The sequence below is a fragment of the Providencia sp. wls1914 genome, assembly GCF_009706645.1.
GTDB lineage: Bacteria > Pseudomonadota > Gammaproteobacteria > Enterobacterales > Enterobacteriaceae > Providencia > Providencia zhijiangensis.
The window spans coordinates 288,356-340,696 of record NZ_WLUN01000015.1 but is presented as its reverse complement, the minus strand read 5'-3'; the positions used below and the strand labels follow the sequence as shown (position 1 = coordinate 340,696).

The window sequence follows — 52,341 nt, the reverse complement described above, 5'->3', positions numbered from 1 at the left end:
GACCCAATCAATTGTAGCTCCTCATGATTCAACCTTTAAAGGCTTTATGAGCAAAGTGGATAATGCGCGGGATTTTTTTGAAGTCCATCTTCCTAATCGCATTAAACACCTTTGCAATTTTGATACGTTGAAGTTAGCCAGCGCTTCATTTGTGGATAAAACATTGCGCTCTCGTTTCTCGGACATGCTCTATTCCGTTCAAACGCTCAAGGGTAAGGGATATTTTTATTTCTTGGTGGAGCACCAATCTTCCCCCGATAAGCTGATGGGTTGGCGGCTGATGCATTACGCATTTTGCGCGATGAATCAGCATTTGCAGCAGGGGCACCAAACTTTGCCGCTGGTGGTTCCCATCCTGTTTTATCATGGAAATCAATCCCCTTATCCCTATTCCCAATCATGGACGGATTGCTTTGAGTGGTCTGATTTAGCTCATAGTTTGTACTGTAATCCATTGCCTTTAGTGGATGTGACAGTGGCAAGTGACGATGAACTGGTGAATCACCGAAAAGTCGCGGCGATGGAGTTAGTTCTCAAACATTCATCCCTGAAAGATGACCTGATGGTTCTATCAAAGCGCTTAGCGCAGGTGATCAAGGAGAACGAAAACCACCGTGACGACGTTATTTTAATCATCAACTATCTGTTTAGTGTGATGGATACGCCGACATACAAAAAGATAGTTAAAACATTAATAGAAAAAACCGAAGGATATCAGGAGACTGTTATGACCATTGCCGATCGTTTACGAAATGAGGGGTTAAAAAAAGGATTAAAGAGAGGAGTAAAAAGAGGGTTAGTCAAAGGAAGAGAAGAAGCTCGACAAGAAGAACAGGAGAAGGCCAAACAACGCACTTACACCCAAGTTTTGACCAGTTTAAGCCTAGGTTTAGACATTGATATTATTAGCAAAATTACAGGTTTGTCCCACTCTGAAATCCAAGCAATGCGTTGATCAACATAAAGCGGTATTTATCGAAAAAACGAAGGGCGGACTCAACATGAAATTGACTCCACCCTTTTTTAATTAACAGAATTAGAAGTTAATTTTTAATGTCGCGTTTACACCGCTTGAACTGACATCACTGTTATATTGACCTTGGTAAGAAACACCGAAAGTCGTGGATTTATTCAGCTGAGCATCAACCCCTAAGCCCACGCCAAATAAGTTATCTAACTTGCCACCACGAATTTTGGCTTCGCCAGTATCTGACAGGAACAGCATCGCTTCAGGACGAGTATCACCAAATAAATGGCTCGCAGATACGTCACCTTTCAGTGTGAGATTTACATTACCCGCGCTGAATGGATAGCCGCCACGCAAACCAACAGTACCGACTTGGATATCTTGATTATCAGTTTTGGTGGTGAATTGTATATTACCCACTTGCTCATGCAGATTGTCGCTGGTGACATGCAGCCAGTTAAATCCAGCATAAGGCTCAACAGAATAACGGTCATTATTCAGTTGGGTATAGGCACCTTCTACGAAGAACTGAGTAATTTTCGCATCATAGCTGGTGGAGTTATAACCGGACTCTTGACCTACCCACAGCGTGCGTTTCGCATCTCTGTCTTGGTTTGTATGAGTGACACCATAGTTAACCGCAGCCACATTTTTGATATTGGATACACCATAGGCACCAACATGCAGGTCATTGCTGTCAATTTTACCGTACTCATGGGCTTTATACTTAGATGAACCCGCCCCAAAGAACAGACCTGCTTTGGTGTGCTCAGCGACATCAATTTCTGCACCGACTAACGCTGCGTAGAAATCGGTATCCATATTGCTGTAACCATAATCAAGGTTGCCCCATTGACCAACACCCGTCATCCAGATGCGTGCATTGCTATTTTCGAGATTAGCATAGCGACCATGACCCACGCCGATAGCCTGATCTTTCACAGTACGAGTTAGACCTAATACGTTCACCACACTGGCATTATTCGCATTAAGGTACATATCGCTACCGAGTGATTGATAAGTATTACGAAGGTCACGTTCGCTCATCGGCAGCGTTGCATCAAATAGCTGACCTTTAGCATTACTTTCTAGTGTATTAGCAATCGAACGACCATTTTCATTATTGGCAAATGAAGCAAATGAGGTATCCGCTTTTTTGCTCAGAGAGCCCGTAATGGTGTTGTCTTTTACGGAAACGTCTTTTTGGAATAGTGCATAATCATCTGCGGCAGCATTATTGGTATTTGCTGCGAGCATTTTGGTTTTAGCGCGGTTGTCGGCTAAATTATCTGCGTTAACCGTACCTTGGATTGAATTATCATTCAGATAAACGTCTTTCAGTTGCCCAATATTATCGGCAGCAACGTCCAGTTTAGCCCCTTGATTTAAGGTCATATTACCGACATTCACATCATGACCTGCGGTAACTAAATAGGTACCTTTATCGTTGATGTTGATATTGGCTTTATGGCTTTCATTGGAGACTAGCTGGCCTTTTTGAGTGAATTGGTCGTTATAACGATTAAGCACGCTAATTGTGCCGCCGTTAACATTCACGTCCGCAGTACCAAAGGATTCAGTAAAACCGTACAGAGAGCCTTGCTCGACGGTTGTACCACCACGGTAGGTGTTATCCCCCGTCATCACCAATGTACCTTGACCTGTTTTGACTAAAGCGCCGTCATACAGACCTGCATCGATTTTGGCTTGAATGGCCTCAGCTCGTTTTTGGTAATATTCCTGACGCCATTTTTTAGCATCTTCTTTATCAACAATGTGGGAAGTTGGGTCTGGGTTGCCATCGTTTACCACGAAATCGGTACCAAGATTGTAATCACCGCCAGCATCAATACCGTTGGCTTTATAATCGGCTAACCACGCCAAATCTTCGGTTTCACGCTGATCTAACGCCGCTTGGCTGATGTCGTTTGTCCAGACATCGAGTGGTACAGCATCCAGTTGGTATTCGAATTTACCTAAGAATTGACCCGGACCATACATGCCTTTTTCGAGGTCAGGTGTACCCCAACCATAGCGTTCATCAGGTACACCATCAGCGGATGTCCAACCTTTATAGAGGCTGCCATCAGGGTTGTAACGGTTAGCAGTCGTGAACATCACATCACGAACTTGCAGGGCATTCATGGATTGATAACGGGACATTAAAACGCCCATAGCACCCGTGACGTGCGGCGCTGCCATTGATGTTCCGCTAAAGGTATCCCAACCTGGATTGCCGTTTTCATCCACAACACTGGAATAGATATAGCGGCTAGGGGCAACGACCGTCCACCATTTGGCATTACCCGCTTCGTTGAACATACCTTCAATTTCATAGCCTGTTTTGTCTGCCGTCTGTTTTAATCCAGCAACCGCAATCCAATGTTTCTCAGCTTGTGGATTGAAATAAGGGTAAAGAGGGCGGTAGTACGGGTTTTTGAAATCGCGGTTGCCTGTGGTGAAGACTTGAACAACATTAGTGCCTTTCACGGCATCATAGGCGGCATCCACAAAGGATGGATTATCCCCGTAGATTTTTTTGAAGTAGAAATATTCGTACTCAGTTTGTTGAGTAGTATCGACCGGTAAATGTACGGTGGTGTTACCACCATCAGGGCCGACTGTTTTCCCTGCATCAATAATTCTTGGGTTGGTTCCCCAACTGTTATTGATCACTTGGGCACCTGCATCCACCATGGCTTTCCAGCCTGTATAGAAATATTGGTAATCTTGATAAGGGCCGTAGTTATTGCTGTCGGTAGCCCCTGTGTTACCCACATACACATCAGAGCCCCATGCGACCCCATGCATTCCTTCGCCATCACGGTTAGCGCCGACGGTGCCTGTCACGTGGGTACCGTGAGTATCATTCACGCCTTTGATCCAGTCTCCAGTCACATCGAAAGCTTGGCCTTTTTCATAGTGGCCGCCTAATTCTTGAGGATAACGCATCCCCGTGGAGCCGTACTCACCTTTGGCTTTAACTGCGTGGAAGCGGGAACCACTTAGCTCTTGGTGGGATAATAACGCGCCGGAATCCATAACACCGATTTTAGCGCCTTGTCCGTGATATCCCAGCGCGTAGGCACTGGAGGCATTCATGGCGGCTAAACCCCAGTCATTTTTATATTCTTGGCTTTCCCAGCTATTTTTATCACCAAGTTGCCCTGTTTCAGAGTAAGCCAGTGTATAGCCAGAAAATAACAGCGCAGAAGTAATAATAGACAGCTGAAAAATATTTTTATTGATTGCAGCTTTATTTTTATAACGAGAAGATGACGCAAATTTATGTGCTTTGTTCATTCTGATACCTTTGTTATCAATCAAAAAACATCATTAAGAATCAAAAACAGAATCGCAGAGATAATCTGTGTTTTATAAAAATAAATACTTGAGCGCCATCTCAAAATCTTTTTATTTATCGAAAAAGTAGATTTATTGACTAGCTAATCACATGAAACGCAGATTAATAGAACGCGAAAAGAACAAATTAAATGATAGTTCTATGTGGGGAATTAAATTAATTTTTGCTTTTGAATACAAGAATTAAAATTTAGATAAATTTATTGAGAATAAATCAGATGTGGTAACAAATTCATATTATTTATTAACAGTCATTATTGCTAATTATTTTTTAAGTATTAATGACTAATTTAAAGTAATGAATTATTTTTCTATTATTTAGCAATATTCATATTTTTATAACCAAAAAAAGCCGCCATTGTTTTAAAATGGCGGCTTCAAATAACAGGTTTAAGTTAAATTATTAAGCAAATAATTACTGATAAAGCTGTTTAATTTCTTTGGCTGCGGCTAAACCACGTTTCGCTTCTTTTTCTGCGATTTCAACGGACAAACCAATATACGAACGTGGGTCTAGCATTGCTTTGATTTCATCATTGCTAAATGCCGCCGTAATGGTTTCGTTCTTGGTGAGGTTAGTGTAGAAATCCTCTCCATCTGCTGCGGTTTTGATGGCTTCTTCATACAGTAATGAGTGCGCTTTATCTTTACCCAGCTTCTCAGCCATTTTCATCATTACGTATTCGGTATTATCTAACCCTTTATTTCTCAGAACGTTATGCAGCATTCTCTCTTCGTGAGGTACCAGAGTTCTCGAAAGCTCTTCGGTTCTTAATAAAATTTCAGTGGTCAGTTCCAGCGCTTCTTCGATAAGCCCATCGAATAACATATAAGAGCTGCTATCACCTTCATACGGTCTGACGGCAGAATACATCCCAACACTCGGTAATGAATACAGTTTTTGAGAGTTAGCAATAATCCCTTTCGCCAGTTTCGGGTTGATTTTGTGTGGCATGGTGCTGCTGCCCACAGTGCCTTTGGTGAATCCTTCAGACACTTCCGCTATTTCTTCCAGCGTCGTGCTGTAAACTTCTTCCCCGATTTTATGGCAGATATTCGCCATCAGCGCTAAGTTCGCCATGTACTCGAGTTTATGGGTGCTAAGGTTACGTGATGGCACTTCCATAGCATGCATACCCGTCAGTTCAGCAACGCGTTTTTGCACTTCTAGACCAATCCCCGGCATGGAGTTAAACGCGCCCACAGCACCGCCCATCATGATGGTAAATACACGCTTTTCACACTCTTTCATTCGCTGGTAGCAGTCGATGAAATCGCTGATCCACACGGACACTTTGTACCCGTAAGTAATTGGGATAGCGTGGCGTCCATGGGTTCTGCCCGGCATCACCATATGCTTAGTTTTTTCAGCGAGACCCGACAGGTTTTCGATGATCTCACTTAACAGCAACATAAATTTATTATGTACCGTTTTCATCATGTACAGCTGCGAGCTTTGCTGAATATTTTGAGTGGTAATTCCGTAATGGATGTATTTACCACTCTCTTCAGAACAGGCATTCACCAACACTTTTAAGAAGGGAACGAAGCCGTGCCCAATTTTTTGGTAAATGCGGCTCATCTCTTCAAAATCAATGTTCTCAATAACCGCTTTTTCTTTAATTTCATCAGCCGCTGATTGGGGAATGAACCCCGCTTCAGCCTGCGCTTGAGCTAACATGGATTCAAACATCAGCCAAGTATTATATTTGGCTTCATCCGATAACAGGGCTTTTATACCGCGGTCATCGATGGTTTTACTCTTAGAATCATATAAGGCTCTCATCATATATCCTTTTATTTCTTCATGAACTCATCAACAGCGTTGCGAACAAATTCAACTTTCGGTCCATACACTACATGGACGTGGTTTGCCGATGGAAAGAAGAATGCGGTACATCCTGATTCCAACATTAAATCTTTATCAATTTTATTCACTTCTGCGACATCAATACGCATACGGGTAATACAGTTATCTACGTTACGAATGTTCTCTTTACCGCCTAAGGCTTCAACAAGGATCTCAGCGATTTCGCCATAACGTTTTTCTTTAATTAAGGTATTTTTCAGATTGCTCGACTCTTCACGACCTGGGGTTTTGATATCAAATTTGATAATCGCCCAGTAGAAAATGAAGTAAGTCACTACCGCTAAACCGCCACCAATCAGCACTAAGAATATCCAGTTAGTGTGCTCGTACAGCAGACCGAAGATAGTGAAGTCAAACACGGTTCCACGGATATACCCGATAGCGACGCCTGCGAATGACAGTAACACTGCACCAATACCGACGATGATGGCATAGATTAAGTACAGCAGCGGTGCGATAAACACGAAGGTAAATTCGAGCGGTTCGGTCACGTTACCGAGCATCGCGGTCAATACCATGGTCACTAACATCGATTTAACTTCAGCGCGGTTCTCTTTTTTCGATGTTTTATAGATAGCTAATGCAATGGCAGGGAACAGGAACAGCGTTACCAGCATTTGTTGCTGTGCCATAAAGCGCGTCAGGCTTGGCATCATTGCCCAGTATTCACTACTTGGACCTTGCTTAAATAACACTTCCGTTAAAGCTGGAACGACACCGACAAAGGTCTGTCCATCAATAACATAGGTACCACCAGCTTCGGTAAATCTAAACAGAACGTTCCAAACGTGGTGTAACCCGAATGGAATAAACAGACGTTCACCCCCGCGGTAAAGAACGGACCGACAGGACTGAGGAAGACGGCGGAAAGCTTCATCAAGCCTTGCACTAATACTTCCCAGATAAACGGTAATGTTCCACCGACCATGATCATTAAGCCGACCATGATAATCGCGACTGACTTTTTACCCGAGAAGAAGGCGAAGGCGGTCGGCAGCTCGAGGTTATAGAATTTATCGGTGGCCCATGCACCAATTAACCCTGTAATAATCCCCCCAGCGGCACTGATGTTTAAGGTTTGAATACCTAAAACCTTAATCTGTCCCACTTGACCCATAATCGCCGGATCCGCCAGTTTACCGGTGAGTACCAACCAAATATTCATGGTGATAATCAACGAAAGGTAACCTACAACGGAGGCGAAGACCGCGATCCCCTTATCGCGTTGGCTCATGCCGTAGGCAACCCCCATGGCGAACAGTAATGGGATGTTGTCGAAGATGACGCCCGCGATAGAACGGATGCTGACAAGTAATGCGTTAACGGTTTCATTGCCGAGGAAAGGGAATCGCGCAATCATGTAGGTTTGAACTAATGCACCACTGATCCCCAGTATCATACCAATTGGAGCCAGAACCCCGATTGGCAGGAGCAGTGTCCTACCAAAGCGCTGGATTGACTCACCGAATTTTCTTTTAGCCATATTTTTTCCTAATGACGAAGAATTATTGAAATTAACTGGAATACTAGCACTGGGTTTTTTAAATGAAATGATGTTACGGTTTTAAATATTATCTCAGGTCACAGATTAAGACCTAGGTCATTAAAATTAAATAAAGCTTTAAAAATCATATTAATAATGATTTTTCTATAAATGTGTTATGGGTTTTTTAAATAAATGATTATTTGAAAAATTACAAAAATAATTGAATGAAAAGCACTCAGCTAACCTTAAGTTAAATAAATAAGGTGGGTGGGAGTTTATTTACAGCAGGTTTTCCAATTCATTAATTAATAAATCCACCAGAATAAAAAATCCAGTTCTGGATTTTGAATCGTCCCGTTTGGTGTCATAGCTATCTGCGAAGCAGAAAAGAGTGTTATTGGCGTAGGCGGTGAGTTCGTTGGTGTGAAAGGCGGTCATACTGATGATGTTAGCCTCTTTCAATTGTACGATTTTAGCGGTTTCTATGATTTTCTTGGTTCCGCCAGACAACGAGATAAAAATGACGGTGTCATTTTGGTTAACTAGACGAGTAAAAGAGTCGGAGAGATTGTAATCGTTGATAAAAAAGCAGTGCAATCCAAGAGAGAAGAGCAAGTGTTCAAGATAATAACCGACGGCTTTACTGGTGCCACGTGCCACTAAAAAGATATTACGCGAGCCGCGTAATGTTTTCGCACAGTCGCGAATTTGCTCTTCATTAATCAAGGTGAAGGTTTTATGGATATTATTTTCAAGCTGCTTTTTATAAGAAGCGGGGTTCTTTTTTTCCGCTTTATTCTGCGAAAGTATATGGTTATTAATTTGGAATTTGAGTTCTTTAAACCCACTAAAACCTAATTTCTGGGACAAATTAATAATGACAGTCTTAGATACAAACGTTTTGGCGACTAATTCATTAATATTTAAGTAGGGAATATCGGCAATATTATCGGTAAGATATTTTAATACTTTTTTTTCACTGACGGTTAAGTTGTCATAATTCTTTAGAAAATCCAGCATATCTCACCTGATCAATAGAGTATCAAAAGCCCATTTTAGTTTGGGTTCGCGTGTTATTTATAATGATCTCGACACTGTGTGAAGTGAGCCAAAGCTCAATAGAGTTGATTATACGTTAAAGCCGTATTTTATGCAGGTTTTCCGAGAGTTTTTTTGATGTGAATGACTTATAAGGTCGATAATAATGCTTATCTATTTAAGCTAATATTATAAAAATGAGACTGGCCTCAACAGAGTCTAAAGGATTAAAAACGCCTTGTGATGTGCTTTATCACAAGGCTATTTTGTTTATCCCAATTCCGGCTCAATCATTATTTGAGCTGCCAAAGCGTTCCTTCAGAAATCACTGCTCTGCCATGAGAAGCAAATAACATTAACTTGCGTTCATTAGGTTGGGGATAAATACGGCTAGACATTGCAGCGTCACCGTCGTTGACAAAGACTTCAACGGAAGAGCGGTCGATAAAAATACGCAATGAAAGTTTATCGCTCGCGGGTAATGGAATGCTGCGATAACCGTCCAGCTCATATTCTGGGTAGTGTCGCCAGAGCACTAAGCGCTGAGATTGGCTATCAATATACAGCTCTAATCCATCGCCCACTTTATTACCTAGCGCTATGCCATATCGTTCTGCAATACTTTGTTTTATATCCCAAACAAGCTCTAACTCGATGGCGCTGGAATGGTCGAGTAGCACTTCTGTTTGACTAACCGAGTGAGGCTCAATGGGTTGGTTCTGTTGGCGCAGTGATTTGGCTTCAATCACTGGGCGTTGGCATAAATGCCCATCTCGTACAAATAACTCGCGTGGTAGGGTTAAGCAGCCCGCCCAGCCTTCTTGTTTGGATGGCATAGCTGATTCCCACATATCCATCCAAGCCATAATGACACGTCGCCCATCCGCTGCCGTAAATGATTGTGGTGCGTAAAAATCGTGTCCATTATCTAATTCAGTAAATTTTTGGTTTTGTATAAAGGCGCTTCCTTGTTGCCAGTGACCTTGAATTACGCCGGATTGGAAGCGATTACGATATTGGTAACCTGTATTTTGTTGGATGCCTTGTGGTGAAAACATCAAATAGTGGTGGTCGCCACATGGGAAGAAATCTGGGCATTCCCACATATAGCCACCATCAACGTCAGCATGGGCGAGGATCCGATCAAGTTGCCATTCGCGTAGTGAATTTCCCTTATAAAGCAACGTTTGCCCACAATTTGCCGCGTCTCGAGCACCTAACACCATCCACCAAGTGCCATTTTCTTGCCAAATTTTAGGATCACGGAAATGCATAATGCCATCGGGGGGCGTTAGCACAATACCTTGTTTTTCAAAGTGAATACCATCGGTGCTGGTTGCTAAACATTGAACTTCACGGATAGCGCTATCGTCACCGGCTTCTTTTAGCCACACATGCCCTGTATAAATGAGTGAAAGGATTCCATTATCATTTACAGCACAACCCGAAAAACAGCCATCACGATCATAATCATCACCGGGTGCTAGCGCGATAGGCTGATGTTGCCAATGGATCATGTCGTGGCTGGTGGCGTGACCCCAATGCATTGGCCCCCAATCAGCACTCATTGGGTGATGTTGATAAAATGCGTGATATAACCCATCAAAGTAGATCAAACCATTCGGATCATTCATCCAGCCAGCGGGCGGAGCAAGATGGAAGTCAGGGTAATAGGTGTTTCCACGTTGAGCTTTAAGTTGCTCAAGAGCAAATTGTGCTTGCTGAAGTTTTTGGTTCATAGTTCCACCGTTTTTTTCGATGTTGTCATGTGATTGACGGTTGATGCATCCTCTGATTGCAGAAGGACACTTGAAATTATCGTCATGAAAATGACGATAGCGGCGAGGATCATATAGGTATCTGCAAAGCCTAATGTGTCATAGCTGTATCCCGCGAGTGGGGATAAGAATGAGGCGCAGAGCGACGCTACAAACTGGAAACCCACTAAGTAGATGGTTGCAGATAAACGTTTATCAAATACGGATGTAATGTATTTAAATAATGAAATTAATAGGATAGGGAGTTCAACTGCATGTAGCAGTTTCATAAATGAAATTGTGATTGCATCGTCGGCAAGCCCTGAACCTAAAATACGCAGCGCCATGATGACACCGCTCAAAAGCAGGCCTCGCTTTGCGCCAATTCGATTGACGAGGAAAGGTGCTAAGAACATCCCTCCCGCCTCTAAGAAAACCTGAAGCGAATTTAAGTAGCCAAACATCTCGTTGCCTTCGTTTTGGTTAGCAAACAACGAGGCAAAATAGACCGGAAATTGTTGGTCGTAGACGTTATAAACACTCACCCCGCAGACAAATATCACCAAAGACCAAAATGAACGCATGCGTAATAATCCCAGCGCATCAGTGATAGTCAGTGACTGAGTTTTGCCGAACTCAAGCTCATTCATGGTATGAGGGCGAACATTGCGTAAACGCCATAACAGGATGATGAACAGCAGCGCGCTGGCAGAACCCATGGCGAAATTTAAGTTGGGATCGATATTAAATAATAACCCTGCAAAAAAGGTGGCGCCTGCCCAGCCCAGTGAACCCCACATACGGGCACGACCATATTCAAAACTCGCAATGCGGCTAACGCGTTCAGTATAGGATTCAAGTGCACCAATACCGGCAAAGAAAGTCGCGCCAACATAAATGCCCAACGCAGCAGCTCCCGCAAAAATGTTCCATTTTAATAACGGGGTACAGACAAAAATAAACCAAGGCCCGCTGATTAATAGCAATCCCCCCAGAAACCATAATAGATTTTTGCGCAAGCCAAGCCTATCTTGAATAAACCCATAAAGAGGCTGAGCACAAAATGCGGTTAGGCTGATAACAGAAAAAATAATGCCCGTATCGGTGCCCTTTAGGCCAATTTTTTGGCTAAGCCACAGAGATACCAAGGAAAACACGGATGACCATGTCCAAAAAAAAGTAAATAACAAACCACTTAATGTGAGATAGGCATGCATGTTAGCGCGTGTTTTTTTGCCCATAGATATTCTCCTACTGTCAGAATGTCTATATTGTTAATGTTAACATTCACTTTATAAAAGACGGTATAGTGCATAAATATGATGTTAATCACCAATGTTAACATTAACATTGACGGTATGTGAGGGATGTCACAGGTTTCTTATTCTCGCAATCATGTGGCGATTTATTGGTTGATATACTTCGACGAAAAGATGTTGGATCCAAAGACGTTGAAAACAAAGACGTTGGAATCAGAGTAAAGAGGGCAAAATGGTACTCTTAAAAGATGTCGCAAAGCTGGCTGGTGTTTCAATGATGACGGTCTCAAGGGCTATCAATAACCCTGAAAAGCTGAAAAAAGAGACATTAGAACGCATTCAGAAAGCCATTAATGAAACGGGTTATACGCCTGATCTTTCAGCTCGGATGATCCGCGGTACACGTTCAGGACAAAAACCTCGAACAATTGGGGTATTGGCGCTAGATACGGCGACGTCCCCTTTCTCTGTCGATATCACGCTGTCTATTGAAGAAACGGCGCGTTCACATGGTTGGAATAGCTATGTGGTGAATATGCTAGAAGGTGATGACCCTGAAGCCATCGCGAGTTTACTTTTTTCTCATCGCCCAGATGGCATTATCTACACGGCAATGGGACTTCGGCAGGTAGAAATTACCAAGCACATGATGAAAGTGCCGTTAGTACTCGCTAACTGTGAAAGCCTAAATGTACCAACGGCCAGCTATGTACCCGATGATGAAGATGGGCAATATAACGCGGTGAAAGCGCTATTAAATGCAGGTTACCGCCAACCGCTGTGTTTATATCTCCCAGCTAACCACCCAGCGACTCTTCGCCGAGCTCTTGGGGTTAAGCGCGCTTGTGAAGAGCATGGAATTAATGCGGATGCGTTATCTCATCATTTTTTAAGTACAGAAAACTATGCAGATATTCCTGAGATTGTCCGCAAGCAGATCCACCATGGAAAAGCGGGTTTTGATTCAGTTATTTGTGGAAATGATCGGATCGCATTCATCGTTTATCAAATCTTGTTAGAGAGTGGATTGAAGATCCCAAAAGATGTCGCCGTTGTGGGCTATGACAATATGGTTGGGATCGGTGAATTATTTATTCCACCGCTTTCGACGGTACAACTCCCGCATTATGAAATTGGCAAACGCAGCGCGCTACATATCATTAATGGGGAGACACATCGAGAAACTGTCTATATTTCATCGCCTTGGTTACCAAGGGATTCAATTTAATCATACTGACTATTTTCAATATTGCTTGTGGAGTTATTTATGACCGATAAAGTGTGGGTTCTCGGTGATGCTGTTGTTGATTTGATCCCCGAAAGAGAAGGCTGCTTACTTCAGATGCCGGGTGGTGCGCCTGCGAATGTGGCGGCTGGGGTTGCTCGCCTTGATGGACAAAGTGGGTTTATTGGTCGTGTTGGGGATGATCCTTTTGGCCGCTTTATGTGCCGCACGTTAGAGCAAGAGAAAGTGAACACCGACTATATGAAGCTGGATCCGCAACATCGTACATCAACGGTGGTGGTTGAACTGGATGAAGAGGGAGAACGAACCTTTACGTTTATGGTTCGTCCCGCTGCGGATCTTTTTTTAGAAGTCGAAGACTTACCCGTATTTCAGAAAAATGAATGGCTACATGCTTGCTCTATTGCGCTGAGTGCAGAGCCGAGCCGCAGTACCACATTTTATGCCATGGAAAAAATTCGTCGTGCAGGTGGACGTGTTAGTTTTGATCCTAATATCCGAACGGATCTTTGGCAGGATGAAAATCTACTACGTGAATGTTTACATAAAGCGCTAACTTTCGCTTCGGTAGTGAAGTTATCTGAGGAGGAGTTATTTTTCCTAAGTGGCAAAACCGATATTCAGCAAGGTATTGCACAGCTTTCAGCACAGTATTCTTTTGATTTGCTGCTGGTCACTTTAGGTAAAAATGGGGTGATGGTGTGTTGGCAGGGAGATATCCTACATTATTCTGCTAGACCGGTAGTGGTGGTTGATACGACAGGTGCGGGAGATGCTTTTGTCGCAGGTTTACTGGCAGGGCTGGCGGTGTATGGTCTGCCGCGTGATGAAGACACGCTGGGTGTGATTATTGGGCAAGCTCAAATTTGTGGTGCCTTAGCCACCACGGCGAAAGGTGCAATGACCGCATTGCCATATCGCCAAGACTTACTCAAAAGCCTGTAGTCACGATACTGCGCTATTTTTTTAGGGTAGTTGTGGTGAATGAAGAAAGAGGTTTTTGAGAAGTGAAGACTGAAGTGATCCGCTGGAAAGCAAAAACCCGCCACTAGGGCGGGTTCTTTAAATAGTGGTGCCCGGACTCGGAATCGAACCAAGGACACGGGGATTTTCAATCCCCTGCTCTACCGACTGAGCTATCCGGGCAACGGGGCGCATTAAACCGTATTAGGCTGTTCCCGTCAATGCATTTTTTATAAAAAAAACCATTTTCTGACTGAGTGTTTTCTTTTTCGACAAAAAACGCCTGTTTAACGCGCGAGTGTACGAATTTTAACTTAATGCGCCTTTTTTACGGCACAGAGCGATAGTCAAAATATCTTCAGAAAGCTGTTGAGCAATTTCCACATCACGGATATCACGATTAACCAACAAGCGATTTAAACAGCCTTCTAAGACCAACTCCATCTGATTGGCGACGAGTTCCGCATCTTCAATATCTAGCTCATCGAGCAGCTGCTTAGTAAAGCTGAATGAGTTGGATTTTTGCAGTCGGCTTAATTGGTGGATAGGGTGCTCTGGGTCTGGATAATAGTTACAGGCGGAAATAAACAGGCAGCCTGGGAAGCGTCCTTCACGGACTTTTTCTGCCAGTTGTTGATAACGAGCCATGAGTTTTGATTGTGGGCTGAGTCGCTCATCTAATAAGGTTTGGCGCTGCCACACTTCAATTTGCTGCCCGTGATAGCGTAGAGAATCATAAACGAGGGCTTCATCATCAGGCCAAAATTGGCGTAGGGTCGTAAAATCGGACTCGATTTCAGTGAGTAAACTTTCTGTCGAGGCGGATAACCCCTGTTGCTCTAACTGGTTTAACGCATGGCTCAAAATAGTGTCGCGCTGGATACTCATCGTTATCTCCATCACAAGATTGGCTAATTTTTCCATCATAGCAATGTTCAAAGTTGATTTATAGGCGTTGATTTTGTCACAAATATGAGGGTGATTGAGGGGAGTTATGGGGAAATCAGAGAGCGAAGAGGTAGAGAGGCGTTACCCTCTCTATACCTAACGAGTTGTTTAGTCGAAACTAATTCCTAGTTAAACAACTTATTCTCCATATCAATATCGATATGATAAAAATTGAAAATATTTTGTAGGAACTCATCAATATCGTGCTTTTTTAATTCTAAAGCATGCAAAATTCCCAAAAGATTTTGAATAGTAATCGCATTGACACCTCGCTCATAGCGAGAAATCTGTTGTTGGCTGATGCTTAAACGAGAAGCGAGTTCAGCACCGGTGAGCCCAACAACTTTACGTCGTCGTTTAAGAAATGAACCAATGTAAGTGGATACTTCATGGTTATCGAATTGTTGATTAGCTAGCATGATCCCTCCATGCGAGTTTTATTGAGATAATAGTATTCAAAGATAATTAAATATTATTATCTTTAATTGGCGAGAGTAATCGAAAATTGACTATATCAATTTAGGTGTATTTAACCGCTAAGTTAAACTAATTACCAATATTTATGACGGATTGATAGGCTATTTTCGATAGTTAATAGCTATTTCGATCACTCAGTTAGTGAGTAAAATTACAAAGGATTATGGGTCTTATGTTCGATTATTTTGATTTAATTAGCTAAATAATCTGGGTTCTTGGGTTTTTATTGGTTTTTTATGGCGATAATTACTGACTTATTTTTTATAAAAATAATGCAAAAAATAATAATGAAGTATGAATTAGGTAATGGGCTGTTACACTTATATATATATTATTCATAAATATGTTTCGAGAGAAAGATTTATATTTACTTCGTCATAAATATACAGATTTGTTTATTGATTATCGGCATTATTTTAAATAGTTTATAGAAATAAGAATAAATATGACATCGTGCAAATAAGGAATGCGGATTAATGAAAATTATCATTGCACCTGATTCTTTTAAAGAAAGTATGAGCGCCGAGCTTGCAGCTCAATCAGTGATAAAAGGCTTTCAACGCGTGTTTCCTGACGCGGAATATATTTCGCTGCCAGTGGCTGATGGTGGAGAGGGAACCGTGGATGCGCTGATCGCGGCAAAGCACGGTGAAAAAATATCGGTTACCGTGGCAGATCCTTTGGGTCTCCCTGTCATGGCTTACTACGGGCTATTAGCTGAAAGTAAGACGGCGGTGATTGAAATGGCGCAAGCCAGCGGGTTGATGTTAGTGCCTATAGCCAAGCGAAACCCGATGCTGACAAACAGTTATGGTACGGGAGAGCTGATAGCCAATGTGCTTGCTCAAGGGGTTGAGCGGATTATTCTAGGGATTGGCGGCAGCGCCACAGTGGATGGTGGCGTCGGTATGTTACAGGCGCTGGGTGTTCGATTTTATGATGAAAATCATCAATTACTGGGGAATACGGGGAATATCCTTTCGCAGATAGCGCATATCGACATTCAGCAGCTTGATCCGCGGTTATCTCAGTGCAAAATCGACATTGCTTGCGATGTGAGTAACCCATTGGTTGGGAAACACGGCTCTGCGGCAGTCTTTGGTCCACAAAAAGGAGCAACGCCAGAAATGGTGGCTGAGTTAGATAACGGATTAAACCAGTTTGCGGCGCTTCTTCAGCAGTTAACGGGGACTGACTATCGTTATCTTGCAGGTGGCGGCGCAGCAGGGGGGATCGCCGTTGCAGCGGCTGCGCTACTCGGCGGTGAGCTTAAATCCGGTATTGAGATTGTGATGGACGCTTTAGCGTTTGAGCAACATTTACCAGATGCCGATTTGGTGATCATCGGGGAAGGTAGTATGGATGGGCAGACCGCTGGCGGAAAAGCGCCTCTTGGTATTGCGAGACTCGCGGCAAAACATCAGGTTCCGGTTATTGCATTAAGTGGTGTGTTAGGGGATGGTGTGAAAGGTCTGCACCAAGAAGGTGTCACGGCGGTATTTAGCATTCTGCCAAGATTGTCTTCGCTTAGTGAGGCGCTCAAGCAGGGGGCTGAAAACTTAGAAAATACAGCGTGCAATGTGGCTCGAGTATTGAATATGGGGCGCCATCTTTGAAATAAAAGCGAAGCGCATTTATTTGATGGAAAATAAGCTAACTTATCCAATATTTATTTTATATGCACTTTTTCCGATACCATGACGACGAGTTATTTGATAAATGAAAGGGTAATAAAGCAATAAACTACAAGAATAGGTAAAAAATGCTTAACCCCAACACGTTTGTGCCACTGAAAATTATTGCTTCTGGCATCGCACTACCCACACATAAAATATTGTCGATGGATTTGGATAAGCAGCTGAATAAGCCGAACGGTTACGTTGAAAAGCGCTCAGGGATCCGCTGGCGCTACCATGCATCCAATACCGATAGCCAAGCGGAATTAGCCGCCGCGGCGATTCACGATGCATTAACTCGCCACCATATTGATCCTGCTTCAGTGGATGCCTTGATTTGTGCATCGGCTATTCCCGTGCAAGCCCTACCTTGTAGCGCAGCTCATATTCTTGCAAGTTCAGCGCTTCACTCGGGAATTGCTTGCTTTGATGTGAATGCGAGTTGTGTGAGTTATTTATCGGCGTTGCAAATTGCGGGTGGGCTACTCGCTACTCATCAATATCGCCGAATTGCGATTGTCTCTGCGGATATTGCTTCTCGTGGGATCGATTGGGAACATGAAGAATCTTCGCTGATCTTTGGTGATGGCGCAGCTTGTACACTTGTTGAGCGCGGTGATGGGCATAGCGGCATTTTGGCATTTCGTTTGGAAACCTATCCTGAAGGACTGGATCTTTGTGAGATCAGAGCGGGTGGTACTCGCCGTAATCCACGCTCAGGGATGGAGCCGAGCGATTTCTTATTCCACATGAAAGGCAAACCGCTATTCAAGATGGCATCCGCCATGGTTGAGGATTTTATGGAGAGAATACTGTCTCAAGCGGGAGTGACCTTAGCGCAGATTGATACGGTAGTTCCCCATCAAGCGAGTCACTTATCCTTGGAACATATGCGCAAGCGCCTTGGTGTCACCGCCGAGCAGTTAGTCGATATCTATGCCACACACGGTAACCAAGTGGCGGCCTCAATTCCTTCCGCGCTGCATGAAGCCATTATTACTGACCGTTTTTATGGCAAATCCCACGTAATGCTGGTAGGAACCGCAGCCGGTTTGGCGTTATCCGCACTGGTTCTTATACCATGAAGATCTTAGTCACCGGCGCGACTAGCGGGCTTGGGCGCAATGCCACAGAAATCTTGCTACGTGAAGGGCATCAGGTGGTGGCTTGCGGGCGTGATTTGGCTATTGGTCAGATATTAGCTGAGACGGGGGCGGTATTTATTCCCATAGAACTGGCAACGTTAACACCGGAAAACGCACGGGAATTGATGGCTGGGTGTCAGGCCATTTGGCACTGCGCTGCACTGTCGGCGCCATGGGGTGAGCGTGAAACATTTGAAGCTATTAATTGGCAAGCCACCAAAACCTTGGCGCAGACTGCGGCAGAGCAAGGTATCGAGCGGTTTGTGCATATCTCCACCCCTGCAATCTATTTCAATTTTACTCACCAGCACAATATTTTCGAATCAACGAATAACACGCAATTTGCCAATGATTATGCGCGAACGAAGTTCCTTGCCGAGCAAGAAATTACCAAGATAGTGCCGAATTATCCCTCAACTACGTTTGTGATTTTGCGCCCTCGTGGATTATTTGGTGCGCATGACCGGGTTTTATTGCCGCGTTTGATGGGGCAAGTTCGCGCCCGTCATGGCAAATTGGTGCTGCCGGCAGGGGGCAAAAATGCCTTCGATTTGACCTACGTTGAAAATGTGGTGGATGCCATGATGTTGGCAACCCAAAAACCGTTAAAAAGCGGGTCGGTATACAATATTACCAACCAAGACCCTCAGCCGTTGGCCACGACATTAAAAATGCTATTTGAGCAAACAGGTACTGAGTGCCAGATTAAATCAGCCCCTTATTCGCTATTATACGGTGTGGCATTTTACTTAGAAAAATTGGCGATTATGCAGCGAAAAGAGCCGTTATTAACCCGTTATAGCCTTGGCGCTGCTTATTTCACGATGATTTTAAACAATCAACGCGCTCAGCAGGAACTCGGTTACATCCCTCGCTATTCCATGGCGGAGGGCATCGCACGCACCGCAAAATGGCTTAATGAAAACCAAGAGGGCAAACCATGATGAACATTCGGGTATTTGAAGTGGGATATTGCACCCATCCCGGCTGTGTTGCCCTTAAAGGTGCCAGTATGAAAGCGTGTAAATTCCCCGCACGGGCATGGCTGATTGAGGGGCATGACCAGCGCTGGCTGTTTGATACGGGGTATGCCGACCACTTTTATGACCATACCCGTGAAGGGATCATTCGGCTGTATCGAGCGGTTACGCCGGTTTATTTTGATACCAAAGATGCTCTCGTTTCTCAGCTTAAGGCGGATGGCATCACGCCCGCTGATATTACTGGGGTGATTATTTCCCATTTCCATGGTGACCATATTGCGGGGCTACGGGATTTCCCCTCTGTGCCGTTAATCTGTTCGGGGGAAGGGTGGCAAAAAACGCGCAATCTAACCAGGTTTTCCGCATTACGTAAAGCCTTTGTGCGAGGATTGATACCCGAAGATTTCGAAGAAAGAGCGCGGTTTTATGAAGGCTTTGAGCGTATTGAGCTCCCTGAAGCCTTAGCCGAATTAGGATTTGGCTACGCCATAAATCCTGAAAAAACGTTGATTGCAGTACCGCTGCCGGGTCATGCCGCGGGGCATACTGGATTATGTGTGGCGACGAATGGCGGCTGGATCTTGCTGGCGGGGGATGCAGCGTGGTCGCCAACGAATTATCGAGAATTGCGCGGGCCGATGGCGGTGGCGAATCTGATTATGGATGACCGCCAAGCCTATTACGACACGCTCAATAAATTGCATCAGATTGATAAGCGTCAGATACCGATCCAATTGTGTCATGAGGGCGAGCTGTGAAACTGCTGAAAATCCTGTGGTATTACTGGCAGGCTCGCCGACTGCGTTTTACGGATCCCACAGCGCTAGAGCGATATCAACAGCGAAAATTGTCGGTATTTACTCAGCGTTTTTTACGGCGTAGCCCCTATTTTTCGGCCTATTGTGAGCAAGCACTTACTCAGTGGCCTGTGATGAATAAAGCCTTGATGATGCAGTATTTTGACCGCATGAACACCCAAGGGCTGAAAGTGGATGAGCTGCTTGCCTGCGCAAGACAGAGCGAATCTTCCCGTGATTTCTCCCCAACAGTGGGGAAATTCAGTGTGGGGTTATCGTCTGGGACATCAGGAAAACGCGGGGTGTTTGTGGTTAGCCCTGATGAGCAAGCTCGCTGGTCGGGAACCATGCTCGCTAAGATGCTGCCGGATGGGCTATTTGCCGGAGAGCGCGTTGCACTGTTTCTACGTGCAAACAATAACTTATATGAAAGTGTGAATAACCGTTGGCTCTCATTTCAGTTTTACGATTTGCTAGGGGATTTTGATGAGCATCTTGCTGCACTTAATCAATGGCAGCCTACCATTATTGTTGCTCCTGCTCAGGTGCTGGTGGAAATCGCAAAACGCCAGCAGCGAAATGAGTGCTCACTAACCCCAAAAAGGGTGATATCAGTGGCGGAAGTGCTAAATGCCGATGACAAATCCCTGCTAAAAACGGTTTTTGCAGATGTGGGCGAAGTGTATCAAGCGACGGAAGGTTTTCTTGGCTGCTCCTGCCCTCATGGCACATTACATCTGAATGAAGCTTTTTTGCATATTGAAAAACAGTGGATTGATGAACGCCGTTTTTCACCGATTATCACCGATTTTACACGGCAAACTCAGCCGATTGTGCGCTATCAACTGGATGATATCTTGGTCGTTAGAGAGACCCCATGCCCTTGCGGCGATGCGCAAATAGCTATTGAACGCATCGAAGGGCGTAGCGATGATCAATTGGTGTTAACCAACCAACAAGGTGATCCAATAACCCTGTTTGCGGACGCCTGTAACCGATTGATATGTAATGCTTTGCCGACAGAAACAGATTACCGACTTCATCAACAGGGGAAGTTATTTACCTTATCCGCGGATTGTGAGGAAGCGGTGCTATTAGCATGTAAGCAAGCACTAACTGACTACTTTGAACTGCAAGGCGCAGTGACTGAGCATCTTCAATGGCAACTCAACACCAACTTGCCTGTGACCGTAATGGCAATTAAGCGTCGGCGGATCACGCGGGAGGCATCATGATAACGTCGATGTCAGTGTGGCAGCGCGTGGGGTATTTACTATTAGGTTGGGGATGTGTTGGGTTTATCTACTCATTGACGGGGCATATTTATTCTTCTGCACACGTTATTTCCCCCACGATAATTGATGATGCCATCGGTTATTCGCCAAATGCGGTATGGCTCTATCTCTCATTTTTCCTATTTATTCCCTGCGGTTATCTGCTGAGTCACGCAGAAAAAGTGAAGCCGTTAATGTGGCAGATGATCCTCTGTGCGGTGCTATCTGGCACGGTATATCTGATTTATCCAACCACAGCCGAGTTTCCTCAAAATATAGGGAGTGGGTTGACTCAACAGGCACTTGCCGGGTTATTGCAGGTGGATACGTCGCAAAATATGCTGCCTTCGCTCCACGTGTCATTGACGTTAATTGCATGGGGGGCTTTGTGTCGAAAAGGTCAATTTTTGAGAAACCTCTTGTGGCTATTGTGGGCGTTGATGATTATTTTTTCAGTCTTAATACTGAAGCGGCACCTGTTTATTGATGTGGTTGGCGGCGCGGCTTGTGCGTGGATAGCGATAACGGTTGTTCGTTTACTGACGTTTCGCTTATTGGCGGCTAATCCGTCACGGAGAGTGCGATGAATGAACTGACATTTCCCATTATCTTTATGGTGTTGATTGTGATGGTGGAAGCGCTGATTATTGCCTGTCAAAAGCGCGTTTCATTCAGTTGGCAAGATGTGGTTTTTAACCTTAATTCTGGGCATATCATGCTGTGGCTGTTCCGTGGGTTAGAACTATTTTGCTACGGTTTTGTGGTCACGCATTTTTCTTTTGGCCTTACCGATAGCTGGCCAACGTGGTTGGTGTGGTTGTTTACGTTAATTGCTTGGGATTTAGGGTTTTATTGGCTGCATCGTTTGCACCATCGTTACCGCCTTTTGTGGGCTGTGCATGTGGTGCACCATCAAGGGGAGCATTTTAATCTCTCGTTAGGGGTACGTAATTCGTGGTATTCCTCACTCACGTCTATTCCTTTCTTTCTGTTATTGGCGTTAATGGGGGTGCCGCTCACCGTCTTTATGACGGTATCCGTGCTTCATTATACGATTCAATTTTTTAACCACAGTGGATTAATTCCTCGGTTTAAATGGTTGGAATCGTGGATGGTGACGCCGCATCATCATCGGGTTCACCATATAAAAACGGGCGGGTACGCTAATCGTAACTTTGGCGGCAGCTTTATTATTTGGGACAAGCTATTTGGGACGTTTTCTGAATCTCCTGAAACGCCCCATCAATACGGTATTGGCGGTGAGGTTGCTACCGAAAATCCGCTGATAGATAGTAATCGTCCATTTTTGCGTATCTTGGGTGTGAAAAAAGTGAATAAACCAACGCATTCACCTCGTTATCACATCGGAAAAATGGGACTTGTGGGCGGGACATTGCTGCTGTTCACGTTGGTGATTGGATATGTGTATCGCTATGGGTACGGTTTTAATGGAACGACCCTTGAGCAAGTTGGGTTATTTCTGCTGCTGGCGGCGGGGACTGTTGCGTTGTCTGGCTTATCGAGCGGTTATGGTTGGGGAAAATGGAGCTGGTTTGCGGTGGCTAGCCTGATGCTGTTATTGATCATCATTGCAGGCTGGTTGACGCCATTCTGGCTGGTGATGGGGGCGCTATTATGGTTGCACAGCCTTGCTGTGCTAATGGGCGTAGGAACAACACCTGTGGATGGCCGTGATGTACAAGCCTAAGCCATTACCGCCCCTCGCTTTTCGCCAACGGGATGACTTGGCTTTTCACCGTGCATTGCAGCAAGCCGCGAAGGGGTATCTGCAAGAAAAAAGCGATCACCGCTTTGCCGATGGCAGGGTTTATCTCAAGAGTTTGGCTCTGATTTTGGTGTGCCTAGGCAGCTACTGGCTGATGCTAAGTTCTCAAGGTGGAATTCTGTTTTTTGTGGGCTATCCGCTGTTTATTTTCTTCGCCTTATTGCTGGCGATTAATATGGTGCACGATGCCTCCCATAACGCCGTTTTTCAGCGAGGGGCGCTTAACCGGATTGTGAACTTTTGGGTGACTATTCCTTTAGGGTTAGACCCCGATTGTTGGCGCGTGCGGCACATTGTTTTTCACCATTCCCATACCAATGTTCGCCATTATGATCTGGATATTGAAGAAAATTTTTTACTACGCCAAACCCCATACCAGCGCTGGTATCCGTTTATGCGTTGGCAGCATTTGTATTGGCCGCTGATCGCGGCAATGACATTTCCCGCGCTGATTTGGGGCTACGATTGGTTTGACCGTTTTCATTTCACACGCGTTGCCCCAAAAATGCGCCATCAGGGCGCGAAAGGTATTGGGGTATTTTTGCTGAGTAAAATCCTGCATCTTTTCTTAGCCATATTATTACCGTATTGGGTTTTATCCCCTTATGGCATCGGCATTGGCACGTTATTGGGTGTTTATCTGCTTAGCCAAATGTTCGCATCATTTATTTTTGTGGTGCTGATTTTGGGCACTCATTGGGCGAAAGCCACCTTTTATACAGCACCGGATTCAGGGCGCATGGAGCAAGGATTTTACACTCATACGTTCTCCACCACCTATGATTGGCAAACCACGCCGAAGTGCCTGACTTACTGGCTCGGCGGATTGAATTTGCATCTGACGCACCATTTATTCCCCAATTGGCACCATCGGCATTATCCAGCGCTTGCTCGTATTATTCAGCAAACTGCCGCGCAATTTGGCATGGATTATCACTGTGTTGATGCCAAAACCTTGTGGCGTTATCAGCAACGGTTTTTAAAGCGAATGGGGACAGGGGAAGGGGTTAGGTAATTTGGCCAGTATAAATATGTCAGCACAGAGGTGATTAGTGCAGACATAAAAAAACCGTGACTCGAAAGCCACGGTTTCTCTGTTTCTAAGTCATTGTATTGATGACTACAGCATCATACCGCCGAACAGGAAGCCGAAGGTAACGGCTAGTGCCACAGCGATAGTACCCGGAATAAAGAATGGGTGGTTAAAGACGAATTTACCGATGCGAGTTGTACCGGTGTCATCCATTTGTACCGCCGCAACCAGAGTTGGGTAAGTAGGCAGAATGAACAGACCGGATACTGCTGAGAATGAAGCGATAGCTGTTAATGGGCTAACGTTCAGAGCCAGAGCCATAGGCATCAGTGCTTTCGCTGTTGCTGCTTGAGAGTACAGAAGCGCAGAACAGAAGAAGAAGATAACCGCTAACATCCATGAGTGTTCGTGGATTAAATCACCTGCAGTTTCTTTGATCCAATCAATGTTGTGTTGTACAAAAGTATCACCTAACCACGCAATACCTAAGATACAGATACATGCGCTCATACCTGCTTTGAAGGTACTTGAGTTCAGGATTGCATCAGTGTTTACACGGCACAGAACAGTGATTAACGTAGCCACAGTCAGCATGATGATCAGGATAGCGTTAGTGGTGTTCATCAGTGGGGTTGCCACAATGCCTAAACTTGGGCTGTTGATAATTGCGTAGCAAACTACACCAACAACGCCGAGTAAGAACAGCAGAACAGACGCTTTAGCACCTGGTTTGATCTCTTTAACTTGGCTACCGCGCAGTTCAACTAAGCCTTCAGCTAAACGTTTTTGGTAGATTGGGTCATCAGACAGTTTAGAGTTAAATGTCCAAGAGATAATGAAAGACATCAGGATGATAGCTAAGAACGTTGCTGGTAATAAAATACCTAACAGCGTGATGTAGCTAACGGTGTTACCAGCGCCAACCATTGCTGGGTTTTCCATGACCGATGCCATGTAAACAACTGCCGCAGAGATTGGTGATGCTGTGATACCAATTTGAGCTGCAACAACCGCCGTAGACAGTGGACGACATGGTTTCACGCCTTGCTCTTTCGCAACTTCTGCGATAACTGGCAGAGTGGCTAATGAGATATTACCTGTACCTGCGAACAGAGTCAGAAAATAGGTCACGATAGGGGCAAGGATAGTGATGTATTTTGGATTGCGACGCAGTAATTTTTCTGTTTGAGCAACCAAGTAATCCAAACCACCCGCAATTTGCATTGCAGAGATGGCGGCAATAACTGCCATGATGATAGAGATTACGTCAAAAGGAATGGTTCCCGGTTTCACGCCAATTGCAGCGAGTACCAGAACACCAAGGCCACCGGCAAAACCGATACCTATCCCTCCAAGACGGGCCCCTAAAAAAATGGCCAGCAGAACAATGACAAATTCTACGGCTAACATAGTGTTTACTCCTCGACAAAAATGAAAATTATGAAACTGTTATGTTAATTATTTGTGTGTGTATTCATGAAAAAAGGCACGCTATCCGGTGGAAAGTCGTGCCCTTATTCTTAAGAATTATTTATGCTAAACATAAATAATTAGTCGTCAAATCTTTTTGCTTTATATGCTGGATGTTTTAGGTTCTCTACAGAGAAGATATCATCCAGTTGCGCTTCGGTAAGCAGTCCGCGTTCTAGGACAACTTCACGTACGCTCTTACCTGTTTCAGCACAGATTTTACCCACGATATCACCGTTGTGGTGACCGATGAATGGGTTCAGGTAAGTTACGATACCGATAGAGTTGAATACAAACGCTTCGCAGATTTCTTTGTTAACAGTAATGCCGTTAACGCATTTTTCGACTAAGTTGCGGCATGCATTGCTCATCAGAGAAATGGATTCGAACATCGCTTGACCAATTGCTGGTTCCATTACGTTTAATTGTAATTGACCTGCTTCAGCAGCCATCGTTACGCAGATGTCGTTACCCATAACTTTGAAGCATGCTTGGTTAACAACTTCAGGGATTACTGGGTTAACTTTTGCTGGCATGATAGAAGAACCTGCTTGTAATTCTGGCAGATTAATTTCTTTCAGTGCCGCACGAGGACCAGAGGAAAGTAAACGTAAGTCGTTACAGATTTTAGACAGTTTAACTGCTAAACGTTTCAGGCTAGCGTGAACAGTGATGTAAGCACCACAGTCAGACGTTGCTTCGATTAAGTCTTCTGATGGTACACAGGCTAAACCTGTTACTTCTGCTAATTTTTTAACAGCCAGTTCTTGGTAACCAGGGGCTGTGTTCAGGCCAGTACCGATAGCAGTTGCACCTAAGTTAACTTCGAGCAGTAAATCGATGCTACGTTTCAGATTTTTCTCTTCTTCTTTAAGAAGAGTTGCGAAAGCATGGAATTCCTGACCAACAGTCATTGGTACTGCGTCTTGTAATTGAGTACGACCCATTTTCAGGATGTCTTTGTACTCTTCTGCTTTACTTTCAAAACCTTTTTTCAGGTAAGTAACAGAATCGATTAATTTCAGAACAGAGTTATAAACCGCGATACGGAAACCGGTAGGGTATGCATCGTTGGTTGATTGGCTTTTGTTCAGATGGTCATTTGGGTTTAAGAATTCATATTCACCTTTTTTATGACCCATCAGTTCAAGACCGATGTTTGCCAGAACTTCGTTGGTATTCATGTTCAGTGATGTGCCCGCACCACCTTGGAATACGTCAACTGGGAACTGATCCATGCATTTGCCTTCATTCAAAACAACGTCACACGCTTTGATGATGGTATCTGCGATATTACGAGGAATAGTGTGCAGTTCTTTGTTAGCTAGTGCGGCTGCTTTTTTTACCATTACCATGCCGCGAATAAATTCTGGGACATCGTTAATGGTGCGGTCGCTGATATAAAAGTTTTCAATCGCACGCAGAGTATGAACACCATAATAGGCATCAGCTGGAACTTCTTTTTTACCTAACAGGTCTTCTTCGATACGAGTATTGTTTGACATGAGAACCTTCTTAATTAGATTACAGTTACTGTCCGTTTATGCGCTTTTAAAAATATATCCTAAAACTAAACTTCTAGGTGATTACCACCTATTACTCCTTTATCAGTATTATGTTCTACTGACTTATGGGGTGATCATATGCCCTTTATCACCCCATACCTTGAACCTAGATCATTTTATGGATTGATTAGTGCAATAGAATTTATATTGTGTGATTTAAATCACAGATAAGCCTTGTTAATGATCTTAGTCCATGAGTTGAAAATCACGATCAGAGACCCAATTATTATGGCTATACTGATGAAAAAAGCGAATATGAATAGTAGTCTCTTAGAGATAGTTCACAAAGGTTTTCATTTAGCCCCGAAAAATGCAGTAGCTTATTGATATTAAGGAGTACTTGTGCGCTGGTTACCACTAATTCTGATATGTATTTTGGTGTATATAGAGTCGGTCATTTTTGTCCGAGTTGCGGCTGAAATTGGTGTGTTGATGACATTAATTCTAGTGGTGCTCACATCCTGTTTGGGGGTTTCACTTGTGAAGAACCAAGGGATGAAAAATGTCATGCAAATACAACAAAAATTAATGAGTGGTGAAAGTCCTGCCGCTGAAATGATTAAAAGTGTGGCGTTAGTGTTAGCAGGATTTTTACTTATTGTTCCTGGATTCTTTACGGACTTTATTGGACTACTTTTATTACTACCACCAGTACAAAAATTATTTGTGATGCGTTTAATCCCGCACATCAAGTTTTACCAACCTGGAAATGGTTTTCAGGGGGGTGGCTATCAAAATGGCAATACCTTTGAAGGTGAGTACCAACGCAAGCAAGATGACCCTTCTTATACTATTGATCGTGAAAGTACTATTGATCGTAAAAGTACTATTGATGGTGAAAGCCATCGTGTTCCTGACGATAAATCTTCAGATTCCAACCAAGATAACCCGCCTAAACCTTAATTCCCTTTGAATGGTAGGGAGATAAATAATAAAAAAATTTATCTCCCACCCCTTGAAGTCTTAGTTATTCATCCCAATCTCCTGAATCATGGTACTGGTGAAGATCACCTTGGTATCGACCTTTTACCCGTATGGACTTTATTTGTAGGAGAACTATTAATGAAAATTCGTCCATTGCATGACCGTGTTATCGTTAAACGTAAAGAAATCGAATCTAAATCTGCTGGTGGTATCGTGTTAACTGGCAGTGCTGCGGGCAAATCAACTCGTGGTGAAGTTATCGCTGTGGGCCAAGGCCGCATCCTCGAAAATGGCGACGTTAAAGCGCTGGATGTGAAAGTTGGCGATATCGTAATTTTTAACGACGGTTATGGCGTAAAAGCTGAAAAAATCGACAACGAAGAAGTGTTAATCATGTCCGAGAGCGACATCTTAGCAATCGTTGAATAAGAATTTTCACTTAAAACTTTCATCAAACGAAAAGAATTTAAAGGAAAGAGATAATGGCAGCTAAAGACGTTAGATTTGGTAATGACGCTCGTACAAAAATGCTTCGTGGTGTCAATGTTCTTGCTGATGCAGTTAAAGTAACTTTAGGTCCTAAAGGCCGTAACGTTGTTTTAGACAAATCTTTTGGATCACCAGTTATCACTAAAGATGGTGTTTCTGTTGCGCGTGAAATCGAATTAGAAGACAAATTCGAAAACATGGGTGCACAAATGGTGAAAGAAGTTGCGTCTAAAGCTAACGATGCAGCGGGTGACGGTACAACAACCGCTACCGTTTTAGCTCAAGCAATTATCACTGAAGGTCTGAAAGCCGTCGCGGCGGGTATGAACCCAATGGATCTGAAACGTGGTATCGACAAAGCGGTTGTTGCTGCTGTTGAAGAACTGAAAACTCTGTCAGTTCCATGTTCAGATACTAAATCAATCGCACAGGTTGGTACTATTTCTGCAAACTCCGACGAAACTGTTGGTAAATTAATTGCAGAAGCAATGGAGAAAGTCGGTAAAGAAGGCGTTATCACCGTTGAAGAAGGTACTGGTCTGGAAGACGAATTAGACGTGGTTGAAGGTATGCAGTTTGACCGCGGTTATTTATCTCCTTACTTCATCAACAAACCAGAAACTGGCGTTGTTGAACTGGAAAACCCATTCATCCTGTTAGTCGACAAAAAAGTGTCTAACATTCGTGAATTACTGCCAGTATTAGAAGGCGTTGCTAAAGCGAACAAACCACTACTGATCATCGCTGAAGATGTTGAAGGTGAAGCACTGGCAACATTAGTCGTGAACACCATGCGTGGTATCGTGAAAGTGGCTGCGGTTAAAGCACCAGGTTTCGGTGACCGCCGTAAAGCAATGCTGCAAGATATCGCTATCCTGACTAACGGTACTGTTATCTCTGAAGAGATCGGTATGGAGCTGGAAAAAGCAACGTTAGAAGATTTAGGTCAAGCTAAACGTATCGTTATCAACAAAGACACCACTATCATCATCGATGGTATCGGTGACGAAACTGCAATCGCAGGTCGTGTGACTCAAATCCGTCAACAAATCGAAGAGTCTTCTTCTGATTACGACCGTGAAAAACTGCAAGAGCGCGTAGCGAAATTAGCTGGCGGTGTTGCGGTAATTAAAGTGGGCGCAGCAACTGAAGTTGAAATGAAAGAAAAACGCGCTCGCGTTGACGATGCTCTGCACGCAACTCGTGCAGCGGTAGAAGAAGGTGTTGTTGCTGGTGGTGGTACTGCGTTAGTTCGCGTTGCAGCTAAACTGGAAGCACTGAAAGGCGATAACGAAGAACAAAACGTAGGTATCCGTGTTGCTCTGCGTGCGATGGAAGCGCCAATGCGTCAAATCGTGACTAACGCAGGTGAAGAAGCTTCTGTTGTTGTTAACAACGTTAAAGCAGCAACTGGCAACGACGGTTACAACGCAGCAACAGATACTTATGGCGACATGATCGAAATGGGTATTCTGGATCCAACTAAAGTAACGCGTTCTGCTCTGCAATTCGCAGCATCAATCGCGGGTCTGATGATCACGACTGAAGCGATGATCACTGATATGCCAGCATCTGACGCTCCTGATTTAGGCGCAGCAGGTATGGGTGGCATGGGCGGAATGGGCGGTATGATGTAAGCCAACAGGCAAACATCTTGCTCAAGTAGCTACTAGTTAGTGGCTACCAGCCAAAATAAGACCGGCACCATGAGTTATCGAGTGGTGCCGGTTTTTTTATAGGCAATCAAATTAATGCTTTTGTGCTTTGCATTTATGAGGTTTATTACTTATTTTTGCGTTAAGGTGACTCATCGGGTTATATTTAATCCAAGGTAAAAAATAGTTTAAATAAGTAAAGAACATCACGAGCGTATTGATTGTTTTGTGATAAACTCTGAGCGATTGGCAGTTTTTATCCAGCCTACTTGGATATCTAGTAAGCTAATTTACTGCCATAAAACAGAATTTTGAGTGATTGGAGCTATAAAGGTTCAACAACCAGCTGCAAAAACACAATAAAAAATGAGGGAAAACATGCGAATTAAAGTCTTGCTTGGTGCTGCTGCATTACTAACTTTAGCAGGTTGTACATCAACCAATGATCTGACTGCGGCAGGCTCACAAGTTCGTTTTGTTGAAAATCAACCTGGAAGCGAATGCCAACTTCTTGGTCAAGTCACTGGAACTCAAAGCAACTGGTTGAGCGGCGTTAATAACGAGTCTAGCTCCATGCGCGGCGCAGCAAATGATTTACGTAACAAAGCTGCAGCAATGGGTGGTAACGTGATTTTTGGTGCTTCAAGCCCAAGCGAAACTGTCCTATCTAGCTTTGTTCCTGTTGATAGCAAAATGATTGGCCAAGTGTATAAGTGCCAATAATAATGTATCAATAAGACCCGCTTAATCAGTTAAGCGGGTTTTTTATGCCTATAAACTTTTATGTTTATTAACTCAGACTAGCTTTGGCGCAAGTTTAAATCGAGTAGGGTTTTGCTTGGCTCTCCACCAATTTCTCTCGCTAATTTCGGCACTAAATACCCTGAAACCTGACTTAACAATTCACGAATTAATTGTCGTGCTTCAATATCACTCACTAAGAAGTGGGCTGCGCCTTGGACTTTATCAAGCACATGCAAGTAATACGGTAAAATTCCCGCACCAAATAGGGCATTGCTCAGGTTTGCCAACGCAGTGACATTGTCATTAACTTGGCGGAGTAATACGCTTTGGTTTAGTAGTGTGACGCCCGCGCGTTTTAATCTCTGCATCGCTTTCGTAAACTCATCATCAATTTCGTTAGCGTGGTTAACGTGGGTTACCATAATGACCTGCAAACGTGACTGGGATAAGCGCTGGCATAGGGTATCTGTAATTCTTTCAGGGATCACCACCGGTAAGCGAGAATGAATTCGCAAGCGCGTAATGTGTGGAATTTCCTCAAGTTGGCTAATTAACCAGTCAAGTTCGTGGTCTTTTGCCATTAATGGATCACCGCCAGAGAAGATGATTTCATTGAGTTCACTGTGGTTTTTTATATAATCCACAGCCATCAACCAGTTATTTTTATTTCCTTTGTTATCTTCATAAGGAAAATGCCGGCGAAAGCAGTATCGACAGTTCACTGCACAACCCCCCTTAACCAGCATTAGTGCGCGGTTACGGTACTTGTGGAGTAAACTCGGGATCGCGTTATCCTGCTCTTCTAGTGGATCAGTAGAAAAACCTGGATGTATATCGAACTCTGCTTTTGCGGTTAATACCTGCAATAACAGAGGGTCTAGTGGATCACCTTTTTTCATTCGCGAAATAAAAGGGCGCGGAACGCGTAAGGGGAATAACTTACGTGCTTCATGACCTTCTCGCGATGGCTGATGGTCTTCTAAGTTTAGTAATTGCAGCAATTCATCCGGATTAGTGACTGCTTCAGCAAGTTGTTGTATCCAGACTTCTCTGGATGAGGTATTTTGAGTTATAATATCGACCATTTTTTGGCTATGCCATTTTTAGTTTATAAATAGAGGATCTCCATGGCTACTTATAGTACCAATGAATTCCGCTCAGGTCTTAAAATCATGTTAGATGGTGAGCCGTGTGCAATTCTTGAAAGTGAATTCGTTAAACCGGGTAAAGGTCAAGCATTCGCACGCGTTCGTCTGCGTAAACTGCTTTCTAACAAGTTGTTGGAAAAAACCTTTAAATCTACTGACTCTTGCGAAGGCGCAGATGTCATGGATATGAACTTAACTTACCTGTACAACGACGGTGAGTTCTGGCACTTCATGAACAACGAAACTTTCGAACAGCTGGCAGCAGATGCTAAAGCTATCGGTGATAACGACAAATGGCTGATTGACCAAGCTGAGTGTATTTTAACTCTGTGGGATGGTCGTCCAATCGCAGTTACTCCACCGAACTTCGTTGAGTTAGAAGTTGTTGAAACAGATCCAGGTCTGAAAGGCGATACAGCAGGTACTGGTGGTAAACCAGCAACGTTAAGCACTGGTGCAGTGGTTAAAGTTCCTCTGTTCGTTCAGATTGGCGAAGTGATCAAAGTTGACACTCGTTCAGGCGAATACGTTTCACGCGTGAAATAATCGCCGATAGATCAAGCCAGCCATTATAGTGAGTGGCGAAGTGAGATCAAGAAGAGCCGAATGCAGTTTCGTACTGTATTCGGCTTTTTTATTGATGGTGCTCAGCCAGAGTAATGATTAACAACATTTAAACCCGCCTTTACCTTTACCGCCGTAGCGAGCATCCTGCCGCTCTTTGAAAAACTCCTCATAAGTCATCGGCGTTTGGTCAGGATGGGTACGTTGCATGTGGGCGACGTAGTTGTCGTAGTCGGGGACGCCGACCATCATTTTGGCGGCTTGGCCTAAGTAACGGGCCGCTTTCCCTAAGTTTCCAAACATAAATCCTCGTCATATTTTGTTTTGTAGCGTTGTTAGCTTCACTTGGCTACCCTAGTCACATACTTGTGTATGCTCCTAGGGATATCCTCGTTTGCTGCCTAGCTACAATACAAACTATTTAGAGGATTGCATCGTAGCTAGCGATTTTGGAGAAAGAGAGTGAGTTTTGAAAAACATTTAAGTCGAAAACCTAAAATACAAAACTGAAGTAAAAAGGTTAATAGGTTCTTAATTCTCAGCTCTCAATCTCCGGTGTATTAGTGATGGCGGGTGTTTGCCACAATCTCTTCGTAGTTGGCTGGCATTGGTTCGTAAGGAACTTCGTTGGCGGTTGGTTCCTTGGATTTCAATGCTTTCAACGCGGTACGGATAGAGAATAGGGCGAGAACCACAACTACAATCATAAAGAAAATTGTTAAGCCAGCATCTAAACGGTTATTGAAAACCAACTGAGTTAACTGTGATTCTGTATATTGCGGTGGCAAGTTGCCGCTATCTAACATCGCTTGGAACTTATTCGCGACGGCTAAGAAACCAACGCGGGCATCTTCACTGAAGGTCTTTTCCCAGCCGGCGGTCATCGTACACACCAATAACCATGCTGTTGGTAATAGCGCGACCCATGCGTAGGCTTGGCGCTTCATCTTGAACAGAACGACCGCGCACAGCATCAACGCCATACCTGCCAGCATTTGGTTGGCGATACCAAACAGCGGCCATAAGGTGTTAATACCACCGAGTGGGTCAACAACGCCTTGATGTAAGAAATAACCCCAAGCCAGCACACACAATGCAGTGGCTATCAGGTTAGCGGGTAGAGAATCCGTCCTTTTCAATGATGGTGAAACCACACCCAGCAAATCTTGCAGCATAAAGCGTGCCGCACGGGTTCCGGCATCCACCGCAGTCAGGATAAACAGCGCTTCAAACAGTATGGCGAAGTGGTACCAGAATGCCACATTCATCAACCCGCCTAGCGCGCCATGAAGAATATATGCCATACCGACTGCCAGTGTTGGAGCCCCCCCGGCACGGGAAATAATGCTGGTTTCCCCAACCTCGTTGGCAATTTGCGTCAATTGCTCAGGTGTAATCTGGAAGCCCCAGCCGCTGACAACTTGTGCCGCAGAAGCCACAACATCAGTCGTTCCTGCGGGTGCTAACATGGCCATTGGGCTGTTCATCGCAAAATAAACGCCTGGGTCAATCACACAAGCTGCGACTAACGCCATGATAGCGACGAAAGATTCCATCAACATCCCACCATAACCGATAAAACAAGCTTGGTTTTCGTTGGCGAGCATTTTCGGTGTGGTACCAGAAGAGATTAAGGCGTGAAAACCGGAAACGGCGCCACAAGCGATAGTAATAAATAAGAATGGGAATAAATCCCCCGCCCACACAGGGCCAGTTCCATCAATATACTTAGTTAATGACGGCATTTGCAGGTTTGGATTTAAAATCAAAATACCGATCGCCAGACCGATAATTGTCCCGATTTTCAAGAAAGTAGAAAGATAGTCACGAGGGGCTAATAGCAGCCAAACAGGTAGAACGGCAGCTATAAAGCCATAGCCGACCAGCATCCACGTTAACTGCACGCCAGTGTAGTCAAAGTAAGGCGCCCATGTTTCACTCTCTGCGACCCAGCCACCTGAAATAATCGCAAAAACTAAGAAAATCAGCCCGATAACTGAAACTTCACCAATACGACCCGGACGAATATAGCGGGTATAAATCCCCATAAAAATAGCCAGTGGGATGGTGAAGGCAACGGTATAAGTTCCCCATGGGCTGTGTGTTAATGCTTTCACGACAATCATCGCGAGTACAGCAAGGATGATCACCATGATCATAAAGCAAGCAATCAGCGCAATGACCCCAGCAGTATTGCCCATTTCTTCTTTCACGAGTTCACCCAAAGAGCGACCATCGCGGCGAGTAGAAACGAATAGCACCATAAAATCTTGTACCGCCCCTGCCAGCACTACCCCTGCGAGCAGCCACAGCATACCCGGTAAATAACCCATTTGTGCTGCAAGTACAGGACCGACTAATGGACCTGCGCCAGCAATGGCGGCAAAGTGGTGACCAAATAACACTTTTTTGTCGGTTGGTACATAATCCAGACCATCGTTGTGACGAATGGCTGGTGTCATACGTGTAGAGTCTACTTGCAGGACTTTTTTCGCAATAAACAGTCCATAGTAACGATATGCGATCAAATAAATACAGACCGCGGCGACCACGATCCACAGGGCGTTGATCTGTTCACCTCGGTTTAATGCAATATAACCGAGTGAAAACGCGCCGAGCAGAGCGAGAACAATCCAAATCAATTGTTTACCCATAGCCTTTCCCCATCCATTTCGTTAACGAGCTTTATTAGTTATTTATGTAAGTAAAAACTCAAACAGATATAGCGAGAGTTGTGGGAAAGGAAAAGTAGCTAAATCGAGACACTTAATTGAAATTGTAGATAAATTCCAATATTGGAATTAGTATCACTAAAATCGAAGTTAATATTGGATTTTATCTTGTTTTGGTCTAGCGTTAATTCATTGGTTGGGTTTATATTCTAATAAATTTTTTAATTTAAGATTATAGTTCTGAATGGATGCGCTGAAATTCTTGCTTAGGATATTAAGATAGACAAAAAAATACCGGAAGAAAATTTCCGGTATTTGAAGATGTTGGCGATTACTTTCGGATCATCTGAATGATTTTTTTACCAAACAATGTCGTGATAAGCCCGAACATAATCAAAATTAATCCAGCGATTTGTATGCCGTTAATATGCTCCCCAAGGAATAACGCGCTGCTGCTTAACCCAAAAACGGGCACCAATAAAGAGAACGGTGCGACGCGCCAAGCCTCATAGCGTCCGAGCAGCACGCCCCACAACCCATAACCGACAAAAGTGGAAAGATAGGCAAGATACAAAATCACGCCGAGTACAGACCAATCAAACCCCGCTAAGCCTTGAATAATTGCCTCTTCACCTTCGAAGATCCACGAACTTAATATGAAAGGAATAATCGGAATTAGGGCGCTCCAACTGACCAAGGAAAGAGCGCTGCATTTTTCTTCGCCTTGATGCTGCATAATGATGCGATTGGTGATATTACCAAACGCCCAAGAGAGCCCCGCAACCAAAATAAAGATCAAGCCCAACAGAGGAATATCATCAATTCCGCCAGAGGTTGCGCCATTGGCTAAAATTCCCAGCCCCGCGATGGCGATAAACATGCCAAGAAAGTGGGTTGGCTGTAGGGATTCTTTAAGGATCACGGCACCGAGCAAGATAGTGAAGAAAGCTTGTGACTGTAAAATCACCGAGGCAATACCTGCTGGCATACCTACGCGTAAGGCGCAGAATAGAAATGCAAATTGCCCAAAGCTAATGGTTAGCCCGTAAATCAGCAACAATTTCAGCGGAATTTTGGGACGCTTGAATAGGAAAATAGCAGGGAAGGCCACAAACACAAAACGTAAGGCACCGAGGAGTAGTGGGGGTAAGGCGGTTACGCCAAGCTTGATGATCACAAAGTTGACGCCCCAAATAATTACGACACACAGGGCAAGTAATATATCTTTGATACGCATGGTGTTTTCTCGGTACAGAATTGGCGGAGGATCTCTACTTTACCTGTGCTTTGGGATTTGTGCGACGATATTGCATGTAAGGACTCAAATTCAGCATGAATAGGATAAATATGGGTGTTAATTTAGTGTTAATTATTATTTTAAGTGACTTGAGTCTCTGAAATTGAACGTTTATAATACGGTTTCATTTCGCGTGTTCAGGACGACCTGAAATCATCACGTTTAAGTAATGGGGACGACCCCGAGAAGTTGACGGAGTACATCCACCATGGCTTGGATCATCTTATTATTCGCAGGTTTATTAGAAATTGTTTGGGCGGTGGGTTTAAAATACACCCATGGATTTACGCGCCTAACTCCTAGTGTTATCACTATCACCGCCATTATCGCCAGCATGGGCTTACTTGCTTATGCGATGCGTGACTTGCCTGCCGGAACCGCTTATGCGATTTGGACAGGAATTGGTGCAGTTGGTACCGCGATTTTCGGGATTATTTTCCTTGGCGAATCCGCCAATATGTTTCGCTTATTGAGCCTTGGCTTGATCGTGATGGGGCTAATTGGATTAAAACTTTCTAGTTAAGCCACTGAGAATAAGAACGGGTGAACGAATGTTCACCCGTTTCATTTTAAATTACTTATCTAACATGACGAGTTAGCCACCAGAAAATAAGCGCAAAAGCACTCACACCGACCCCTAATAGACAAACACCATTCCAGCCCGCATGGGCATAAATCCACGTTGAACTGACCGCACCAAAACCACTCCCGACCGCATAAAACATCATATACAGCCCCACTAGACGGCTATGTGCTTCAGGCTCTGAGTAATAAATCATGCTTTGGTTTGTCACATGTAGCGATTGCCCGCCCACATCGAGCAAAATAATCCCAATGATCAACGCCCATAATGAGCTATCCATAAACGCAATGGGTAACCAAGATAGCGTTAATAATAGCAGTGCAATAAAACTGACTATTTGCCCGTATCCGTAATCCGCTAAACGCCCAGCTCTTGAGGCAATCAACGCACCCACTACACCGACAAGGCCAAGAGCACCAATCTGAGTGTGAGAAAAATAATGGGGCGCATCACTTAAGGGAATAACCAATGCACTCCAGAAAATATTAAATGCAGCAAACATCAGTAATGCTAAGAAGCCGCGAACCTGTAAGACTTTTTGGTGTTTAAATAACGTTGCCATTGAGCGCAGCAGTGTTGAGTAATTCATGGAATTCTTTGGCGGATCGATCTGAGGCAGATATCGCCAAAGCGGGTAGGCAATAGCGAGCATTAGTAGTGCAGAAGAGAGATAAACTCCTCGCCAACTAGTCAAATCGCTTATTGCACCAGAAAAGACTCTTGCAAGTAAAAGCCCAATAAATACACCACTTTGTGCAGTACCAATCACGTGTCCTTGCTCATGCGTTCCTGCTGAACTCGCAGCATAGGAAATCAATCCTTGTGTCATGGCGGTTCCAAGCATACCCACTGCCAGCATTCCTATGAGCAGCATTGCGGGTGTTTCTGCTATCGCAACGATGAGCAAAGACAGAACAAGCGCGCTGAGCTGCCATCCCATCAAGTGGCGACGTTTCATTTTATCGCCCAAAGGGACTAACAATAACAGAGCGAGAATACTGCCAACTTGAGTGGCGGTGATAACGCCACCAATAGCGGCATCACTAATATGAAAGTCACGAGAAAGCGAATCTAGCAAGGGTTGCGCATAGTAAACATTGGCGACACTTAATCCACTGGCAACCGCGAAGAGATAAACTAACCCTTTCGGTAATGAATTTTGAAGGCTATTTTGCTCAATAGCCGAATGGGGTAATGAAAGGGAGTTTTTCATTTTGCACACTCATCTAGTTTTAATTTAAGATTGGTTTTAATTTGAAACTAGTTGAATGCTAGGTTAGTGGGTTTTAAAATGCAACTAGATTTTTTGGGTGTTAATTCTTTGGTATTAAATAGAGGGGGAGTCATGTCGTCGAATACAGTAATGGAAGGATCCCCGTGCCCTGTGGCTAGAAGCGTAAATTTAATTGGGGATCGCTGGTCGTTGTTAATTGTGCGTGATGCTTTTGATGGATTACGACGTTTTGGTGATTTTCAACGAAGTTTAGGGGTGGCGCGTAATATTTTGTCAGACAGATTACGTAAATTACTTGATGCAAATATCCTTGAATTAAAGGATGCGTCAGATGGTACTGCTTATCAAGAATATGTGTTGACCGAGGCGGGGGAAAGTCTTTTTCCTATCGTGGTTGCATTAAGGCAATGGGGGGAAGTGAATCTATTTCGAGAGGGAGAACCACACTCTATTTTGATTGATAAACAGACTCAAAGCCCCATTCCGGCGATGTACCCGCTTTCACATGATGGAAAAACGTTATCGCCAAATGAGACTGAAGTGATCAAAATTAAGTCGTAAAGCGCCATTGAATCGAGGGAGCGAGTCAAGCGACTTTAATTTATTACGCTAAGAGACGTAAAAAACGCCCATACAGTAATTCACCCAAATTGCTTTGATTATATTCACGGGTTGTAGAGAGGTTATCTACCGCCGCATGCATTGCATGATAGATCATCGTAGCGATAAGCTCTGGTGGTGCAGCGTGCCAAGCTTGTTGCTGTTCACCAAGGGCTAAAATCTGCTTAATTTGCTCAACGGCGCGCTGTTCATGGCTGTTAGTGTGTCCGTGATATTCATCGTGAAAGAGCATGTCGTGTAGAGTCTGCTTTTCAACATAGTATTTAACGCTGTTTTCGCACCATGATTTTAATTGTGAAGACGCCGATGGATGCTGTGAAAGCGCATCTGCAATATGCCTTAAATACCAATCCATATAGCGGGTACGTAGGGCATCCATAATTTCGTTTTTTGATTGAAAATAATGATAGAAAGTCCCTTTTGCCACATCCGCCACAGCCACAATTTCACTCACTGTTGTGGCGAGAAATCCTTTGGAAAGAAAGAGGTTTTCCGCGGCATTCATCAGGTCGTTCAAACGTTCTTCTGCTGGCTTGGTTCTTGGCTTTTTCAAAGGCGTTAACATAAATAGGGCTCTTATCGCGTTATTTTCATAGAAGACTTAATAACATTTTACGTCCGAAATACCAGAATGTCCTTTCAATATGTGGTGAGGGCGATAAAACAGTAAAAAACAGGAAATCAAGGCAAGATAAAACAGTGCGCCAATCATCCAGACCCAGCCATCCCAAATACCGAGTGTTTGACCGAAAATAACGCTGAACATCAGCGGACCAATAACCCCCGTGGCATTGGTTAAGCTGACTAACATTCCTTGCAGCTTACCCTGATTTTCTTGGCTAACTTGGGAAGACATTAACCCCTGCAAAGCTGGAAGGGCGATGCTGCCACCGGCCAGTAAAATCAATGTCGGGTAAATCATCCATCCTTGGGTGATAAATGCCAGCACCATAAATGCGCAGCCATCCGCAATAAAACCCACAATGATGGTGATTTTTTCACTGAACTGTTTGGCGATAGTTCCTGCAATAAACGCTTGAAAAATGGCGTGCATCAAGCCCAACCCAGCAAGGGACATACCGACTTCAACACTATTCCACTGAAAGCGGCTTTCGGTAAACAATACCCACGTCGTTGCAGGGATCTGCCCAATCAACTGCGCAGTGAAGAAGACCGTAAGTAGCAGCAAAATCGGCTTAGCAACCTGTATAAATGAGAGGCTGTTTTGTGGAGCATCTACATGATTTTCTGGCTGTACTGTTTTTTGTGGCTCTTTAAACAGAACGAAAACCATGAGAAAAGTAAACGCGTTCAATATCGCCGCAATAATAAACGGCAAATGTGCGGAATAATCCCCCGCAAATCCGCCAATCACAGGGCCTGCAATTAAGCCAATACCAAACGCGCCGCCTAAGCGACCAAACCAAGTTGTACGCTCTTCAGGTTTTGTGGTATCGGCGATAACCGAAGCGGCCACTGCCCCTGTTGCTCCGGTGATCCCTGAAATTAAGCGCCCCAAATAGAGCATCCAAAGTGTGCTAGAAAGTGCGAGTAAGGTGTAATCCATTGCAGCACTGGCAAGAGAGAGCAGCAAAATTGGGCGGCGTCCCCATTTATCCGACCATTTTCCTAACAGTGGCGCAAAAAAGACCTGCATCACGGCATACAGCGCCAGCAATACACCGTAGTGGTTAGCGAGCTGTTCCAGCGTGACATATTCCCGTAAAAGTGTCGGTAATACAGGCATGATTAGCCCAATGCCCATAGCGTCGAGGGCAGTGATGACTAAAGCAATAACAGCGGTTTTGTTCATAATGCATTTTCTCTATCGATGATAGGGTTGGAATATATCTCTATCAGTGATAGAGTGTCAACAGAAATGATGAGGAGAACCTAATGGCTCGATTAGACAGAGACACCATTATTAGCGCCGCACTGGATTTGTTGAATGAAGTGGGCATGGAAGGGCTGACCACGCGCAAGCTCGCGCAAAAGCTGGGTGTTGAACAACCGACGTTATATTGGCATGTGAAAAATAAACGCGCGTTATTGGATGCGCTGGCGGTGGAAATGCTCGTTCGTCATCATGATCATGGATTACCGCGAGAAGGGGAGACATGGCAGCAGTTTCTACGCAATAACGCGCTGAGCTTTCGCCGAGCGTTATTAAGCCATCGAGATGGTGCCAAAGTACATCTAGGAACTCGCCCAACACAGAGCCAATACGTTACCATTGAAACGCAATTACAGTTTATGTTGGACAATGGTTTTTCATTAAAAACAGGGTTGTATGCTTTGAGTGCGGTAGGGCATTTTACGCTAGGGGCGGTGTTGGAACAGCAAGAGCATGTAGCCGCTCAGCGGGATGTCGAGCCTAGTACCGATGAAAATATGCCGCCATTATTGAAAGATGCATTAGACATTATGGATGGGGATGAGGGGGAATCGGCATTTTTATACGGTTTAACCGCGCTTATATCCGGGCTAGAAAGCCATAAGTAATGCAAAAAAATACCCCATCATGCAGTGCATTGATGGGGTACTTGGTATCAACTTACTTAGTTAATCAACAATTACAGTGTGAATACACCGATGATTGCGATAACGCTAATGATTGCTGAGCTGCCGTAGAACACCCATTTTGTTGCTGGAACATGCACTTTAAAATCGTGCAGGGTGTGGTGAATACGGTGCATACCACACCATACTGGCAGAATAATCATCAGTAATAAGAAAATGCGTCCAATAAAGCTTTGGCTAAATGCCATGATGCGCTCATAGCTCAGCATTTCTGGTGCGACACCTAATGGGATTAAAATACCCAGTAAGAGAATGATTGCAGGGCCAATAACGGCACTCCACATACCACCTGCACCAAATAATCCCCAGAAAATCGGCTCATCGGAACGTTTAGGCGTTAGATTCATCAGATTCTCCTTCGATTAAAATAGTAATGCGATTGCTAAAATAGCCGCAGTCACGACTATAGTGAGTGCCCAGAAGCCTTTCACGATTGGCTCATCTGGCAGTTTCTTATCTTTAACAATGATAGCGACAGCTTTTGGCGCCAGTTTGAACCACGTTGTGGTATGCAGCAGCGTCGCAGCCAGTGTCACAATGTTAATGATCAGAATGATTGGGTTACTTAAGAACCCAACAAAGCCCGCCCATGATTCAGGTCCATTTTTCAGAGCGAATACTCCGTACAGGACTAGAATACTGAACCAAACCTGAAGCACGGAAGTACTTTCACGCATGATGTAAAAGCGGTAGAAACCCAGCTTTTGCCACCAGTCGCCTTTCATTTCCCTGACATAGGGTTTACGTTTAGTTGTCATGACTTCAATTCTCCTTATCGTGGCTTCAGCATGGCGATAACAAAGTCTTGCGCACTCGCAACTTTACCTTGTTGGATAGCCGCCGCCGGGTCGACATGCTTAGGACAGACTTCAGAGCAGTAACCTACAAACGTACAGCTCCATACACCGTTGTCACCATTTAATAATGGCATACGCTCTTTCGCGCCGTGGTCACGGTTATCGAGGTTGTAGCGCTCTGCTAAGGTGATTGCCGCAGGGCCTAAGAACTCAGGGTTCAGACCAAACTGTGGACACGCTGCATAGCACAGACCGCAGTTAATACAGCCAGAGAACTGATGATATTTCTCCATCTGAGCTGGAGTTTGCTTGTTCGGACCGTCAGAAGGTTTGCGATCATTACCAATAATGTAAGGTTTGATAGCTTCTAAACGCTCGATAAAGCTTGTCATATCAACAACAAGGTCACGCTCGATAGGGAAGTTACCCAGTGGCTCAATTTTAATTCCTTGCGGATAGTCACGCAGGAATGTTTTACAAGCCAGTTTAGGAACATTGTCCACCATCATGCCGCAAGAGCCACAGATAGCCATACGGCAAGACCAACGGTAAGACAGGTCTGGCGCGAGGTTATCTTTGATGTAGCCCAAAGCATCTAACAAAGAGGTTTGCTCGTCATAAGGGACATCATAAGTCACTAAATGGGGTTCATTGTCCGTTTCTGGGTTGAAACGCATGATCTCCATTTTTAAGTGTTTCATATCATCCATTAGCTTGCTCCTTATTCGCCTTATCTTGAGCTGCCCCTTCAGCACCATACACACGTTTCGCTGGTTGTGATTTAGTGATTTTCACATCAGAGTACTCAAGGCGTGGTGCACCTTCTGGGTTATAGAACGCCAGAGTATGTTTCAGGAAGTTGACGTCATCACGCTCAGTGCAACCTTCGTCAAGACGTTGGTGCGCACCGCGAGACTCTTTACGGTTAATCGCAGAGTGAGCCATACATTCCGCCACGTCTAAGCCGAAGCCTAATTCGATGGTGTACAGTAAGTCAGTGTTGAAGACGCTGCTATGGTCAGTGATTTCAACATGCTTGAAGCGCTCTTTCAGCTCTGCCAGTTTATCAACAGTTTTCTGCATTAATTCAGGTGTACGGTAGATACCGCAACCTTCTTCCATCGAAATACCCATTTCATCACGGATTTTCGACCAGCTTTCTTTACCTTTTTGGTTCAGAAGTTTTTGCAGGTCATTTTCGATGTCACGAGTACGTGCTTCGATAGCGCTTGCATTTGCAGGGGTAGCTTCAGCAGCATGACGCGCCGCTTCTTCACCCGCTAAGCGACCAAATACCACTAATTCTGCCAGTGAGTTAGAACCTAAACGGTTTGCGCCGTGTAAGCCAACAGATGAACATTCACCCACCGCGAACAGACCTTTAATACGAGTTTCGGTGCGTTGGTCAGTTTCAATACCACCCATGGTGTAGTGAGCTGTTGGACGAACAGGAATTGGTTCGTTTACAGGGTCAACACCCACGTAAGCTTTCGCTAGCTCACAGATAAATGGTAGACGTTCATGCAGTTTTTCAGCACCTAAGTGACGTAGATCCAGATACACAACATCACCACGGTGAGTACTGATAGTGCGACCTGCACGCCATTCGTGCCAGAATGCTTGTGAAACTTTGTCACGAGGACCCAGTTCCATATATTTGTTTTCTGGTTTGCCCAGTGGCGTTTCAGGACCCATACCGTAGTCTTGCAGATAGCGATAGCCATCTTTGTTGACTAAGATACCGCCTTCACCACGACAACCTTCAGTCATCAGGATACCGGAACCTGGCAGACCAGTAGGGTGATACTGAACGAATTCCATATCACGTAATGGCACACCATGACGCAGCGCCATACCCATACCGTCACCGGTTACGATACCGCCGTTGGTGTTATAGCGGTAAACACGACCCGCACCACCCGTAGCCATAACGATAGCATTGGCACGAATTTGAACTTTCGTACCTTCCATCATGTTCAGAGCAACCAGACCACGCGCCTGACCTTCGTCCACAATGATGTCGAGAACAAAGTGCTCGTCGAAACGTTGGATTTGAGGATATTTTAATGAAGTTTGGAACAGGGTATGCAGCATGTGGAAGCCAGTCTTATCGGCTGCGAACCAAGTACGTTCAATTTTCATCCCACCGAAACGGCGAACGTTAACTGAACCATCTGGTTTACGGCTCCAAGGGCATCCCCATTGTTCCAGCTGGGTCATTTCTGTTGGGCAGTGTTCGACGAAATAATCGACGACATCTTGCTCACACAGCCAGTCACCACCAGAAACGGTATCATTAAAATGATAGTCATAGGAATCATGGGCTTGAGTAACTGCTGCTGATCCCCCCTCTGCGGCCACGGTGTGGCTACGCATTGGGTAAACTTTTGAGACCAGAGCAATCTTGATATTGGGATTTGCTTCAGCAGCAGCAATTGCTGCACGTAAGCCTGCGCCCCCGGCCCCGATAATCGCTAAATCGGCATTGAAGGTTTGCACTGCGCTTCTCCATTGTTCAAGTGTAAAGTGTTAAATTAATAAATTCTTTTAAATACTTTTAGTGCTTAGCTATTTCAGTTTCGGTTTGCCTTTAGGCAAATCTGCAAAGAATCTTTTTTTAATCGTAAATATATAATAGCTAATAACGACTTATTATGTTGGGAATTATAACGAATAGTGGCGGGGATAAATTTGATATAGAAAGGTGTTTTGGGTGATATTACCCCTAAAGTGTGATCTGCGTCTTCTTTTTGTAAATTGTTTTTGGGTGTGAAGAAATTGTAGATAAACCGAAAATAATAAAAAGGAATTTCAAATAATTATCATTAAATTTAACGGAATTCCTAGCATTTAAAACCAACTAAAATCGTCAGGTTTTTCTTTCTAACAGTGGATAATCTGGTGTTCCTCGCGGAAATTCTAGAATCATATCGAAGATAAAATTGCGAAAGAGTTCACTGTTTAGAAAGTCGCTTAATTTTTAATGCTAAAAAACAGATTTAAATTGTATCAATAAGGTGAGTGGTGAAGTTTGGTTTTAACATTTGCATCACAAGCGATAAGAAAAAATCATGTTTTTGTTTTTTTTTAACCAAATGTTAAAAGTTCATAATAAAGCTTTTTTGCCTAATCGTATAAAGCAGGGGATAATCACGTCATCTTTTCTCACCTTGAATCATATCCCCTATCGATACTCAGATAGCGCATAATATCCACAATATTCCATTGTGTGTTAAGGGGGAGGTGAGTACACTGCACGACTAAGTTTATTTTGGAGTTATTTTAATGAGTGAAGTAGCGAATTGGCTGCCTACAGCCCCCATCGCTAACCTGTTACAGCGCGCAAAAATTGTTGCGGAAATCAGACGTTTTTTCGCTGATCGCTGTGTACTTGAGGTAGACACACCCGCAATGAGTCAGGCGACAGTGACTGACATTCATCTTGTTCCATTTGAAACTCGCTTTGTGGGACCCGGCGCGGCTCAGGGTATCAATTTATATTTGATGACTAGCCCTGAATACCATATGAAGCGCTTACTGGCAGCGGGAAGCGGGCCTATCTATCAAATGTGTCGTAGTTTCCGTAATGAAGAAGCAGGAAGGCACCATAACCCTGAATTTACGATGCTGGAATGGTACCGCCCACACTTTGATATGTATCGCTTAATCAATGAAGTGGATGATCTTCTGCAACAAGTGCTGGAATGCGAAAGTGCTGAGCTACTCTCTTATCAGCAAGCATTTTTACGCCACCTAGATATTGACCCGCTCTCTGCGGAAAAAAGCGAGTTACGCGAAGTGGCAGCCCGCTTAGATTTAAGCAATGTGGCGGACAATGAAGAAGACCGCGACACCTTGTTGCAACTACTGTTTACCATGGGCGTGGAGCCACACATTGGTAAAGAGAAGCCAGCGGTGGTTTACCACTTCCCTGCAACGCAAGCGTCATTAGCGGTGATTAGCACAGAAGATCACCGTGTAGCTGAGCGTTTTGAAGTCTATTTTAAGGGCATGGAGCTGGCAAATGGCTTCCATGAACTGACCGATGTGGGTGAACAGCGCCAACGTTTTGAGCAAGATAACCGCAAGCGTGCTGCAATGGGTTTACCCGTTCAACCGATTGATGAAAACTTGCTTGCAGCGCTTGAGCACGGTTTACCGGCATGTTCCGGTGTGGCTGTTGGTGTTGATCGCTTAATCATGCTGGCACTGAATGCCGAACGAATCAGTGATGTGATTGCATTCCCAGTGACGATTGCTTAAAACTCAGTTTCTATCTATGACATTAAAAAGCACCTTGAACGTTGATCATTGATTGACGAAGGTGCTTTTTCTTTCCAGCCCGTTCTACCAAAAACGGATTAAATCCTTTCGGATAATTCTTCTATAAGTCCCATTCCTGAAAATTATGGTTGATTTCAAGTTCATTTGCTGGTCTTCTGTTTGACTTAAGCTAAATAAAATGAATTTGAGTTGGTGACCTTTCTACCTTTGCTTCTATTACTGGTTGCCACGGAACAAGCAGAAAAGGAGCATGAATAGAATGGGCTTACAGGATCTCGCTTTAAAAATCGCTCCACGCCATAATCGCTATCAATTGGGCGTTCAAGGTTGTAGTGTTCCATTGGATGTTGAATCTTTCATTGGGCGAGAAGCCATTAGTGAAACCTATCGCTATCAGATAACATTCACCTCCCCAGCTCAAAACCTACCAGCTCAACAGTTTCTTCGTCGTACCGCCCATTTTACCTTTTCATCTCCCACTATTCCGCTGGCGGCATTAGATTCACTGAGTGAACCGCAAAAGCGAATTCATGGGGTCGTCACACATTTTAAACGGTTATCTGGTTCAGCAGATGAAGCCCAGTACCAAATTGTGATTGAGCCGTTTGTCTCATTGCTGCGCCATCAGATGCGTTCCTATCGCTTTTTCCTCAATAAATCTGTACCGGAAGTGATTGAGTTTATCTTGCGTGAACACAAAATTCAGGGCTGGGAGTTTGAGTTTCACCTGCAACGACAATATCCCAAGCGGGAGCAAATCAACCAAATCAATGAAAATGACTGGCAATTTATTGAGCGTTTGCTCAGTGAAGTGGGCATTTTCTATTCCTTTAGTCTCCAGACCGACACGAAGACGGAAATTATTCACTTTGGCGATAGCCAACGCGCTTATGTGTACGATTTACAGCTGCCACTCAATAGCCCTTCAGGCATGAATGACAATGGCGTTGAAAGCGTGTGGGGGTTATCGCTACGTCACCAAGTGGTGGAGCGCAGTGTCGTGACTAAAGATTATAATCACCGGCAAGCGATGCAAACGTTGCTATCCATTGAAACGGATATGACTCGCGGAGATGGAGACGATATAAACTATGGCGATGTTTACCACTACAAAGCCCGCCATCTTGAGCGTGGAGAGAAATACCAACCTGAAACGGAAACCGCCCATTTTTGGTCACGGCTAGACCATGAACGCTTTCTCGCCCGCCAAACGCTGCTACGAGGCAAAAGCAATTCACCGCGCTTAACGCCGTTGATGATTTTTAAAGTCATCGATAGCCAATTACCATCCACCTTACCCACTGATTTTCAATCCGAAATTTTAATCACTCGATTACGATTTTCAGGCAGTCGTAGCCGTGCATTAGTGATTCAATTTGATGCGGCGCCGTACACCGAAGCACTGTGCTGGCGACCTGTTCTAAAGCCTCGCCCTGTGATAGCAGGCACATTAATGGCGCGTATTACCAGCGCCAAATCCCACGATATTTACGCCCATCAAAATGAACACGGCTTTTACTGGGTGAAATTCGATGCCGACCGAGATGAAAAACCGACGGGATATGAAAGTATGCCTGTGCGGCTGGCCAAACCCTATGCGGGGGATACCTACGGAATACACTTCCCGTTAATCCAAGGAACAGAAGTGGCGATTGCCTTCCATGAAGGCGACCCAGATAGACCGTATATCGCCCATGCCTTGCATGACTCCCATCGCACAGACCATGTGACGGATAAAAACAATACTCGCAACGTCATTCGTACTCCGGCAAATAATAAGCTTCGTATGGAAGATAAGCGCGGGGAAGAGCATATCAAGCTCAGCACCGAATACGGCGGAAAATCCCAACTTAATTTAGGGCATTTGGTTAATCAAGGGCGTGAAAAACGCGGTGACGGTTTTGAACTGCGCACTGACAGTTGGGGCGCAATACGCGCAGGTAAAGGGCTGTTTATCAGCACCGATTTACGCACGAAAGCCTCTTCTGAACAACTGGATATGCGCGAAGCCAAGCAGCAATTGGATGATGCGCTGAACTTGGTGAGTTCTTTACGGGAGGCTGCCGAAGTGGCGAAAGCCGAACTGGCAGATTTAAATGCCCAACAAACCTTACTCAACCAATCGATTAATGAACTGCAACAAGCGGTAATGTTACTCAGTGCGCCCGCGGGTATCGCATTAACTTCCCCGAAAACGGTACAGGCGAGCAGTGGTGAAAATATCACCCTAACCGCTAATAAACAGGCAGATATTTCAGTGGGGAAAAAAATCACCTTAGCGGCAGGTCAAGCGATTAGTTTATTTGCCCAAAGTTTAGGTATCAAAGCCTTTGCGGCAAAAGGCAAGGTGGAAATTCAAGCCCAAAGCGATGAAATGCACTTAACCTCACTTAAGGACATGACCGTCACCAGTACCGGTGGTAAAACCGTGGTTGCAGCCAAAGATGAACTGCTATTGACCTGTGGTGGCGCCTATATTCGCTTAAAAGGCGGGCAAATTGAGTACGGCAGCCCCAGCAATCAAACGGTAAAAGCGACTAATTGGGTGGTTGAAGGCCCTGCCTCGATGGATGTCACTCATCCGCAATTTCCACAATCAATGCCAAAACAAACCTTGCGTTTTCAACTGAGTTCGTCACCGCAAAGCCCAATGAAGGCGCGTGCGTTTGAGCCGTATGAGCTGTATGCCAATGGGGCGCTTATCCTAAAAGGTATGAGTGATGCGCAAGGAAATATCCAAATTGACCATGATATTCCCACGGATAGCTATCAACTATACCTACTCAGTGGCGATCGATATGACATTACAATACCACCACCAGCTGAAGATGATGGCAGTAACGAGCCTACAGTCAATATTGGATTTAGACCAAGCGCACCTAGCCAAGAGCGTGAAAAAGCACGTATTGGCGATGCATGGGGTCAAAACCTTTCAGAGTTTTTAACTGCATTCAAAAAGGATAAGTAATATGTCTGGAGGTAATTGGAGCCAATTCCCGTTCGGGGTTCAACTCCCAACATCAGCAACGCCACCGATGATTGATATACCGGTATCTAGTTGCATGGTGGCACATGTGACGCCAAGCTGGATACCTGAACGAACGAAATACCCCATGAGTTTATTTACCTATGCACCATTAATTAATGGACAACAAACCTTTGCCGCCGTTGCGGAAGCCATTAGAAAAGCGAAAAAAAGTATTGATATTATTACATGGGGCTTTCAACCCTCTATGTATTTTGAACGTAGTTCGGATGCCCGAGAAGGTCAATATCCGATGATTGGCGAGTTGTTAGAGCAAAAGGCCAATGAAGGTGTGCAAGTGCGTGTACTTGTGTGGTTTGATCATGTGGGAAAACATTTTGAGAAAAGCTTTCCTGGTTGGGGGAAAAAAATCATATCTCCATCCCAACTCAATGATTTTCTTGTGTTTGGTGAAAAACTAGATTACCAAACCCAAAAACAATATCAGTTTGATATCGCTTGGAACCGTAAAGTTCACCTTGGACTTGTCAAAAACTTGTCAGTACGGACTCGTGATATTGCAATGAGTATACCTGATTCGAGATTAAAAGATGTCACTGAACGAACCAATCATCAGTTTTCTAGCCAAGAAGCTGAGTTAAGCGCTCGCTGGGCAGCACTGGCTGCGGGTTCTACGCACCACCAAAAAGCGGTTTTGATTGATTATGAAGAGCCTGACAATGCGATTGGTTTTGTGATGGGGCACAATATGCACTCGGAATATTGGGATCAAGATGCTCACGCTATCGATCGTTATGAGGAAAAATCTTGGTTGGGTCGCGATGGCGTAACGGCGTGGCAGGATACCTCAAACTGTGTGTATGGTGAGCTACTGTATGATTTAAATGATAACTTTGTGTCGGCGTGGAAAAAAACTGATGGGTTCTTCACCAGTAAAAGTTACGATGTAGAGCAACTTGCACAGAGAGAAAGTCGTTCACGATGTGACTATATCCCGACACCTGAGCATATCAAAAATCTCAACGCCCATTACACCTTTTTAGTGAATGAGCCTTTAGTTCCCACGGGTGGAAAAATTTGCCGTACCCAGCCACAACACGACGAATACGATATATTAAAAGCCTATGATCATGGCGTTAAACATGCTCGAAACTATATCTATTTTGAAAATCAATATTTTCGTTTGTCATCTATCGCAACCAATTTACGGGATATGGTTGAAGAACGAAACCGCCGTTTTTTAGAAGATGCAGAAATAAACAGTAAATTACAAGGCATTAAACCGCCTCCGTTTTATCTTTTTGTTGTCACTAATTCGACAGAAAAACCATTGGTAGGAAGTTCAAATGAAGTGGGTGGCTATCAAACTTATAAAATGCTAGAACAGCTTGGTCGTCGAGATTTAATGAAAGAGCATGTTTACGATCAGTCGTACAAACCTAAGTCGGGTTATTGGGGGGTCTATATCCGAAGTGAAGATATCAAAAGCCCTGATGACATCCAGCCTGAAAAAATTGAAGGACTAGAAACAATGATCTGTACCCTTGTTTCTCCTGATTCGGATAGATGGCAGCAAGTATATGTCCACAGTAAATTAACCTTAGTCGATGATACCTTTTTAATTCAAGGCTCTGCCAATATCAATTTACGCAGCATGGCATTCGACAGTGAAATCGCAGTGATATTGCAAGATAGCGATGATTTTCCAATTGTAAAACCGTTGAGAGAAAAGTTATGGGGATTGCATAAGAGGACTGGAAGTATCTCAAGTGATTTGACACTTGAATTTAAACAATGGACTCAAATTATAGATAAAAATAAATTAAACAAAAGCAGAAAGTTAATGCCAATTAGCTCCTTAATTCCCTTTGAGGATAAAACGATTAGTTTAAAAAATGCGGACTAACTGATGAGCATAGATATAAAAATTACATTATTAATAGGCTTGATCTTACTGACGGCTTGTAAACCCATTGAGAAAAAGGATACCACAGTGGCTCAAAAAACAGAACCCGACTTAACGTTCACCTGTGTGTATGAAAAAGACACCTTGCCCCCCGTTGATCCGGAAGCCGACATTTGGTTCAAACAGGCGCGAGAACTTGAAAAGGTCAATAAATCTCAACGGGATTATGCTCAAATTGGTGCACTCTACCGCAAAGCCGCAGAGCGTAATCACCCCAAAGCCATGCTTAACTTAAGCAATTTAATCAGTTATGGCAAAATACCTCCAATAGCAGGGAAGGGATCCGCCCAAGAGGTGTGGGATATTATTCAAAAAATGGCGAAATTGAATATCAGCTATGGCTATTACCAAATGGGGCATTATTTAGATACAGGCTATGGAGTCGTCGCCGACCGTACTAAAGCTTTAGCTTATTTTCGCCAAGCTGCTGATTTAGGCAGTCCTGAAGCTCAATTTGTCATTGGTGATATCTTCCTTTCAAAAAGGCTAGATAATATGCAAGACAACCCAGCTTTTTTCCCTGAAATCGGCAAAAAAATGCTAGATTGTGCCGTACAGCAACAACATGGAAAGGCTGCATATTATTTAGCGACATATTATTTAGATGTAGATAAGGAATTAGACAATGGGATGAAATATCATCAGTTAGCTGTAAAAAATGGTTATCGAGCATCAGCTTCAGCGTTAGCTGAAG

34 protein-coding genes, 1 tRNA gene and 10 pseudogenes (1 of these 45 running past the window's edge) are annotated in these 52,341 nt (G+C 44.2%); 23 read left to right on the top strand and 22 right to left on the bottom strand.

The genetic code is table 11. The annotated features are described in order from the left end of the window. A pseudogene (locus GKR74_RS10625) lies at positions 1-952 on the top strand (Rpn family recombination-promoting nuclease/putative transposase); the annotation flags it as partial. Positions 953-1,036: 84 nt separating this feature from the next. Here the strand turns inward: GKR74_RS10625 and pta are convergent. The 6 genes and pseudogenes from pta to GKR74_RS10595 form a co-directional block, all read right to left on the bottom strand. Next, positions 1,037-4,270: an autotransporter Pta gene (pta, locus tag GKR74_RS10620; protein WP_154603530.1), complete on the bottom strand. Its 3,234-nt coding sequence runs from the start codon at positions 4,268-4,270 to the stop codon at positions 1,037-1,039. 475 nt (positions 4,271-4,745) lie between these two features. Next, a complete protein-coding gene (locus GKR74_RS10615; RefSeq protein WP_154603529.1) occupies positions 4,746-6,116 on the bottom strand; it encodes a class-II fumarase/aspartase family protein in 1,371 nt (456 codons plus the stop codon). Between the two features lie 11 nt (positions 6,117-6,127). Further along, positions 6,128-7,683: pseudogene (locus GKR74_RS18190) on the bottom strand (PTS transporter subunit EIIC). A 282-nt stretch (positions 7,684-7,965) separates the two neighbouring features. Next, complete coding sequence (locus tag GKR74_RS10605; protein ID WP_154603528.1) at positions 7,966-8,706, bottom strand: MurR/RpiR family transcriptional regulator; 741 nt, start codon at positions 8,704-8,706, stop codon at positions 7,966-7,968. Between the two features lie 311 nt (positions 8,707-9,017). Next, positions 9,018-10,463, bottom strand: a complete 1,446-nt coding sequence (locus GKR74_RS10600) for a glycoside hydrolase family 32 protein (protein WP_154603527.1) — start codon at positions 10,461-10,463, stop codon at positions 9,018-9,020. Between the two features lie 8 nt (positions 10,464-10,471). After that, positions 10,472-11,722: pseudogene (locus GKR74_RS10595) on the bottom strand (MFS transporter); the annotation flags it as partial. 250 nt (positions 11,723-11,972) lie between these two features. Between GKR74_RS10595 and GKR74_RS10590 the strand changes: the two are divergent. Both GKR74_RS10590 and GKR74_RS10585 read left to right on the top strand, forming a co-directional pair. Further along, on the top strand, positions 11,973-12,968 hold the full coding sequence (locus GKR74_RS10590; RefSeq protein ID WP_154603525.1) for a LacI family DNA-binding transcriptional regulator: 996 nt from the start codon (positions 11,973-11,975) through the stop codon (positions 12,966-12,968). A gap of 39 nt (positions 12,969-13,007) precedes the next feature. After that, positions 13,008-13,931 carry an aminoimidazole riboside kinase gene (locus GKR74_RS10585; protein WP_154603524.1) on the top strand — a complete coding sequence of 308 codons (924 nt, stop codon included), beginning with the start codon at positions 13,008-13,010 and terminating at the stop codon, positions 13,929-13,931. Positions 13,932-14,056: 125 nt separating this feature from the next. Here the strand turns inward: GKR74_RS10585 and GKR74_RS10580 are convergent. The 3 genes from GKR74_RS10580 to GKR74_RS10570 all read right to left on the bottom strand — a co-directional run bounded on the left by GKR74_RS10580 (position 14,057) and on the right by GKR74_RS10570 (position 15,316). Further along, positions 14,057-14,132: transfer RNA gene (locus GKR74_RS10580), tRNA-Phe, on the bottom strand. 126 nt (positions 14,133-14,258) lie between these two features. Then, the gene (dicD, locus tag GKR74_RS10575; protein WP_442959342.1) at positions 14,259-14,831 is read right to left on the bottom strand and encodes a division control transcriptional repressor DicD; all 573 of its coding nucleotides are present in this window, start codon (positions 14,829-14,831) and stop codon (positions 14,259-14,261) included. A gap of 191 nt (positions 14,832-15,022) precedes the next feature. Beyond that, positions 15,023-15,316 carry a helix-turn-helix domain-containing protein gene (locus tag GKR74_RS10570; protein ID WP_154603522.1) on the bottom strand — a complete coding sequence of 98 codons (294 nt, stop codon included), beginning with the start codon at positions 15,314-15,316 and terminating at the stop codon, positions 15,023-15,025. Positions 15,317-15,850: 534 nt separating this feature from the next. On the opposite strand from GKR74_RS10570, the pseudogene GKR74_RS10565 reads away from it, so the two are divergent. The 8 genes and pseudogenes from GKR74_RS10565 (at position 15,851) to GKR74_RS10530 (ending at position 24,050) form a co-directional block, all read left to right on the top strand. Continuing rightward, positions 15,851-17,026, top strand: a pseudogene (locus GKR74_RS10565) (glycerate kinase). 110 nt (positions 17,027-17,136) lie between these two features. Further along, a pseudogene (locus GKR74_RS10560) lies at positions 17,137-18,144 on the top strand (3-oxoacyl-[acyl-carrier-protein] synthase III C-terminal domain-containing protein). Further along, positions 18,132-19,130, top strand: a pseudogene (locus GKR74_RS10555) (NAD-dependent epimerase/dehydratase family protein); the annotation flags it as partial. The pseudogenes GKR74_RS10560 and GKR74_RS10555, both read left to right, overlap by 13 nt. Positions 19,131-19,135: 5 nt before the next feature. Beyond that, positions 19,136-19,933: pseudogene (locus GKR74_RS10550) on the top strand (MBL fold metallo-hydrolase); the annotation flags it as partial. Beyond that, positions 19,933-21,204, top strand: a pseudogene (locus tag GKR74_RS10545) (F390 synthetase-related protein); the annotation flags it as partial. The pseudogenes GKR74_RS10550 and GKR74_RS10545, both read left to right, overlap by 1 nt. Positions 21,205-21,206: 2 nt before the next feature. Further along, a pseudogene (locus GKR74_RS10540) lies at positions 21,207-21,989 on the top strand (phosphatase PAP2 family protein). Further along, positions 21,878-22,957, top strand: a complete 1,080-nt coding sequence (locus tag GKR74_RS10535) for a sterol desaturase family protein (protein WP_336431321.1) — start codon at positions 21,878-21,880, stop codon at positions 22,955-22,957. Before GKR74_RS10540 ends, GKR74_RS10535 begins: the two are co-directional and overlap by 112 nt. Further along, the gene (locus GKR74_RS10530) at positions 22,944-24,050 is read left to right on the top strand and encodes a fatty acid desaturase family protein (protein WP_154603515.1); all 1,107 of its coding nucleotides are present in this window, start codon (positions 22,944-22,946) and stop codon (positions 24,048-24,050) included. Before GKR74_RS10535 ends, GKR74_RS10530 begins: the two co-directional genes overlap by 14 nt. A 105-nt stretch (positions 24,051-24,155) precedes the next feature. Here the strand turns inward: GKR74_RS10530 and GKR74_RS10525 are convergent, their stop codons facing one another. Together GKR74_RS10525 and aspA are read right to left on the bottom strand one after the other, a co-directional pair. Then, positions 24,156-25,478 (bottom strand): anaerobic C4-dicarboxylate transporter, encoded by a 1,323-nt coding sequence (locus GKR74_RS10525; protein ID WP_154603514.1) that lies wholly within the window; start codon positions 25,476-25,478, stop codon positions 24,156-24,158. 140 nt (positions 25,479-25,618) lie between these two features. Continuing rightward, complete coding sequence (gene aspA / locus GKR74_RS10520; protein ID WP_154603513.1) at positions 25,619-27,043, bottom strand: aspartate ammonia-lyase; 1,425 nt, start codon at positions 27,041-27,043, stop codon at positions 25,619-25,621. 402 nt (positions 27,044-27,445) lie between these two features. Here aspA and GKR74_RS10515 point away from each other — a divergent pair, with 402 nt between their 5' ends. The 4 genes from GKR74_RS10515 (at position 27,446) to GKR74_RS10500 (ending at position 30,894) form a co-directional block, all read left to right on the top strand. After that, on the top strand, positions 27,446-28,006 hold the full coding sequence (locus GKR74_RS10515; protein WP_181477598.1) for an FxsA family protein: 561 nt from the start codon (positions 27,446-27,448) through the stop codon (positions 28,004-28,006). Positions 28,007-28,165: 159 nt separating this feature from the next. Beyond that, positions 28,166-28,456 (top strand): co-chaperone GroES, encoded by a 291-nt coding sequence (locus GKR74_RS10510; RefSeq protein ID WP_108478399.1) that lies wholly within the window; start codon positions 28,166-28,168, stop codon positions 28,454-28,456. 53 nt (positions 28,457-28,509) lie between these two features. Then, complete coding sequence (groL, locus tag GKR74_RS10505; protein ID WP_036955948.1) at positions 28,510-30,153, top strand: chaperonin GroEL; 1,644 nt, start codon at positions 28,510-28,512, stop codon at positions 30,151-30,153. A gap of 396 nt (positions 30,154-30,549) precedes the next feature. Continuing rightward, the gene (locus GKR74_RS10500; protein ID WP_006662858.1) at positions 30,550-30,894 is read left to right on the top strand and encodes a DUF4156 domain-containing protein; all 345 of its coding nucleotides are present in this window, start codon (positions 30,550-30,552) and stop codon (positions 30,892-30,894) included. A gap of 77 nt (positions 30,895-30,971) precedes the next feature. On the opposite strand, the gene epmB is transcribed toward GKR74_RS10500, so the two are convergent. Then, positions 30,972-32,000: an EF-P beta-lysylation protein EpmB gene (gene epmB / locus GKR74_RS10495; protein WP_154603512.1), complete on the bottom strand. Its 1,029-nt coding sequence runs from the start codon at positions 31,998-32,000 to the stop codon at positions 30,972-30,974. Between the two features lie 42 nt (positions 32,001-32,042). Between epmB and efp the strand changes: the two genes are divergently transcribed. Continuing rightward, on the top strand, positions 32,043-32,609 hold the full coding sequence (gene efp, locus GKR74_RS10490; RefSeq protein ID WP_154603511.1) for an elongation factor P: 567 nt from the start codon (positions 32,043-32,045) through the stop codon (positions 32,607-32,609). Between the two features lie 117 nt (positions 32,610-32,726). Here efp and GKR74_RS10485 read toward each other — a convergent pair whose 3' ends face one another. The 3 genes from GKR74_RS10485 to GKR74_RS10475 form a co-directional block, all read right to left on the bottom strand. Further along, positions 32,727-32,930 carry a YbdD/YjiX family protein gene (locus GKR74_RS10485; RefSeq protein ID WP_006658997.1) on the bottom strand — a complete coding sequence of 68 codons (204 nt, stop codon included), beginning with the start codon at positions 32,928-32,930 and terminating at the stop codon, positions 32,727-32,729. A gap of 257 nt (positions 32,931-33,187) precedes the next feature. Beyond that, positions 33,188-35,281 (bottom strand): pyruvate/proton symporter CstA, encoded by a 2,094-nt coding sequence (gene cstA / locus GKR74_RS10480; RefSeq protein ID WP_154603510.1) that lies wholly within the window; start codon positions 35,279-35,281, stop codon positions 33,188-33,190. 349 nt (positions 35,282-35,630) lie between these two features. Continuing rightward, positions 35,631-36,536 carry an EamA family transporter gene (locus GKR74_RS10475; RefSeq protein ID WP_154603509.1) on the bottom strand — a complete coding sequence of 302 codons (906 nt, stop codon included), beginning with the start codon at positions 36,534-36,536 and terminating at the stop codon, positions 35,631-35,633. A gap of 268 nt (positions 36,537-36,804) precedes the next feature. On the opposite strand from GKR74_RS10475, the gene sugE reads away from it, so the two are divergent. Then, positions 36,805-37,119 carry a quaternary ammonium compound efflux SMR transporter SugE gene (gene sugE / locus GKR74_RS10470; protein ID WP_154603508.1) on the top strand — a complete coding sequence of 105 codons (315 nt, stop codon included), beginning with the start codon at positions 36,805-36,807 and terminating at the stop codon, positions 37,117-37,119. 55 nt (positions 37,120-37,174) lie between these two features. Here the strand turns inward: sugE and GKR74_RS10465 are convergent, their stop codons facing one another. Further along, positions 37,175-38,392 carry an MFS transporter gene (locus GKR74_RS10465; protein ID WP_154603507.1) on the bottom strand — a complete coding sequence of 406 codons (1,218 nt, stop codon included), beginning with the start codon at positions 38,390-38,392 and terminating at the stop codon, positions 37,175-37,177. 132 nt (positions 38,393-38,524) lie between these two features. On the opposite strand from GKR74_RS10465, the gene GKR74_RS10460 reads away from it, so the two are divergent. Next, positions 38,525-38,974 (top strand): winged helix-turn-helix transcriptional regulator, encoded by a 450-nt coding sequence (locus GKR74_RS10460; RefSeq protein WP_154603506.1) that lies wholly within the window; start codon positions 38,525-38,527, stop codon positions 38,972-38,974. 43 nt (positions 38,975-39,017) lie between these two features. Here GKR74_RS10460 and GKR74_RS10455 read toward each other — a convergent pair whose 3' ends face one another. Together GKR74_RS10455 and tet are read right to left on the bottom strand one after the other, a co-directional pair. After that, positions 39,018-39,599 (bottom strand): TetR/AcrR family transcriptional regulator, encoded by a 582-nt coding sequence (locus GKR74_RS10455; protein WP_154603505.1) that lies wholly within the window; start codon positions 39,597-39,599, stop codon positions 39,018-39,020. Between the two features lie 36 nt (positions 39,600-39,635). Further along, on the bottom strand, positions 39,636-40,847 hold the full coding sequence (gene tet / locus GKR74_RS10450) for a Tet(A)/Tet(B)/Tet(C) family tetracycline efflux MFS transporter (RefSeq protein WP_154603504.1): 1,212 nt from the start codon (positions 40,845-40,847) through the stop codon (positions 39,636-39,638). A gap of 83 nt (positions 40,848-40,930) precedes the next feature. Between tet and tetR the strand changes: the two genes are divergently transcribed. Continuing rightward, a complete protein-coding gene (gene tetR, locus GKR74_RS10445; RefSeq protein WP_154603503.1) occupies positions 40,931-41,536 on the top strand; it encodes a tetracycline resistance transcriptional repressor TetR in 606 nt (201 codons plus the stop codon). A 71-nt stretch (positions 41,537-41,607) separates the two neighbouring features. On the opposite strand, the gene frdD is transcribed toward tetR, so the two are convergent. The 4 genes and pseudogenes from frdD to frdA form a co-directional block, all read right to left on the bottom strand. Continuing rightward, positions 41,608-41,961, bottom strand: a complete 354-nt coding sequence (gene frdD, locus GKR74_RS10440; RefSeq protein ID WP_006659009.1) for a fumarate reductase subunit FrdD — start codon at positions 41,959-41,961, stop codon at positions 41,608-41,610. A gap of 15 nt (positions 41,962-41,976) precedes the next feature. Beyond that, positions 41,977-42,372 carry a fumarate reductase subunit FrdC gene (frdC, locus tag GKR74_RS10435; RefSeq protein ID WP_006659010.1) on the bottom strand — a complete coding sequence of 132 codons (396 nt, stop codon included), beginning with the start codon at positions 42,370-42,372 and terminating at the stop codon, positions 41,977-41,979. Positions 42,373-42,386: 14 nt separating this feature from the next. Further along, the gene (locus GKR74_RS10430; RefSeq protein WP_006659011.1) at positions 42,387-43,121 is read right to left on the bottom strand and encodes a succinate dehydrogenase/fumarate reductase iron-sulfur subunit; all 735 of its coding nucleotides are present in this window, start codon (positions 43,119-43,121) and stop codon (positions 42,387-42,389) included. Then, a pseudogene (frdA, locus tag GKR74_RS10425) lies at positions 43,117-44,910 on the bottom strand (fumarate reductase (quinol) flavoprotein subunit); the annotation flags it as partial. The pseudogene frdA and the gene GKR74_RS10430, both read right to left, overlap by 5 nt. Before the next feature lie 786 nt (positions 44,911-45,696). Between frdA and epmA the strand changes: the two are divergent. From epmA to GKR74_RS10405, 4 genes are all read left to right on the top strand, one after another. Next, entirely contained in the window at positions 45,697-46,674 is a 978-nt protein-coding gene (gene epmA, locus GKR74_RS10420) for an elongation factor P--(R)-beta-lysine ligase (protein WP_036955971.1), read from the top strand. A 280-nt stretch (positions 46,675-46,954) separates the two neighbouring features. Next, positions 46,955-49,663, top strand: a complete 2,709-nt coding sequence (locus tag GKR74_RS10415; RefSeq protein ID WP_154603541.1) for a DUF2345 domain-containing protein — start codon at positions 46,955-46,957, stop codon at positions 49,661-49,663. 1 nt (position 49,664) lies between these two features. Next, the gene (locus GKR74_RS10410) at positions 49,665-51,587 is read left to right on the top strand and encodes a phospholipase D-like domain-containing protein (RefSeq protein WP_154603502.1); all 1,923 of its coding nucleotides are present in this window, start codon (positions 49,665-49,667) and stop codon (positions 51,585-51,587) included. A gap of 3 nt (positions 51,588-51,590) precedes the next feature. Beyond that, positions 51,591-52,341: the 5' portion of an SEL1-like repeat protein gene (locus tag GKR74_RS10405; protein ID WP_154603501.1), read on the top strand. The gene runs 218 nt beyond the window's last position; the window shows 751 of its 969 coding nt (coding positions 1-751); it begins with the start codon at positions 51,591-51,593; the stop codon falls past the right edge of the window.

Coding starts and splice junctions, on each gene's coding strand:
- GKR74_RS10535 (WP_336431321.1), top strand. CDS start 21,878: ATGGTGGAAGCGCTGATTATTGCCTGTCAAAAGCGCGTTTCATTCAGT.
- epmB (WP_154603512.1), bottom strand. CDS start 32,000: ATGGTCGATATTATAACTCAAAATACCTCATCCAGAGAAGTCTGGATA.
- GKR74_RS10615 (WP_154603529.1), bottom strand. CDS start 6,116: ATGAGAGCCTTATATGATTCTAAGAGTAAAACCATCGATGACCGCGGT.
- GKR74_RS10415 (WP_154603541.1), top strand. CDS start 46,955: ATGGGCTTACAGGATCTCGCTTTAAAAATCGCTCCACGCCATAATCGC.
- groL (WP_036955948.1), top strand. CDS start 28,510: ATGGCAGCTAAAGACGTTAGATTTGGTAATGACGCTCGTACAAAAATG.
- epmA (WP_036955971.1), top strand. CDS start 45,697: ATGAGTGAAGTAGCGAATTGGCTGCCTACAGCCCCCATCGCTAACCTG.
- aspA (WP_154603513.1), bottom strand. CDS start 27,043: ATGTCAAACAATACTCGTATCGAAGAAGACCTGTTAGGTAAAAAAGAA.
- GKR74_RS10460 (WP_154603506.1), top strand. CDS start 38,525: ATGTCGTCGAATACAGTAATGGAAGGATCCCCGTGCCCTGTGGCTAGA.
- GKR74_RS10465 (WP_154603507.1), bottom strand. CDS start 38,392: ATGAAAAACTCCCTTTCATTACCCCATTCGGCTATTGAGCAAAATAGC.
- efp (WP_154603511.1), top strand. CDS start 32,043: ATGGCTACTTATAGTACCAATGAATTCCGCTCAGGTCTTAAAATCATG.
- pta (WP_154603530.1), bottom strand. CDS start 4,270: ATGAACAAAGCACATAAATTTGCGTCATCTTCTCGTTATAAAAATAAA.
- cstA (WP_154603510.1), bottom strand. CDS start 35,281: ATGGGTAAACAATTGATTTGGATTGTTCTCGCTCTGCTCGGCGCGTTT.
- GKR74_RS10410 (WP_154603502.1), top strand. CDS start 49,665: ATGTCTGGAGGTAATTGGAGCCAATTCCCGTTCGGGGTTCAACTCCCA.
- GKR74_RS10605 (WP_154603528.1), bottom strand. CDS start 8,706: ATGCTGGATTTTCTAAAGAATTATGACAACTTAACCGTCAGTGAAAAA.
- GKR74_RS10600 (WP_154603527.1), bottom strand. CDS start 10,463: ATGAACCAAAAACTTCAGCAAGCACAATTTGCTCTTGAGCAACTTAAA.
- GKR74_RS10570 (WP_154603522.1), bottom strand. CDS start 15,316: ATGCTAGCTAATCAACAATTCGATAACCATGAAGTATCCACTTACATT.
- sugE (WP_154603508.1), top strand. CDS start 36,805: ATGGCTTGGATCATCTTATTATTCGCAGGTTTATTAGAAATTGTTTGG.
- GKR74_RS10585 (WP_154603524.1), top strand. CDS start 13,008: ATGACCGATAAAGTGTGGGTTCTCGGTGATGCTGTTGTTGATTTGATC.
- GKR74_RS10475 (WP_154603509.1), bottom strand. CDS start 36,536: ATGCGTATCAAAGATATATTACTTGCCCTGTGTGTCGTAATTATTTGG.
- GKR74_RS10430 (WP_006659011.1), bottom strand. CDS start 43,121: ATGGATGATATGAAACACTTAAAAATGGAGATCATGCGTTTCAACCCA.
- GKR74_RS10530 (WP_154603515.1), top strand. CDS start 22,944: ATGTACAAGCCTAAGCCATTACCGCCCCTCGCTTTTCGCCAACGGGAT.
- tet (WP_154603504.1), bottom strand. CDS start 40,847: ATGAACAAAACCGCTGTTATTGCTTTAGTCATCACTGCCCTCGACGCT.
- frdC (WP_006659010.1), bottom strand. CDS start 42,372: ATGACAACTAAACGTAAACCCTATGTCAGGGAAATGAAAGGCGACTGG.
- GKR74_RS10510 (WP_108478399.1), top strand. CDS start 28,166: ATGAAAATTCGTCCATTGCATGACCGTGTTATCGTTAAACGTAAAGAA.
- GKR74_RS10590 (WP_154603525.1), top strand. CDS start 11,973: ATGGTACTCTTAAAAGATGTCGCAAAGCTGGCTGGTGTTTCAATGATG.
- GKR74_RS10500 (WP_006662858.1), top strand. CDS start 30,550: ATGCGAATTAAAGTCTTGCTTGGTGCTGCTGCATTACTAACTTTAGCA.
- GKR74_RS10525 (WP_154603514.1), bottom strand. CDS start 25,478: ATGTTAGCCGTAGAATTTGTCATTGTTCTGCTGGCCATTTTTTTAGGG.
- GKR74_RS10455 (WP_154603505.1), bottom strand. CDS start 39,599: ATGTTAACGCCTTTGAAAAAGCCAAGAACCAAGCCAGCAGAAGAACGT.
- tetR (WP_154603503.1), top strand. CDS start 40,931: ATGGCTCGATTAGACAGAGACACCATTATTAGCGCCGCACTGGATTTG.
- frdD (WP_006659009.1), bottom strand. CDS start 41,961: ATGAATCTAACGCCTAAACGTTCCGATGAGCCGATTTTCTGGGGATTA.
- GKR74_RS10485 (WP_006658997.1), bottom strand. CDS start 32,930: ATGTTTGGAAACTTAGGGAAAGCGGCCCGTTACTTAGGCCAAGCCGCC.